This window comes from Streptomyces sp. NPDC040589, assembly GCF_055594445.1.
This window is the reverse complement of sequence record NZ_JBVIWP010000001.1, coordinates 1-57,671: the sequence shown is the minus strand read 5'-3', so window position 1 is coordinate 57,671 and position 57,671 is coordinate 1. Positions and strand designations below refer to the sequence as shown.

The window sequence follows — 57,671 nt, the reverse complement described above, 5'->3', positions numbered from 1 at the left end:
TACGTCATGCGCACTTTCCACCTCAGCAGACGCGCTGTGCTCGCCGGGACCGCCGCCACCGCCGCCGTCGCCGCACTTCCGATCGTCCAGGGCAGCGCTCAGGCCGCCACGCCCGCGGCCGCCGCGGGAACCGCGTACCGCTGGCGCAACGCGGTCCAGGGCGGCACCGGGTTCGTCACCGGCGTGCTGTTCCACCCTGCCGTCCGCGGCCTCGCCTACGCCCGTACCGACATCGGCGGCGCCTACCGCTGGGACGACCGCACCGACCGGTGGGTCCCGCTGACCGACCACATCGGCTGGGACGACTGGAACCTGCTCGGCGTGGAGGCCATGGCCGTCGACCCGGCCCACCCGAACCGGCTGTACCTCGCCCTCGGTACGTACGCGCAGTCGTGGGCCGGCAACGGGGCCGTGCTGCGGTCCGAGGACCGTGGGGCCACCTGGAACCGCACCGACCTGACCGTGAAGCTCGGGGCCAACGAGGACGGGCGTGGGTGCGGGGAGCGGCTGCTCGTGGACCCGCGGGACAGTGACACCCTGTGGCTCGGCACCCGGCACGACGGACTGCTCAAGTCGACCGACCGGGGCGGCACCTGGAAGGCGGTGGGCTTCCCGGCCACCCCCGGTGCCGCGGGCCAGGGCGTCACGCTCCTGGTCGCGGCGGGCCGTACGGTCTACGCCGGCTGGGGCGACTCCGACGGCACGGCCGGCAAGCCCAGCCTCTACCGCACCTCCGACGGCACGACCTGGGAGGCAGTCCCCAAGCAGCCGGCCGGCACCGCCGCCAAGGTGCCGATCCGGGCCGCGTACGACTGGCACACCCGCGAGCTGTACGTGACGTACGCCAACGCCCCAGGACCCAACGGCCAGTCCGACGGCAGCGTGCACAAGCTGCGGACGACGGACGGGAAGTGGACCGAGGTCACGCCGGTGAAGCCCGGCGGGGCGACGGAGGACGGCGGGACCGACTCCTTCGGGTACGGCGGTGTCGCCGTCGACGCCCGCCGCCCCGGCACCGTCGTCGTCTCCACCAACAACCGCTGGGCGCTGGTCGACACCCTGTACCGGACCACCGACGGCGGCCGCACCTGGAAGTCCCTGAAGGACAAGGCCGTCCTCGACGTCTCCGAGACCCCCTACCTCACGTTCGGCGCGGACAAGCCCAAGTTCGGGTGGTGGATCCAGGCCGTCGGCGTCGACCCGTTCGACTCCGAGCACGTCGTCTACGGCACGGGCGCGACCCTCTACGGCACCCGCGACCTCAAGCACTGGGCGCCGCAGATCCGGGGCCTCGAGGAGGCGTCCATACGCCAGCTGATCTCCCCTCCGGCCGGAGAGGCGCACCTGATCAGCGGGTCCGGGGACATCGGCGTGATGTACCACGAGCGGCTCACCGCCTCCCCCTCCCGCGGCATGGCGTCGAACCCGGTGTTCGGCACGGCGACGGGGCTCGCGCTGGCCGCGGCCGAGCCGTCGTACGTCGTGCGGGCCGGGTGGGGCGACAACGGCAACGGCGCCTACTCGAACGACGGCGGCAAGAGCTGGGCGCCCTTCAAGGCCCAGCCGGCCATGGCCAAGTCCGCGCCGGGGCCGATCGCCACCAACGCCGACGGCAGCGTGCTGCTGTGGTCCTTCGGTCCGGCCAACCCGGGCTACCGCTCGGCGGACAACGGTGCCACCTGGTCCGAGGTCGCCTCCTTCCCGAAGGGCGCCGTCCCGGTCGCGGACCCTGCCGACGCGACGCGTTTCTACGCCTTCGACACCACGACCGGGACGCTCCACGCCAGCACCGACAGCGGCAAGACCTTCACCGCGCGGGCCACCGGCCTGAACTCGGGCGACAGCGAATTCCAGCTGGCCGCGGCCCCGGGCCGCTCCGGCGACCTGTGGCTGAGCCTCAAGTGGAACGGGCTGTACCGCTCCACCGACGGCGGCGCCACCTTCACCAAGGTCGGCAGCTGCTGGGCCTCGTACACCCTCGGCTTCGGCAAGGCCGCCGAGGGCGCCTCCTACCCGGCCCTCTACCTGGTCGGCTCCACCGACAGCGTCACCGCCGTGTACCGCTCCGACGACGAGGCGAAGACCTGGACCCGGATCAACGACGACCAGCACCAGTGGGGCTGGATCGGCGCGGCCGTCACCGGCGACCCGCGCATCCACGGCCGGGTCTACATCGCCACCAACGGGCGCGGAGTGCAGTACGGGGAGCCCGCCTGATGCCCGAGAGGAAACGTCCCGACCTGTCCGATGCCACCCGGGGCCGGCTCCTCTTCGGCGGCGACTACAACCCGGAGCAGTGGCCGGAGGAGACCTGGCACGAGGACGTCCGGCTGATGAAGGCCGCCGGCGTCAACTCCGTCACCCTCGGGGTGTTCTCCTGGTCGAAGCTGGAACCGGAGCCCGGGGCACGGGAGTTCGGCTGGCTGGACACGCTGATGGACCTGATGCACGAGGGCGGCATCGGGGTCGTCCTCGCCACCCCCACCTCCTCGCCCCCGCCCTGGATGGGCCGGCTGCACCCCGACACCCTGCCCGTCACCGAGGACGGCCGCACCGAGTGGTGGGGCGGCCGTCAGCACTTCTCGCACTCCAGCGCCACCTACCGGCGCTACGCCGCCGCCGTCACCGAGGACCTGGCCGCCCGCTACGGCGGCCACCCGGCGCTGACGATGTGGCACATCAACAACGAGTACTGCACCTTCGACTACGGCGACGAGGCCGCCGCCTCCTTCCGGCGGTGGCTGCGCGAGAAGTACCGCACGCTCGACGCGCTCAACGAGGCCTGGGGCACCGCCTTCTGGAGCCAGGGCTACGACACCTGGGACGGCATCCTGCCGCCCCGCCTGCCCCACTACATGCGCAACCCCGGCCAGGTCCTGGACTTCCGGCGCTTCACCTCCGACATGCTCCTGGAGTGTTACGTCGCCGAGCGGGACATCGTCCGGCGCCACACCCCGGACCTGCCGGTCACCAGCAACTTCATGCCGCTGTGGTTCGGCCAGGACGCCTGGCGCTGGGCGGGGGAGGAGGACGTCGTCTCCGTCGACCTCTACCCCGACCCGCGCGATCCGCTCGGCGCCCAGAACGGCGCCCTGGTCCAGGACATGACCCGTTCCCAGGCGCGGGGGCCGTGGATGCTCATGGAACAGGCGGCCGGTCCGGTCAACTGGCGGGGCGTGAACCACCCGAAGCCCCGGGGCCTCAACCGGCTGTGGTCCCTGCAGGCCGTGGCCCGGGGCGCAGACGCCGTCTGCTACTTCCAGTGGAGGCAGTCCCGGCAGGGCGCCGAGAAGTTCCACTCCGGGATGGTCAGCCACGCCGGGGAGGAGGGCCGTACGTACCAGGAGGTCAAGCGGCTCGGGGCGGACCTGGCGAGGATCGCCCCCGAGGTGACCGGCCGGCACATCACCGCCGACGTCGCGGTCCTGCACGACTGGAACGCCTGGTGGGCCGGTGCCCAGGACGGCCGCCTGTCCACCCGGGTCGACTACCCGGACGTGCTGCGCGCCTGGCACCGGGCGCTGTGGCAGGCCCACCTCACCACCGACTTCGCGCACCCCGAGCACGATCTGACGCCGTACTCGATGGTCGTCGTGCCCCAGCTGTACGCGCTCACCGACGCGGCGATCGACAACCTCCTCGCCTACGCGCGCGGCGGCGGCACCCTCGTCTGCGGTTTCCTGACCGGTGTCGCGGACGAGGACGACCGGGTGCGCCCCGGCGGCATGGACGCCCGGCTGCGGGAGCTGTTCGGGGTCCGCACCCTGCACGAGTGGTGGCCGCTGGACGCGGGGGAGACCGTCGCCTGCGAGGGCTTCCGGGGCACGCTGTGGTCCGAGGAGATCGAGCCCGCCGATCCCGACGACACGAACCGCTACAAGGGCGGCGAACTGGACGGCATGCCCGCCGTCCTGCGCAAGGGCAGTGCCTGGTACCTCTCCACGCTCCCGGAGCCGGAGGCGCTGCGCGACCTGCTGGCCCGGATCGCCGACGGCGCGGGCGTCCGGCCGGTGCTCGACGGCCTTCCCGATCAGGTGGAGGCCGTACGCCGGGGCGAGCTGCTGTTCCTGCTCAACCACGGCCGCGAGCCGGTGACCGTCGAGGTTCCCGGCACCCATCACGACCTGCTGACGGGCACGGCCGTCACCGACCGGGTCACCCTCGGCCGCTACGAGGCGGCGGTGCTCCGGCCATGACCGCCTCCGCCCCCGTCCACGGCACGTGGGAGCCAGGCCCGGCCGGCCGCTGGGAGGACGGCTTCCTGAGCGGCAACGGCCACCACGGCGCCCTTGTGTTCGGTGACCCGGACATCGAGCGGGTCGTCGTCACGCACCACACCCTGGTGCGTCCCAACGGCAGGGACCCCCGGCCCCCGCGGCTCGCCGGGGACCTCCCCGCGCTCCAGGACCGTCTCCTGGCAGGCGACACGACCGCCGCCGAGAGCTTCACGGACGGCCGTCCGCACCAGTGGGTGCAGCCCTTCCACCCCGCCTTCCAGGTCAGACTGCGCCGTCCGCCCGGTACCCGGCGCGACTACCGCCGCGACGTCGACTTCACCACGGGCGTGGCGCGGGCCTCCTGCTCCGGCTGGACCAGCCGTGTCTTCGTCTCCCGCGCCGACGACGTGATCGTCCAGCAGGTCACCGGACCCGGCCTCGGCCTCGACGTCGACCTGGACCACCGGCTGCCCGGCGCCCCCGCCGGACTGGGCATCGGCCACGGAGCCGTCCTCACCCCCGAGGGCGCCCTGCTCAGCCTGCGCGCCCGCTACCCGGACAGTGACCTGGCCTGCACCGGCGTCACCCTGGTCTCCGTCACGGGCGGCACGACGACCCTCGTGCCCCCCGGCGTGCGCATCGAGGGCGCCCGGTCCGTGCTGCTCCTCACCCGGGTGCACCGGCACACCGGCGAACTGGACGTCGTCGCGCAGGGCCGCACCCTGCGTGATCTGCCCCCGGAGTACGACGAGCTCCTCGACCGCCATGTCGCCCTCCACCGCACCGCCTACGAGCGTGTCACCCTCGACCTGGCCGCCGACCCCGCCGAACGGGCCCTTGCGGGCTCGGAGTTGCTGAGACGGCCGCGCAGCACCGCCCTGCTGGAGCGCCTCTTCGCGGCAGGCCGCTACCACCTGCTGTCCGCCGGCGGACTCTTTCCGCCCCGCCTGACCGGACTGTGGACCGGCGACTGGAACACCGCCTGGTCGGGCGCGTTCACCACCAACGCCAACCTCAACCTCCAGACCGCGTCCGCGGCCGCCGCGGCCCTGCCCGAGGTCACCGAGGCCCACGCGAACCTGATCGACCGCCAGCTCCCGGACTGGCGTGACAACGCCCGCGCGGTCTTCGGTGCCCGGGGTGTCGTCGCGCCCACGCACACCGACGGCGAGTCGGGCCACACGTACCACTTCGCTCGCGAGTACCCCCACCAGCTGTGGACCGCCGGCGCCGACTGGCTTCTCAAGCCGCTCGTCGACCACGACGAGACCCGGGGCACCCGCGACCCGCGCACGGCCGCCGCACTCGCCGAAGTCGCCCTGTTCTACGAGGACTTCCTGACCCGCACCGACGAGCACGGCCACCTCGTCGTCGTCCCGTCCTACTCGCCCGAGAACCGCCCCGCCAACGCGAGCTGGGGCACCCTCAACGCGGCCATGGACCTCTCGGCGGCCCGACACGCCCTGCGCACGGCCGCCGCCTACCACCCCGGCCCCGACGCCGACCGCTGGCACGCCCTCGCCGACCGCCTCCCGCCGCACCGGATCAACGCGGACGGGGCGCTGGCCGAATGGGCCTGGCCGGGCCTGGAGGACTCCTACGACCACCGTCACCTCAGCCACCTCTACGGCGTCTGGCCGCTCGACGAGATCACCCCCTACGACAGCCCCGAGCTGGCCACGGCCGCCCACCGCGCCCTCGAACTGCGCGGCGCCGAGAACGACTCCGCGCACGGCCATCTGCACCACGCGCTCATCGCGGCCCGGCTCAGGGACGGCGGCCGCGTCGCCCACGCCCTCGGCCAGGTCCTGGACGGCGACTTCTTCCACGCCTCCCTGATGAGCGCCCACTACCCGAAGCGGGACGTCTACAACGCGGACGCCGCGCACACCCTGCCCGCCGTGCTGATCGAGATGCTCGTGCAGTCGACCCCGGACCGGCTGGTCCTGCTGCCCGCGCTTCCGGCGGTGTATCCGAGCGGCGCACTGCGCGGGGTGCGCACCCGCTTCGGGGCCGAGCTCGACCTCACCTGGACCCGGGACGGCGCCGCCGCCGTCATCAGGCCGGGCCGCACCCACCGCGTCGAACTGCGGACTTCCACCGGCACAGAATCCCTCCACCTGGTCGCCGGAGAAGACCACGTCCTCACCCTGAGGTCGTGGTAGTTCCCCCCATCCCCCCACCCCATGGAAGGGACACCATGGCATCACGCACGCTCGGCAGGGTCACCAAGGCCCTGCTCGCCCCGGCCCTGGCACTCGGCGCGACCATCGCCCTCGCCTCCGCGCCCGCCTCCGCCGCCGTCTGGAACTCCTGCGACCAGTGGGGCAACACGAGCCTGAACGGCTACACGCTCTACAACAACATCTGGGGCAGCGGCGCCGGCGCCCAGTGCATCTGGGCCAACTCGGGCACCAACTGGGGCGTCAACGCCAACCACCCCAACACCGGCGGCATCAAGTCCTACCCGAACCAGACGAAGGCGATCAACAAGTCCATCACCTCGCTGGGCTCGCTCTCCAGCAGCTACAACGTCAGCGTCCCGTCGTCCGGCGCGTACAACACGTCGTACGACATCTGGGACACGGACCACGACTACGAGATCATGCTCTGGGTCAACAAGACCGGAGCCGTCGGCCCGATCGGCACCTCGCAGGGCAGCGTCAGCCTCGGCGGCCACTCCTGGACCGTCTACAAGGGCACCAACGGCGCCAACGAGGTGTTCTCGTTCATCCGCACCTCCAACTCCAGCTCCGGCACCGTGAACATCCTGCCGATCCTGAAGTGGATCAAGGACACCAAGGGCTGGATGGGCAACGAGACCATCGGTGACGTCCAGTTCGGCTTCGAGATCACCTCGTCGTCCGGCGGCCTCGACTTCCGCACCAACAGCATGACCGTCAGCAGCAGCTGACGCCGTACCCGGGGCCGGGGCCGACCGCCGTCAAGCGCGGTCGACCTCGGCCCGCAGCGCGTTGTAGTCCGCGAAGGCCGACTCGACCTCGGCGCGGGTCAGGCCGTAGCGGGACAGGTCGTAGGTGTGGCGGCGCGTGCCTTTGGGACGAGCGACGGCCGCGGGGAGACGGGCCGCGTCGGCCTCGGTCCAGGGGGCGCCGACGGCGGCGTGGAGCTTCGGGGCGCCGGTCGCGGGATCCGAGCCGAGCCACGAGTACGGGGCGTCCACCAGCCGCTCCGGCGGGATGGCGGCCCGGGCCGCGAGACCGCGGGTCATGGCGCGGCTCAGCAGGTCCAGCCAGGTCGCGCCGATGCCGGTCAGGTCTACGGGGCGGGAGCTGACGGCCATGCCGTGCTCGATCAGCGAGCAGAAGGACGCCATGACGGTGACCGGGTCGCGGTGGCACCACACGAGCGTGGCGTCGGGGAAGACCGTGCGCAGCGCGTCCAGATTCTCCAGGTGCATGGGGGACTTCAGCATCCAGCGTTGCCGCGGACGGCCGTACTGGAGCACCTGGTAGACCTGCTTCAGGTACCGGTAGTCGGCGGTGAAGTCCCGCGCGCGGTGCCAGGCCTGGTACTCGGGGATGCGGGCCTGGGAGAACGGCATCAGGGCGTGCGGAAGGGCGAACGTGCACTCCTCGGGGCCCTCGGCGGCCATCGCGTGGATGTCGCGGAAGCGCGGCGCGAAGAGGTCCGTGCCCTGCACCATCCGGCGCCCGGCGGTGATCGCCTTGCGCCGCCGCCGGGGCGGCAGCTCCAGGTCGGGAGCGAGCAGTTCCCACAGCAGGGGGCATCGGTGCCCGTCCGAGATCGACAGCACCGAGTGCGTGACGGTGGTGGCGCTGCGCGGCAGCCCCACGACGAAGACCGGCTTCTCGATCGGCTCGGCCTCGATCCCGGGATGCTCGGCGATCAGCCGCCGCACCCGGGCGCGATTGGCCAGGTGCCGTCTGACGTGCGCCTGCGCGGACTGCCAGCCCACCGGGGTGAGGTCCCCGGCCTTCGCCCACCACCCCAGCAGCGCCCGGAAGCCGTCGACGAACTCCCGGTCGCCCGGCGCCTCCCCGGCCTCCACCACGATGCGGTCGAAGATCCGGCCGGGGTCACGGCGGGATCCGAAGCCGGGCCGCAGCAGCAGGTTGGCGAGGGTGAGGGCGAGCGGAGACGAGGACACGCAGAGAACCTAGCCCCTCCAACTGCCCCGTGGGGGGTGGAAGTTGGCCGAACAGTCACGAAGGGGTGGCCGGTAGACCTCCATCGACCCGGCCACCCCTCGCGACACGGCTACTCCGCTACAGGCAGCCGTGCCCCGTCCCGCAGAAAGAGCGGGATGCGGTCCAGCGGGGCGTCGACCGTCACGGCCTGACCGCCCTCGTACGTCTCACCCGTCCACGCGTCCGTCCAGACGGCCCCCGCCGGCAGATACGCCGTACGGGCGGTGGCGCCGGCGGTCAGCACCGGGGCGACCAGCAGATCCGGGCCGAAGAGGTAGGAGTCGTCGACCGACCAGCCGGCCTGGTCGTCCGGGAACTCCAGGAACAGCGGCCGCATCACCGGCAGGCCCTCCTCGTGGGCCGCGCGCATCACGTCCAGCACATACGGCTTCAGCCGCTCGCGCAGCCGCAGGTACTTCTCCAGGACGGCCCCGGCCTCCTCGCCGTACGACCACACCTCGTTCGGGCCGCCCGTCATCTCCGGGCCCAGCGGCATGCCCGGGTCCCGGAAGCCGTGCAGGCGCATCAGCGGGGACAGCGCGCCGAACTGGAACCAGCGGACCATCACCTCCCGGTACGCCGGGTCGTCCGGGTCGCCGCCGTGGAAGCCGCCGATGTCGGTGTTCCACCACGGGATGCCCGACAGGGCCGTGTTGAGGCCGGCCGCGATCTGGCGGCGCAGGGTCGGGAAGTCGGTGCCGATGTCACCCGACCACAGGGCGGCGCCGTAGCGCTGACTGCCCGCCCACGCCGAGCGGTTGAGGGTGACGATCTCCTCCTCGCCGGTCGCGAGCAGGCCCTCGTAAAAGGTCCGGGCGTTCTCGGCCGGGTAGGCGTTGCCGACCTCCAGGCCCGGGCCCGCCCAGTAGCGCAGATTCTCCTGGAAGCCCGGCTTCAGCTCCGGCTCGCAGGCGTCCAGCCAGAACGCCGTGATGCCGTACGGGTCGAGGTAGTTCTCCTTCACCTTCGACCACACGAACTCCCGGGCGTCCGGGTTGGTGGCGTCGTAGAAGGCCACCTGGACCGTGGAGGCGACCTCCTTGTCGGGCCAGTCGGCGTGGGCCATCGGGCCGTACTGGGTGCCGATGAAGTACCCGCGCTGCTCCATGACCGGGTGGTTCTCGCTCAGCGGCGACACCGACGGCCAGACGCTCACCACGAGCTTGATGCCGAGCTCGTCCAGCTCACGCACCATCGCCCCCGGGTCGGGCCACTCCTTCGGGTCGAACTTCCACTCCCCGAGGTGCGTCCAGTGGAAGAAGTCGCAGACGATCGCGGAGATGGGCAGTCCGCGCCGCTTGTACTCCCTTGCCACCGCCATGAGTTCGTCCTGGGTGCGGTAGCGCAGCTTGCACTGCCAGAAGCCCGCCGCCCACTCCGGCAGCATCGGGCTGCGGCCGGTCACCGCGCTGTAGCGGCTCTGGGCACCGGACGGGTCGCCCGCCGTGATCCAGTAGTCGATCTGCCGGGCCGAGTCGGCGACCCACCGGGTGCCGTTGTGCGCCAGCTCCACGCGCCCGATCGCCGGGTTGTTCCACAGCAGCGTGTAGCCCCGGCTGGAGGTCAGCACCGGGATGCCGACCTCGGCGTTGCGCTGGACCAGGTCCAGCACCAGGCCCTTCTGGTCGAGGCGTCCGTGCTGGTGCTGGCCGAGGCCGAACAGCTTCTCGTCGTCGTAGGCGGCGAAGCGCTGCTCCAGGCGGTGGTGGCCGTTGCCGACGGCCGTGTAGAGGCGCGATCCGGGCCACCAGAAGTGCGCGCGGTCCTCTGCGAGCAGCTCGGCCAAGTCCTCCGTCCGCAGGAAGCGGACCAGGCCCTCGGCGTTCACCTCGACGGTGAGCGCGCCGACGGTCAGCTGTCCGTGACCGTCCTCGATCTTCACCGTGGACGGCGTCGCGGGGGCCTCGTCGAGCAGCGCGCCCGGGAGCCCCTCGAGGACCGGGCCGCCGAGCCGGGCACGCACCCGGACCGCGTCCGGACCCCACGGCTCGATCCGTACGGTCTCCTGGCGGCCGCTCCACTCCAGCGCGCCGTCCCGCTCGCGGAACGTGCCGACGGTGGGGGAGGACTGCGCCAGGCTCACCTGGGGCTGGGTTTCAGCAGGCTGATTCACGAGGCGGGCTCCTGTGCGGAAGCAGACAAGGGGGTGCCCTGGAAGGGGCGCTGTGCAAGGAACGGGACGACTACGGCCGGCTGGGCGCCGGTCCCGTGCTCGTCCGTACCGTCAGCTCGGGCGCGATCAGCACGACCTCGTCGCTGCCGCGCCCCTCGAGCTTGGCGACCAGATGCTCCACCGCGTGCCGGCCCATCTCCTGCGCCGGGATGGCGACCGACGTGAGCCGCACGGAGGCCTGCGTCGCGACCTGGTCGGGGCAGATCGCGACCACCGACACGTCCTCCGGCACGGCCCGGCCCTGCTGCCGCAGCAGCGCGAGCAGCGGCTCGACCGCCGACTCGTTCTGCACGATGATCCCCGAGGTGTCCGGGCGCTCGTCGAGGATCCGGGCGAGGGTCACGGCCATCGCGTCGTAACCGCCCTCGCAGGGCCGGTGCAGCAGCCGCACTCCCAGCTCCCGGCCACGGGACCGCAGCCCGTCGAGGGTGCGCTCGGCGAAGCCGGTGTGCCGCTCGTAGACGGCCGGGGCCTCGCCGATGACAGCGATGTCGTGGTGCCCCTGCTTCGCCAGATGCTCCACACACAGCGCGCCGGTCGCCCGGAAGTCCAGATCGACGCAGGTCAGACCGGAGGTGTCGGCGGGCAGCCCGATGAGCACGGACGGCTGGTCCGTCGCGCGCAGCAACGGCAGCCGTTCGTCGTCGAGCTCGACGTCCATCAGGATCATCCCGTCGGCGAGCCCGCTCCCGGCGACGCGGCGCACCGCGTCGGGGCCCTCCTCACCGGTGAGCAGCAGCACGTCGTACCCGTGCGTGCGGGCGGAGGTCGCCACCGCGATGGCGATCTCCATCATCACGGGCACATACATGTCCGTGCGCAGCGGGATCATCAGCGCGATGATGTTCGACTTGCTGCTGGCCAGGGCGCGGGCCCCGGCGTTCGGGTGGTACCCGAGCTCGCGGATGCTCCGCTCGACCCGCTGCCGGGTGTTCGCGGAGATGGACCGCTTGCCGCTGAGGACATAGCTCACCGTGCTCGCCGAGACTCCGGCGTGCTGGGCGACCTCGGCGAGGGTGACCATCCAGCTCTCCAAGCTTTGTGAAGCGCTTCGACAATGCGCATTGCTGATATGGGCGGGTGAGAGTGGTTCGACAGTAGCTCCAGCAGGAGTACGTGTCCATAGGTTGTCGAAGCGCTTCGATACCGATTTCCGGGGAGGGGGTCAGTCTCGCGGAAGGCGCTCCGCTGCACCACCGCCGTCGAGCGCGCGGCAGAGCCGCACCTTCGGCTGAACGGACGCGCGAGGACTGGTGGGAGCGTCCGGTTTCGGGTACCAACGATCCAGTAGCACTGGTCGGTAACGTACAGTCCTCAATAAACCTAGTTGCGGCGAGGTGCCCCTCATGTCCGCTTCCACCCCTCCCTCTTCCCGTCCCGCCGTCACCGAGCGGGAGGCCCGTGAGGTGGCGGAGGCCGCCCGGGAACAGCACTGGCGCAAGCCCAGCTTCGCCAAAGAGCTGTTCCTCGGCCGCTTCCGGCTCGACCTCATCCACCCCCACCCCGTCCCCGGCGACGAGGCGGCCCAGCGCGGCGAGGAGTTCCTCGCCAAGCTCCGCGACTTCGTCGAGACGAAGGTCGATCCGGCCGTCATCGAGCGCGACGCCCGGATCCCCGACGAGGTGATCGACGGCCTGAAGGAGCTCGGCGCCTTCGGCATGAAGATCGACACCAAGTACGGCGGGCTGGGCCTCACGCAGGTGTACTACAACAAGGCCCTCTCCCTGGCCGGCTCCGCCAGCCCCGCGATCGGCGTGCTGCTCTCCGCGCACCAGTCGATCGGCGTGCCGCAGCCCCTGAAGCTGTTCGGGACGCAGGAGCAGAAGGAGCGCTTCCTGCCGCGCTGTGCCCGCACCGACATCAGCGCCTTCCTGCTCACCGAACCCGACGTCGGCTCCGACCCGGCCCGGCTCGCCACCACCGCGGTGCCCGACGGGGACGACTACGTCCTCGACGGCGTGAAGCTGTGGACCACCAACGGTGTCGTCGCCGACCTGCTGGTCGTCATGGCCCGGGTGCCGAAGAGCGAGGGTCGTCGGGGCGGCATCACCGCCTTCGTCGTGGAGACGAACTCGCCGGGCGTCACGGTCGAGAACCGCAACGCCTTCATGGGCCTGCGCGGCATCGAGAACGGCGTCACCCGCTTCCATCAGGTCCGCGTCCCCGCCGCCAACCGCGTCGGCGAGGAGGGCCAGGGCCTGAAGATCGCCCTGACCACGCTCAACACGGGGCGGCTCTCCCTGCCGGCCTCCTGTGTCGCGGCCGGCAAGTGGTGCCTGAAGATCGCCCGCGAGTGGACGGCCGTCCGCGAGCAGTGGGGCAAGCCCGTCGCGCACCACGAGTCGGTCGGCTCCAAGATCTCCTTCATCGCGGCCACCACCTTCGCCCTGGAGGCCGTGACGGACCTGGCCTCGCAGATGGCCGACGAGGACCGCAACGACATCCGCATCGAAGGCGCCCTCGCCAAGCTGTACGCCTCCGAGATGGCCTGGACGATGGCCGACGAACTCGTCCAGATCCGCGGCGGGCGCGGCTTCGAGACGGCCGAGTCCCTCCGGGCCCGCGGCGAGCGCGGCGTCCCCGCCGAACAGCTCCTGCGCGACCTGCGCATCAACCGCATCTTCGAGGGCTCCACGGAGATCATGCACCTGCTGATCGCCCGCGAGGCCGTCGACGCCCACCTCTCGGTCGCCGGCGATCTCATCGACCCCGAGAAGTCCCTGGGCGACAAGGCGAAGGCGGGCGCGAACGCGGGCGCCTTCTACGCCAAGTGGCTCCCCAAGCTCGTCGCGGGCCCGGGCCAGCTCCCCACGTCCTACGGCGACTTCAAACACGGAGTGGACCTCTCCGGGCACCTGCGCTACGTCGAGCGCACCTCCCGCAAGCTCGCCCGCTCCACCTTCTACGCCATGTCCCGCTGGCAGGGCCGGATGGAGTCCAAGCAGGGCTTCCTCGGCCGGATCGTCGACATCGGCGCCGAACTGTTCGCCATGAGCGCGGCCTGCGTACGCGCCGAACTCCTGCGCGACCAGGGCCAGAACGGCCGCGAGGCCTACCAGCTCGCCGACGTCTTCTGCCGCCAGGCCCGCATCCGCGTCGAAGAGCTCTTCAACCGCCTGTGGACCAACACCGACGACCTCGACCGCAAGGTCGTCAAGGGCGTCCTCTCCGGCACGTACGAGTGGCTGGAGCAGGGCATCATCGACCCGTCGGACGACGGCCCCTGGATCGCGGACGCGACGCCGGGCCCGAGTCAGCGGGAGAACCTGCACCGCCCGATCCGGTAACCGGGCCCTTGCGGGGGCGCGAGCTGCCCAGGCGCGCGCCCCTGAGAGGGGGATGCGCTGTCCTCACACGCCACCCTTACGGCAACAATGGAGGAATGAGCGACAGTCCAGCCCCCTCAGGGCACGGGCCGCAAGCCCCGTCTGCCCCGCGACGCCACGCACGCACTCTCGCCGCACCGGGCGCCACCCCCAGTACGTCCAGCACAGGGGGCGACGCCCGGCCCGCCGAGAGCACGCACCTACTGGCGACATCTGCCGCTCCCCGGCGGGCGCAGGGCCCGCCCTCCGGGCGGACGACGGGGCTCGCGGCCCGTGCCCTGGCCGACCCGCACCTCGTCTACGACCCCGTATCGGGCGACGGCCCGAAGGACGTGGTGATCCTCGGCTCCACCGGGTCCATCGGCACGCAGGCCATCGACCTCGTGCTGCGCAACCCCGACCGCTTCCGGGTCACCGGCCTGTCCGCCAACGGCGGCCGGGTCGCCCTGCTCGCCGAACAGTCGTACCGGCTGCGGGTGCCCACGGTCGCGGTCGCCCGCGAGGACGTCGTACCGGCCCTGCGCGAGGCGCTCTCCGCGCAGTACGGCACGGGCGAGCCGCTCCCCGAGATCCTCGCCGGCCCCGACGCGGCCACACGGCTGGCGGCATCCGACTGCCACACCGTCCTGAACGGCATCACCGGCTCCATCGGCCTCGCCCCGACCCTGGCCGCCCTGGAGGCGGGCCGCACCCTCGCGCTCGCCAACAAGGAGTCGCTCATCGTGGGCGGCCCGCTGGTCAAGGCCCTCGCCAAGCCCGGCCAGATCATCCCGGTCGACTCCGAGCACGCGGCCCTCTTCCAGGCCCTGGCCGCCGGCACCCGCGCCGACGTCCGCAAGCTGGTCGTCACGGCCTCCGGCGGCCCCTTCCGCGGCCGTACGAAGCAGGAGCTGGCGAACGTCACCGTCGAGGACGCCCTCGCCCACCCCACCTGGGCGATGGGCCCGGTCATCACGATCAACTCCGCGACCCTCGTCAACAAGGGCCTGGAGGTCATCGAGGCACACCTCCTCTACGACATTCCCTTCGACCGCATTGAGGTCGTCGTGCATCCGCAGTCGTATGTCCACTCGATGGTTGAGTTCACGGATGGATCGACACTGGCCCAGGCGACCCCGCCCGACATGCGCGGGCCCATCGCCATCGGCATCGGCTGGCCCGAGCGCGTCCCCGACGCTGCCCCCACCTTCGACTGGAGCAAGGCCTCGACCTGGGAGTTCTTCCCGCTCGACAACGAGGCCTTCCCCTCGGTGAACCTCGCCCGGCACGTCGGCGAACTCGCGGGCACCGCCCCCGCGGTGTTCAATGCGGCCAACGAGGAGTGCGTGGAGGCGTTCCGCCAGGGCGCGCTGCCCTTCAACGGCATCATGGAGACCGTGACCCGGGTCGTCGAGGAGCACGGCACCCCGCGTACGGGAACCTCACTCACCGTGTCGGACGTCCTCGAAGCGGAGACCTGGGCGCGGACCCGGGCCCGGGAACTGGCGGCACAGACGGCGGAGGCCCGTGCATGACGACCCTGATGTTCATCCTCGGCATAGTGATCTTCGTGGTCGGACTGCTGTTCTCGATCGCCTGGCACGAGCTGGGGCACCTGTCGACCGCCAAGCTGTTCGGCATCCGCGTGCCGCAGTACATGGTCGGCTTCGGCCCGACGATCTGGTCGCGCAAGAAGGGTGAGACCGAGTACGGGATCAAGGCCATCCCGTTCGGCGGCTACATCCGCATGATCGGCATGTTCCCGCCCGGCCCCGACGGCCGGCTGACGGCACGCTCCACCTCCCCGTGGCGCGGCATGATCGAGGACGCCCGCACCGCCGCCTACGAGGAGCTCCGGCCGGGCGACGAGAACCGCCTGTTCTACACGCGCAAGCCCTGGAAGCGCGTGATCGTGATGTTCGCGGGCCCCTTCATGAACCTGGTCCTCGCGGTGGCGCTGTTCCTCGGCATCCTGATGGGCTTCGGCATCACCCAGCAGACGACGACCGTCAGCTCCGTCTCCCAGTGCGTCATCGCCCAGAGCGAGAACCGCGACAAGTGCGAGAAGGGCGACGCGGCCAGCCCGGCAGCCGCCGCCGGCCTGAAGGCGGGCGACAAGATCGTCTCCTTCGACGGCGTGCGCACCGACGACTGGAACAAGCTGTCCGACCTCATCCGCGCCACCCCCGGCCAGGAGGTGCCGATCGTCGTCGACCGCAAGGGCCAGGACGTCACCCTGCAGGCGAAGATCGCCACCAACCAGGTCGCCAAGAAGGACTCGAGCGGACAGATCGTCGAGGGCCAGTACGTCCAGGCCGGCTTCCTCGGCTTCAGCGCGGCCACCGGCGTGGTCAAGCAGGACTTCGGCGATTCCGTGAGCTGGATGGGAGACCGGATCGGCGACGCCGTCGACTCCCTCGCCGCCCTCCCCGGCAAGATCCCGGCGCTGTGGAACGCGGCCTTCGACGGCGCGCCCCGTGAGGCCGACTCCCCGATGGGCGTGGTCGGCGCGGCCCGCGTCGGCGGCGAGATCTTCACCCTGGACATCCCGCCGACCCAGCAACTGGCCATGGCCCTCATGCTGGTCGCAGGCTTCAACCTCTCCCTGTTCCTGTTCAACATGCTCCCGCTGCTGCCGCTCGACGGCGGCCATGTCGCGGGCGCGCTGTGGGAGTCGCTGCGCCGCAACACCGCCAAGGTGCTGCGCCGGCCGGACCCGGGCCCCTTCGACGTGGCGAAGCTCATGCCGGTCGCCTACGTGGTCGCGGGGATCTTCATCTGCTTCACGATCCTCGTCCTGATCGCGGACGTCGTTAACCCGGTGAGAATCTCCTAGTCATACGCGGTTCCGTGGCGGCCCGGCACACTTCGTGCCGGGCCGCCTTCCATGGGGTGGCGATGCGGGTGGGATGTGCCCGGCCCCGGCCATGTGCCGTAATCTCGAAGCTCGGAGCCCGCTGCTCACGGGACCGGACCTTGATCCACGACTTGGGGTTGCACAGCAGATGACTGCGATTTCTCTCGGCATGCCGTCCGTACCGACCAAGCTCGCCGAGCGCCGGAAGAGCCGCCAGATCCAGGTCGGGGCCGTGGCGGTCGGCGGAGACGCCCCCGTCTCGGTGCAGTCGATGACGACGACGCGTACGTCCGACATCGGCTCCACCCTCCAGCAGATCGCCGAGCTGACCGCCTCCGGCTGTCAGATCGTCCGCGTCGCCTGCCCGACGCAGGACGACGCCGACGCCCTGTCGACCATCGCCCGCAAGTCGCAGCTCCCGGTCATCGCCGACATCCACTTCCAGCCGAAGTACGTCTTCGCCGCGATCGAGGCGGGCTGCGCGGCCGTCCGCGTCAACCCGGGCAACATCAAGCAGTTCGACGACAAGGTCAAGGAGATCGCCAAGGCGGCCCGCGACCACGGCACCCCGATCCGCATCGGCGTCAACGCCGGCTCCCTCGACCGGCGCCTGCTCCAGAAGTACGGCAAGGCGACGCCCGAGGCCCTGGTCGAGTCGGCGCTCTGGGAGGCGTCCCTCTTCGAGGAGCACGACTTCCGCGACATCAAGATCTCCGTCAAGCACAACGACCCGGTCGTGATGATCGAGGCCTACAAGCAGCTCGCCGCCCAGTGCGACTACCCGCTGCACCTCGGAGTGACGGAGGCGGGCCCCGCCTTCCAGGGCACCATCAAGTCGGCCGTCGCCTTCGGCGCGCTCCTCTCGCAGGGCATCGGCGACACGATCCGCGTCTCCCTCTCCGCGCCCCCCGTGGAGGAGGTCAAGGTCGGCAACCAGATCCTGGAGTCCCTGAACCTCAAGCAGCGCGGCCTGGAGATCGTCTCCTGCCCCTCCTGCGGTCGCGCCCAGGTCGACGTCTACAAGCTCGCCGAAGAGGTCACGGCCGGCCTGACCGGCATGGAGGTCCCCCTCCGCGTCGCCGTCATGGGCTGCGTCGTCAACGGCCCCGGCGAGGCCCGCGAGGCCGACCTCGGCGTCGCCTCCGGCAACGGCAAGGGCCAGATCTTCGTCAAGGGCGAGGTCATCAAGACCGTCCCCGAGTCCAAGATCGTGGAAACCCTCATCGAGGAGGCCATGAAGCTGGCCGAGAAGATGGAGGCGGACGGCATCGCCTCGGGCGAGCCGTCGGTGGCTGTGGCGGGCTGAGGCCTGTCTTTCAGGGGCGGGGCTGTTGTCGATATGCGGCTCCGCCGCGTGGGCGCGACAAGCCACAACGCACCCGCGCCCGCCGCTGAACCTTCACTCCCGGACTCCACGGCGCCCCGCCCAAGCAGCGCGGCTATAGTGCGGAGACCAAGCCGACCCCAGTGTGTGAGGGCCCCGCACTTGTTGACGCAGACCACCTCACGGGTCCTCGAACCGAGCGACCTGGACGCCGCGCTCGCCATACTCGACCGCGAGCCGGTCGCGAACGCCTTCGTGACGTCCCGGGTGCAGATCGCCGGCCTCGACCCGTGGCGGCTCGGCGGCGAGATGTGGGGCTGGTACGAGGACGGCATGCTGACGTCCCTGTGCTACGCGGGCGCCAACCTCGTCCCGATCTGCGCCACCCCGCGCGCCGTTCGCGCCTTCGCCGACCGGGCCCGCCGGGCCGGCCGCCGCTGCTCCTCCATCGTCGGGCCCGCCGGGTCCACCGCCGACCTGTGGCGGCTGCTGGAACCCCAGTGGGGCCCGGCCCGCGACGTGCGCCGCCGGCAGCCGCTCATGGTCACCGACAGCCTGCCGACCGGGATCGCCCCGGACCCCTATGTCCGCCGCGTCCGCAAGGACGAGATGGAAACGCTCATGCCGGCCTGCGTGGCGATGTTCACCGAGGAGGTCGGGGTCTCCCCGCTCGCCGGTGACGGGGGCCTCCTCTACCAGGCCCGCGTCGCCGAACTCGTCGGCTCCGGCCGCGCGTTCGCCCGCTTCGACGCGGACGGCAAGGTCGTCTTCAAGGCGGAGATCGGCGCCGCGACGGACCGCGCCTGCCAGATCCAGGGCGTATGGGTGGCCCCCGAGTACCGGGGCACGGGCCTGGCGGCCCCCGGCATGGCATCCGTGCTGCGCTACGCCCTGGCCGACGTCGCCCCGGTGGTCAGCCTCTACGTGAACGACTTCAACACGGCGGCCCGCAGGACGTACCAAAGGGTCGGCTTCCAAGAGGTCGGCGCTTTCATGAGCGTGCTCTTCTGACCGGGCGTGAGGGGAACGAGCCTCAGGGGCGCGGGGCCGTGGTCGATATGCGGCTCCGCCGCGTGCGCGCGACCAGCCAAAGACAACCTGCACCCGGCTGACAACCGAAACCCCCCTGTAGGCTCCCCGCATGGACCTCGTGATCGGCCCACTGGACCTCCCCGCCCACGTCGACGAGGCCCTGGCCGTCCAAGCCGTAGCCTTCGGCCTCGGCCCCGACGAAGTCGCAGTCCGCCGCCAGATCGTCCTCCGCCACATGACCTACCCGGGAGCAAGGGCCCTCGGCGCCAAGGCCGACGGCAACCTCGTCGGGTTCGTCTACGGCATGCCCAACGACCGCACCCACTGGTGGTCCACCGTCGTGGAGCCGTACCTCAGGGCGAACCACCACGACCACTGGCTCGACGACTCCTTCGTGATCACCGAACTCCACGTCCACCCCGCCCACCAGAGCCGCGGCATCGGACGCACCCTGATCACCGCCATCACCGACGGCGCCGCCGAACCCCGCTCGATCCTCTCCGCGATCGACACCGAGAGCCCCGCCCGCGCCCTCTACCGCTCCCTCGGCTACCAGGACCTGGCCCGCCAGGTCCTCTTCCCCAGCGCCCCGAAGCCGTACGCCGTGATGGGCGCCCCGCTCCCGCTCCTGCGCCGCTAACCGATTTCCACCGCCCCGCACCCCCCGGATAACCTCCTGCCATCACCCTCCCCCACTCTCGGCTTCGCTCGAGCGGGGGGACCCCCGTCAGCAGGAGCTAAACCATGGCGAACGTACCGGTCCAGCGCATGTCCCAGTTGATGGCGAAGACGTTGCGCGACGACCCGGCGGACGCCGAGGTCCTCAGCCACAAGCTCCTCGTCCGCGCCGGGTACGTGCGCCGTACCGCCGCCGGCATCTGGAGCTGGCTGCCGCTCGGCAAGCGGGTTCTCTCCAACGTGGAGCGCATCGTCCGCGAGGAGATGGACGCGATCGGCGCCCAGGAGGTGCTGCTCCCCGCCATCCTGCCGCGTGAGCCCTACGACGCCACCGGCCGCTGGGACGAGTACGGCCCCGAGCTGTTCCGTCTCCAGGACCGCCGGGGCGGCGACTACCTCCTCGGCCCCACCCACGAGGAGATCTTCACCCTGCTGGTGAAGGACCAGGCGTCCTCCTACAAGGACCTGCCGGTGATCCTCTACCAGATCCAGAACAAGTACCGCGACGAGGCCCGGCCCCGCGCGGGCATCCTGCGCGGCCGCGAGTTCCTGATGAAGGACTCCTACTCCTTCGACACCGAGGACGAGGGCCTGGCCCGGTCGTACGCCCTGCACCGCGAGGCCTACCAGAAGATCTTCGCGCGCCTCGGCCTCGACTACCGCATCTGCGCCGCCACCGCCGGCGCGATGGGCGGCTCCAAGTCCGAGGAGTTCCTCGCCCCGGCCGAGGCCGGCGAGGACACCTTCGCCGACTGCCCGAACTGCGACTTCGCCGCCAACACCGAGGCGATCACGTACGAGTCGAAGCCCGTCGACGCCTCTGGTGTCCCGGCCGCCGAGGACATCCCGACCCCCGACACCCCGACCATCGAGACCCTCGCCGCCTCCCTCGGCGTCCCGGCCTCCGCCACGCTGAAGAACCTCCTGGTCAAGGTCGACGGCGAGATCGTCGCCGTCGGCGTCCCCGGTGACCGCGAGGTCGACATGGACAAGGTCGAGGCGCACTTCGCCCCGGCCGCCGTCGAGCTGGTCACCGAGACGGACTTCGCGACCCGCCCCGACCTGGTGCGCGGCTACGTCGGACCGCGGGGCCTGGAGAAGGTCACCTACATCGCCGACCCGCGCGTGGCACCCGGCACGGCCTGGATCACCGGCGCCAACAAGGCCGGCACGCACACGAAGAACGTCGTCGCGGGCCGTGACTTCGAGGTCGGCGAGTACGTCGACGTCGTGGTCGTGCAGGAGGGCGACCCCTGCCCGAAGTGCGGCACCGGCCTCGTCCTCGACCGCGCCATCGAGATCGGCCACATCTTCCAGCTGGGCCGCAAGTACACCGACGCCCTCAAGCTCGACGTCCTCGGCCAGAACGGCAAGCCGGTCCGCGTCACCATGGGCTCCTACGGCGTCGGCGTCTCCCGCGCGGTCGCCGCCCTCGCCGAGCAGAGCGCCGACGAGAAGGGCCTGTGCTGGCCCCAGGAGGTCGCCCCGGCCGACGTCCACGTGGTCGCCGCCGGCAAGGCCCTGCAGACCGAACTGGCCCTCGACATCTCCGAGAAGCTGGCGAAGGCCGGTGTCCGCGTCCTGGTCGACGACCGCGCCGGTGTCTCCCCGGGCGTCAAGTTCACGGACTCCGAGCTGATCGGCGTACCGCAGATCCTGGTGGCCGGCCGGCGCGCGGCCGACGGCGTGGTGGAACTGAAGGACCGCCGCACCGGCGAGCGCGAGGAGCTGACGGTCGAGGAGGCCATCGCCCGGCTCACCGCCTGAGCGTGCGCGCCCTGTGAGCGCTCCGGTCCTCCGGAGCGCTCACAGCCAGGCCGCGAACTCCAGCAGCAACTCCGCGTCCCGGGGCCGCCCGACCCGCCCCGCCCGCACACCGGACTCCACGGCCCGGAACAGCGTCCACCCGCGCAGCCGCTCCTGGTCCACGTCCAGGGACTCCGCCAGCCGCTTGATCCGGCGCCGGGTCGTGGCCGCGCCGGACGGCTGGGCGATCAGGTCCTCGACGCGGTCGCGCACCAGCCGGGCCAGATCGAAGGCGCACTCGCCGACCACCGGGTCGGGTCCCACGGCCAGCCACGGCATCCGCTCTCCGGCGAGCACCTTGCTCTGCCGGAACGTGCCGTGCAGCAACCGGTGTTCGGGCGGCGCGGCCAGCAGCTCCTCGCGCGCCCCGAGCGCCAGGTCGACGAGCGGGGCCACCTCGGGATCGGCCTGCGCCCGCGCCCGCATCGCCTCGGCCTGCCGCCCGGTCCGCTCGGCCACGGTCTCGAAGGAGAAGCCGGCGGGCGGCTCCCCCCACAGCCGCCGCAGCGTCCCCGCCGCCTCCAGCAGCGCCTTCGCCTCCGGCAGCGACCGCACCGACACATCAGGATGCAGCCGCTCCAGCAGCAGCACGCCCTCGGCCGTGAAGGGATCGAGCAGCTGTACGGCACCCCGCCCGCCCCAGTGGGCGAGCGCGGCCCGCTCCGCCTCCGGGCGGGCCCGGCCCGGTGCCAGCTTGAGCACGGCGGGTGTCCCGTCGGCCGTGCGCACCAGCGCGACCAGACTGCTGCGCCCGCCGGGCACCTGCACCCGTTCCACGGTCAACTCGCGTAGAGCGACAGCCCGCCGCGCCGCCTCGGGCAGCTTCTCCAGCCAGTCGTCACCGTCCGGTGCCGTCTCACCGAGCGCCCTGACCAGGCGGTTCGGCGGTTCGAAAACCATGCGCGAGTCGTTCCCTTCGTGCTGTCCGCGGTGCGTGCCCCACGGGGTCACGCCGTGGGCGCGGCCGCGGGCGGAGCCGTGTCCGCCCGCTCGGCGAGCCCAGGGAAGGCTACGCTCTCGCCGCGCCACCGCACCGCACGCACCGCGGCGTCCCGCAGCGCCTCGGCGGCCAGGACCCGCCGCCCGCCGCCCGCCGCGCGCACCAGGTCGGAGTAGACCCCGGCCACCCGGTCCTCCAACTCGGCGGCGAGCCGCACGGCGGCCGCGGCGTCCGCCACCGGGAACGGCAGCGCGTACCCGGCGGCCGCGGCCGCGGGCCTGCCCCCCAGGTCCTTCACCTCGCGCGCCAGCGCATCCCTGCGCGCCCGGTGCGCGTCGTACGCCGTCCGTGCCTCAACGCGCTGCCCGTCGCCGATCCGCCCGCCGACGACGCCGTATCCGTACACCGCCGCGTGCTCGGCGGCCAGCGCCGCCTGGAGGGCCCGCAGCTCCTGGTCCTTCGCCTCGCTCACGCGTCACCCTCCGTCAGCAGATAGACGTGCGCCGCCCCGGCGGCCGCCACCGAGGCCAGCAGCCGCGCCAGCTCGCCCTCCACCCCGACCAGTGCCTTGGCCCGCCGGTCGGCGAGCTCCCGCTCCGCGGCGGCGAGCACGGTGACCGCCTCCCGGTCGTTCCCCGGCACGGCGGGGGCCGAGGGGGACGGAGGAGCGGAGGAGGCAGAAGAAGAGGGAGAAGAGGGAGACGCCTTCCGGCCGCCGCCGAACGCCCGCGCGTGCCGTACGACCTCCTCCCGCAGCGGCCGCAGCCGCTCCGCGAGCCCAGGGCGGGCGGCGATCACCGCGTCGTACCGCTCGACCAGCTCCTCGCTGTCCCGAGCCGCACGCGCGCGTGCCCGGCGGTCGGCGGGCGACGGGCCGTCGCCCGGGTCACCGGAGTCCTCGTCGCCGGCGGTGCAGCCCGCCAGGGCGAGGGCCGTCGAGACGACGGCGAGCAGACTCCTTCTGCGCGGCCCCGAGCGGGCGCGCGGCGATGGGGGAAACGGCACTTCAGACGTCCTCGGGGGGCTCGTGCGAGAAAGAAGCGACTGGCAGGGCTGCACGCCCGTGATCACGGTACCCGGGCCTTCGCCCGGGACCACTCAGCGGCACCGTTCGTCACCGGGTGGACGGCAACACTCCCTGCGACCGGATACCCTTTGACCAGACACGCGCCCCATCCCACAACAGCACACGCGGCCGAGGAGTCACCCGGATGAGCACCACCCAGAGCGAGAGGCTGCGAGAACTACTGGAACCGCTCGTCAGCTCTCAGGGCCTGGACCTCGAAGAGATCGAAGTGGACTCCGTCGGACGGAAGCGTGTGCTGCGCGTGGTCGTCGACTCGGACACGGGCGCCGACCTGGACCAGATCGCCGATGTGAGCCGCGCGCTCTCGGCGAAGCTCGACGAGTCGGACGCGATGGGCGAGGGGGAGTACACCCTCGAGGTCGGTACCCCGGGCGCGGAGCGCCTCCTCACGGAACACCGGCACTACGTGCGCGCCACGGACCGCCTGGTGAAGTTCCAGCTGGCCGAGGGCGGCGAGCTGGTCGCCCGGATCCTGAAGGTCGACGACGACGGTGTCGACACCGAGATCCCCGGAGTCAAGGGCCGCAAGCCCACCGCGCGCAGACTCGCCTTCGACGACATCGTCCGGGCGCGTGTCCAGGTCGAGTTCAGCCGCAAGGACAACAAGAAGGAAGAGGAGGCGTAGCCGTGGACATCGACATGAGCGCCCTGCGGGGCTTGGTTCGGGAGAAGGAGATCTCCTTCGACCTGCTGGTCGAGGCGATCGAGTCGGCCCTCCTCATCGCCTACCACCGCACCGAGGGAAGCCGCCGTCACGCGCGCGTGGAGCTCAACCGGCAGAGCGGCCATGTGACCGTGTGGGCGAAGGAGGACCCCGACGACCTCGAGGAGGGCCAGGAGGCCCGCGAGTTCGACGACACCCCCACGGGCTTCGGCCGTATCGCCGCCACCACGGCCAAGCAGGTCATCCTGCAGCGCCTGCGCGACGCCGAGGACGACGCGACGCTCGGTGAGTACGCCGGCCGCGAGGGCGACATCGTCACCGGCGTGGTCCAGCAGGGCCGCGACCCGAAGAACGTGCTCGTCGACATCGGCAAGCTCGAGGCCATCCTGCCGGTGCAGGAGCAGGTGCCGGGGGAGACCTACCAGCACGGCACGCGCCTGCGGTCGTACGTGGTCCGGGTGGCCAAGGGCGTACGCGGCCCGTCCGTGACGCTGTCGCGTACGCACCCCAATCTGGTGAAGAAGCTGTTCGCCCTTGAGGTGCCGGAGATCGCCGACGGGTCCGTGGAGATCTCCGCGATCGCCCGCGAGGCCGGTCACCGGACGAAGATCGCCGTACGGTCCACCCGGTCCGGGCTGAACGCCAAGGGCGCCTGCATCGGCCCCATGGGCGGCCGGGTGCGCAATGTGATGGGCGAGCTGAACGGCGAGAAGATCGACATCGTCGACTGGTCGGAGGACCCGGCCGAGATGGTGGCGAACGCGCTGTCCCCGGCCCGCGTCTCCAAGGTGGAGATCGTGGACATGTCGACCCGGTCCGCCCGGGTGACCGTGCCCGACTACCAGCTGTCCCTGGCCATCGGCAAGGAAGGGCAGAACGCCCGGCTCGCGGCCCGCCTGACCGGCTGGCGGATCGACATCCGCCCGGACACGGAACCGGCCGACGACGGCTCCGGGGACAAGCCCGGGGAATAGATCCAAGCCGCGAGTCGTTCAGATCACGACAGGTTCATGCGCGGCAACTGTTCGAATCCTGCCCCAAAGGGGTGAGGAGCGTACGGGGAGGTAGACTTAACGGTGTCTGGCCGGACGCGCGTCCGCGCATGCCCTGAACGCACTTGTGTGGGGTGTCGGGAGCGAGCGGCCAAGGCCGATCTGTTGCGGATCGTGTTGATCGAGGACGCATGCGCCCCTGATCCTCGCGGTACGCTGCCCGGCCGGGGTGCGTACGTACACCCCGCCCAGATCTGTCTCGACCAGGCGGTACGCCGACGGGCGTTCACGAGGGCACTGCGCGCCCCGGGACCGCTCGACACAAAGGCGTTGCGCCGATACGTCGAGCAGACAACAGTTGCCGAGCAGGCAACACGGTAAGAAGACGTGTCGCACGGAACACCGTGCGGCTTGGTACCTCGCGAGTCGAAAGCAGGTCGAGATTGCGATGAGCACTCGATGAGTACGCGATGAGTACGCCCATGAACTAGCGACGGTCCGGACGTAACCCGGACCTCAAAGGAGCGAAGTGGCTAAGGTCCGGGTCTACGAACTCGCCAAGGAGTTCGGTGTCGAGAGCAAGGTCGTCATGGCCAAGCTCCAGGAACTCGGTGAATTCGTCCGTTCGGCGTCTTCGACGATCGAAGCGCCCGTCGTACGCAAACTGACTGACGCCTTCCAGGGCGGCGGCAACGGCAAGTCCGCCGCGAAGCCCGCAGCCCCCAAGAAGGCCGCCCCCCGTCCCGCCGCGCCCTCTCCGGCGCAGGCGGCGCGCCCGGCTGCCCCGAAGCCGCCGGCCGCACCCAAGCCCGCCGCGGCCCAGGAGCCGTCGGCCCCCTCGGCCCCGGCGCCGACCCCGGGTCCGCGTCCGACGCCGGGCCCCAAGCCCGCGCCGCGTCCGGCCCCGGCCGCGCCCGAGTTCACGGCGCCGCCCGCGGCGGCTCCGTCCCCGGCCGCGCCGAAGCCCGCAGGCGGGCGCCCCGGCGCCCCCAAGCCCGGTGGTGGCCGCCCCTCCGGCGGTCCCGGCCAGGGCCAGGGCGGCCAGGGCCGTCCCGAGCGTGGCCCGCGTCCCGGTGCTCCGGCGCCGCGTCAGGGCGGTTCCCGTCCGGCCGGTCCGCGTCCGGGCAACAATCCCTTCACCTCCGGTGGCTCCACCGGCATGGCGCGCCCGCAGGCGCCCCGTCCGCAGGGCGGCCGTCCCGGCCCCGGTGGCCCGGGTGGCGGTCCCCGTCCCCAGGCGCCCGGCGCCCAGGGCGGCGGCGGTCCGCGTCCGCAGGCTCCGGGCGGTAACCGTCCGAGCCCGGGCTCGATGCCGCGTCCGCAGGGTGGCGGCCCGCGTCCCGGCGGTGGCTCCGCCGGTCCTCGTCCGAACCCCGGCATGATGCCGCAGCGTCCCGCTGCCGGCCCGCGTCCCGGTGGCGGTGGCCCCGGTGGCCGCGGTCCCGGTGGCGGCGGTCGTCCCGGTGGCGGCGGCGGTCGCCCGGGTGGCGGCGGTTTCGCCGGTCGTCCGGGTGGCGGCGGCGGTTTCGCCGGTCGTCCGGGTGGTCCCGGTGGCGGTGGCGGCGGTTTCGCCGGTCGTCCGGGTGGTCCCGGCGGCGGTGGCCGTCCCGGCTTCGGTGGTCGTCCCGGCGGTCCCGGCGGCCGTGGCGGCACGCAGGGTGCCTTCGGCCGTCCCGGCGGTCCGGCGCGTCGTGGCCGCAAGTCGAAGCGGCAGAGGCGCCAGGAGTACGAGGCCATGCAGGCCCCGTCGGTCGGCGGTGTGATGCTGCCTCGCGGCAACGGCGAGACCGTTCGCCTGTCGCGCGGTGCTTCCCTCACCGACTTCGCGGAGAAGATCAACGCCAACCCGGCGTCGCTCGTCGCGGTCATGATGAACCTCGGCGAGATGGTCACGGCCACGCAGTCCGTCTCCGACGAGACGCTCCAGCTCCTCGCCGGCGAGATGAACTACACGGTTCAGATCGTCAGCCCGGAGGAGGAGGACCGCGAGCTCCTCGAGTCCTTCGACATCGAGTTCGGCGAGGACGAGGGCGACGAGGAGGACCTGATGGTCCGCCCGCCCGTCGTCACCGTCATGGGTCACGTCGACCACGGTAAGACCCGGCTCCTCGACGCCATCCGCAAGACGAACGTCATCGCGGGCGAGGCCGGCGGCATCACCCAGCACATCGGTGCCTACCAGGTCGCGACCGAGGTCAACGAGGAAGAGCGCAAGATCACCTTCATCGACACCCCGGGTCACGAGGCGTTCACCGCCATGCGTGCCCGTGGTGCGAGGTCGACCGACATCGCGATCCTGGTCGTCGCGGCCAACGACGGCGTCATGCCGCAGACGGTCGAGGCGCTCAACCACGCCAAGGCGGCCGAGGTCCCGATCGTCGTCGCGGTCAACAAGATCGACGTGGAGGGCGCGGACCCGACCAAGGTGCGCGGTCAGCTGACCGAGTACGGCCTGGTGGCCGAGGAGTACGGCGGCGAAACCATGTTCGTCGACATCTCCGCCAAGCAGGGTCTGCACATCGACTCCCTGCTGGAGGCCGTGGTCCTCACGGCCGACGCCTCGCTCGACCTGCGGGCCAACCCGAACCAGGACGCGCAGGGCATCTCGATCGAGTCCCGTCTCGACCGCGGCCGTGGTGCCGTGTCGACGGTCCTCGTCCAGCGAGGCACGCTGCGGGTCGGCGACACCATGGTGGTCGGCGACGCGTACGGCCGAGTCCGGGCGATGCACGACGACAACGGCAACAGCGTGGCCGAGGCCGGTCCCTCGACGCCGGTTCAGGTCCTGGGCCTGACCAACGTCCCGGGTGCGGGCGACAACTTCCTGGTGGTCGACGAGGACCGTACGGCCCGTCAGATCGCCGAGAAGCGCGCCGCCCGCGAGCGGAACGCCGCGTTCGCCAAGCGCACGCGCCGTGTGTCGCTCGAGGACCTGGACAAGGTGCTGAAGGCCGGCGAGGTCCAGCAGCTGAACCTGATCATCAAGGGTGACGCTTCTGGTTCGGTCGAGGCGCTGGAGTCCTCCCTGCTCCAGCTGGACGTCGGCGAAGAGGTCGACATCCGGGTCCTGCACCGCGGCGTCGGTGCGGTCACGGAGTCCGACATCGACCTGGCGATGGGCTCGGACGCGATCGTCATCGGCTTCAACGTCCGCGCTGCCGGACGTGCCCAGCAGATGGCGGAGCGCGAGGGCGTGGACGTCCGCTACTACTCGGTCATCTACCAGGCGATCGAGGAGATCGAGGCGGCCCTCAAGGGCATGCTCAAGCCGGAGTACGAAGAGGTCGAGCTCGGTACGGCGGAGATCCGCGAGGTCTTCAAGTCGTCCAAGCTGGGCAACATCGCGGGTGTTCTCATCCGCTCCGGCGAGGTCAAGCGGAACACCAAGGCCCGCCTGCTGCGCGACGGCAAGGTCATCGCGGAGAGCCTCAACATCGAGGGCCTGCGTCGCTTCAAGGACGACGTCACCGAGATCCGCGAAGGGTTCGAGGGCGGTATCAACCTCGGCAACTTCAACGACATCAAGATCGACGACGTCATCGCGACGTACGAGATGCGCGAGAAGCCGCGGGTGTAACCCCCGGTTTCCACCAACCGGCCGACGCGGCACACGCCGCGTCGGCCGGCTGGCCGTTGGCATACCGGTCGGCGTACCGAGGCACACGGACATGGGTACTGAGGCGCGCTGAGTAGGGTGCCGAGGTACGTGGATCGGTATGCCGAGGCGTGCCGAGCGGGTGCTCGGCGAACTGGTCGGGCGCTGAGGCGCGCAGGGCGGCTGCCGAGGCGAGCTGGTCGGGGTGCTGAGGCACACGGACATGGGTACTGAGGCGCGCTGAGTAGGGTGCTGGGGTGCGCCGGTCGGGGTGCTGAGGCGAGCTGGTCGGGGTGCTGAGGTGCACGGTCGGGGTGCCGAGGCGAGTCGGCCGGGGTGCTGGGGCGAAGTCCCGCGAGGGGTGCAGGGGACGCAGTCCCCGCCGGGTCCGGGGCGCAGCCCTGGGCAGCACTTCGAACCCACCGCGTCGGGTGGCGGGCGGGCGAAGGGCCGGGGTCTGGGGCGGAGCCCCAGGGGGCCGGGCCTTCTGGCCGACCGTGTCGGGCGGGTGGGCGGGCAAAGGAAAACCCCGTCGAGCCACCGGCAGGTTCGCGGTACCGTTCTTGATGTCCCTGCCACCCAAACCGCAGGGCCATCGATCCCGTACCGGCGGGTCATCCGGATACACATGTACGTGGGGACTCTGTCCTTCGACCTGCTCCTCGGCGACGTCCGGTCGCTGAAGGAGAAGCGCTCCGTCGTCCGCCCCATCGTCGCCGAGCTCCAGCGCAAGTACGCGGTGAGCGCGGCCGAGGTGGACCATATGGACCTCCACCGCAGGGCCGTCGTAGGCCTCGCGTTGGTGTCCGGCGACGCGGGGCACCTGAGCGAGGTACTCGACCGGTGCGAACGGCTGGTCGCCGCCCGCCCCGAGGTGGAACTGCTGTCCGTCAGGCGGCGCTTCCACGGCGAAGACGACTGACGACCCAGAGAACGACCCAGACAGGAAAGAACGGGAGACGGACCAGTGGCCGACAACGCGCGGGCTAAAAGGCTGGCGGACCTCATCCGAGAGGTGGTGGCCCAGAAGCTGCAGCGCGGGATCAAGGACCCGCGGCTCGGCTCGCACGTCACCATCACGGACACCCGGGTCACGGGTGACCTGCGGGAGGCGACCGTCTTCTACACCGTGTACGGGGACGACGAGGAGCGCAACGAGGCCGCAGCCGGCCTGGAGAGCGCCAAGGGCATCCTGCGCTCCGAGGTGGGCCGGGCCGCCGGTGTGAAGTTCACGCCGACCCTGACCTTCGTCATGGACGCCCTCCCCGACACGGCCCGGAACATCGAGGACCTCCTCGACAAGGCGCGCCAGTCCGACGAGAAGGTACGCGAGGCCTCCGCCGGCGCGAAGTACGCCGGTGAAGCCGACCCGTACCGCAAGCCGGACGAGGACGACGAGACGGACGACACCGCCGAATGACCCAGAAGCACACCACGCCCGACGGCCTCGTCATCGTCGACAAGCCGTCGGGCTTCACTTCGCACGACGTCGTCGCCAAGATGCGCGGCATCGCCAGAACACGACGCGTCGGGCACGCCGGCACCCTCGACCCGATGGCGACGGGCGTCCTCGTCCTCGGCGTCGAGAAGGCGACCAAGCTCCTCGGCCACCTCGCGCTGACCGAGAAGGAGTACCTGGGCACCATCCGGCTCGGGCAGAACACCCTCACGGACGACGCCGAGGGGGAGCTCACCTCCTCCGCCGACGCCTCCGAGGTCACCCGCGACGCCATCGACGCCGGTGTCGCCAAGCTGACCGGCGACATCATGCAGGTGCCGTCCAAGGTCAGCGCCATCAAGATCAACGGGGTGCGGTCCTACAAGCGGGCGAGGGAGGGCGAGGAGTTCGACATCCCGGCCCGTCCCGTCACGGTCTCCTCCTTCGGCGTGTACGACGTCAGGGAGGCCGTCGCCGAGGACGGCACGCCCGTACTCGACCTGGTCGTGTCGGTCGTCTGCTCCTCCGGTACGTACATCCGGGCCCTGGCCCGCGACCTGGGCGCCGACCTCGGTGTCGGCGGTCATCTCACCGCCCTGCGCCGTACCCGCGTCGGCCCCTACAAGCTGGACGCGGCCCGCACGCTCGATCAGCACCAGCAGGAGCTGACCGTGATGCCGATCGCCGAGGCCGCGACGGCCGCCTTCCCGCGCTGGGACGTCGACGCCCGGCGGGCCAAGCTGCTCACCAACGGCGTACGGCTGGAGATGCCCGACGAGTACGCGGGCTCCGGCCCCGTCGCCGTCTTCGACCCGGAGGGCGGCTTCCTCGCCCTCGTCGAGGAGCAGCGGGGCAAGGCCAAGAGCCTGGCCGTCTTCGGCTGAGGGGCGGACCGGAGGACCGGTGTCCGCCCGTGGAGCGGCGACCACGGGGTACCTCCACTGCCGCCGCTCCACGGTCCCCCCTCGGTTCCCCCACCCCTAGGGTGTATCCAGCCGTCCCCGTCGGTTCACCCGTCCGTGCGGGCGCTCGGAGTGAACGGGGGGAGCGGAAGGGGGCGCTTTCGCCGAGCGGCCTGTCCCGCTGATCATCTCGCCCCTACCGTCGAACACGCGAGGGCACGGGTGTACGGCGGGGAGGCTCGACGATGGCGTCGGATCAGGCAACGGCGGCAGCGGAGCAGGCGGGCCGGGCCCCCGAAGAAGCCCTCGTCCGGATCCACGACCTCGCCGGCCGCCCCCGCGGCACCGGCTTCCTGGCCGACCACCACGGCACGCTCGTCACCAGCCACGAGGCTGTCGACGGACTGCCCCGGTTCGTCCTGTGCGGGGCCGGGGACCGCCGCCGTGTCGTGACCGCCGACGCGGTCACCCCGCTGCCCGCCCTGGACCTGGCCCTCGTACACACCGACGGCCTCGATGTGCCTCCGATGCCGGTAACCGTGCGGGACGGGACCCGGACCGGCACGTACGTACGGATCGCCGCCGGCGGCTGGCGCGAGGCACGTGTCCTGGGCTCGGCCACCGCGACGTACACGGCCGTGAACCAGGTCCACCGTCTCGACGCGCTGGAGCTGGCGGTCGGCACGGCAGGGCGGGACGCACTGCGGCCGGCCGGCGGAGCGGCCGGCGGCCCCGTGCTCGACGCCGCGACCGGTGCCGTCGTCGGCGTGCTCGGTACGGCGCTCAGCTCCGACCACAGCGACGTCGGGTTCGCCGTGCCGCTGCACCCACGGGTCCCCGGAGCGGCGGGCCCGCTCGCCGAACTGCTCGCCGAGAACGCGGCGACGGTCCCCGCGTACGGCGCCGACCTCAACCTGGCCGGAGTGCTGGAGCTGACCGGCACATCGGTGGCCCAGGACGGCCCTGTCCGCCTTCCGGAACCGGTCGAACGGGCGGCTGCGGCGGCCGAGTTCAGCGCCTTCACGGAAGGCCCGGCCGCCGTCCTCGGCCTTGTCGGGCCGCCGGGCAGCGGTCGTACGACGGAACTCGCGGCGCTCGCGGCCCGCCGGGACCGCAGCGGGCACCCCACGCTCCGGCTGCGCGGGTCCGAACTGCGGGACGACGACGCGTCGGTGGCGGACGCGGCGAGCCGGGTGCTGGCCGGGGCCGCCCTGGCCGTGGCGGCCGACCGCGCCCCCTTCCCGGCCGACCTGGGCGACACCACGCCCGAGCGCCTGGCCGGCCTCGCCCGCGCCTTCGGCCGCCCGCTGCTGCTCCTCCTGGACGCTCCCGAGGAGATGCCGCCGCCCCTGGCACGCCGTCTGGCCACCTGGACGGACGGGACGGTGCGGTGGCTGCGGGAGACGGGAGTACGGCTGGTCGTGGCGTGCCGGGCGGAGTACTGGGAGGGGGCGCCGTTCCCGGCCGGGGTACTGCACGCGCCGGCCGGTGCGGAAGCGCGGCCCGCGTGTGTACGCCTCGGCGATCTCACCGAGGACGAGGCCCGGGAGGCCCGCCTGCGGCACGGCATCCCGGACGGCGCCCTCGCCGACACCGACGCCCGGCATCCCCTGGCCCTTCGGCTGCTCGCCGAGATCCGCACCGCCCTCGCCGATGCCCCCGACGCGCCCGCCGCCACCCTCGACCGGCACGACGTCTTCGCGGCCTACCTGGACCTGATGTCCCTGCGCATCGCCGCCCGGCTGGCCGCCGGGAACGGCCTGCGCGGCACCGCCGTACGCCGGCTGGCCGCCAAGGTCGCCGGACAGGTGCACGAGGCCGCCCGGCGCGGCCTCGGCCCCGGGCCGGGGGATGTGGACCGGGAGGCATTCGAGGCGGTCTTCCCGTGGGGGCCCGCCCCCGCGCGGCTCGGCGGCGGTACCGGCTGGGGGCAGGCCGTCCTCGCCGAGGGCCTGCTCGTGCCCGCCGGACCCGGCTACCGCTTCACCCACGAGGAACTCGCCGACTGGCTCCAGGGCATGCACCTCGACCTCGACGAGGCCCTCCGGGCCCTCGTCCACCGCCGCGGGGAACCGCAGCCCGACCCCGTGCCGCACCATCGCATCGGGCCCGTGGTCCAGGCCCTGCTGTTCCTCGCCCGCCAGCACGGCACCGGTCGGTCGGCCTCCCGGCTGGCGGACCTGGTGCACGCTCTGGACGCCGACCCGCGGTCCTGGTGGGCCGCCCGGCTGCTCGCCGGGACCCTGTCGGCCGTGCCCGACGCGACGCCGTACACCGAGGTGCTGCGGCTGCTCGCCGACCGGATCGTGGCCTGGCGGCGGCAGGAGCGGCCCGTGCCGGAGGAGGTCGGGCCCACCTTCTGGACCGGCTTACGGCTGCCGCAGGACGTGCGCCTCGGGCTGCTGCGACGGCTGGTCCACGCCGACGGCCCGCCGTGCGAGGCCGGTCCCCGTTTCCTCGACGCCGTGGCGCGGCTGCTCACCGCCGACCCCACGGGCGTGCAACCGCTGCTCGCCGACTGGTTCGACGACGAGCGACCGCTGCCCGCCACCCCGCACGCGACCGTGGCCACGGCCGCCCAGGCGCTGCTGCACACCCACCGAGGGCGGGCCCTGGACGAGCTGACGGACGTGCTCGTCGACCGCGCGCACCCGCGGGCCGACGAACTGCTCGCCGTGCTGGCCGAGGAGGAACCGTCGGCGATGTGCCGGGCCGTGGACCGCTGGGCGCTCGACGAGCGGCCCGCGCGCCGGGACGCCGCGGTGGCGCACGGACTCCGTGTCGCACCGCACGTGAGCACAGGAGAGGACCGCGCCCTCCTGCGTTACGCGGCCCTCGCCCTGCTCGCCCGCCCCACAGGCCACGCCCTGCACGGGGGCGCACTCGCCCTCCTCGTCCAGGACCCGCACACCCGGGCCAAGTACCTCCCACGGGCGCTGGAGTGCTTCGCGGCGGGCGACCCGCGCTTCCCCCAGGACGTGCCGGCCCGCGCCCTCCTGGCCCACCCCGAGCCGGTCCTCGGCGCCTTCGCGGAGCGGCTGCGGCGGCCGGACGCGGAGGAGGCGCTGCGGGCGCTCGCCGACGCCACCCCGCCCGGCCTGGCCCGGCGGGTCGCCGCACTGGTCCGGGAGGCGGCGGAGCTGCGGCCGGAACTCGCCGGGCAACTGGCCGCGTACGTCGACCAGCGGCTCGACCGGGGCCCTGAAGCCCGGGCCGTGCTGCTGCCCCTGGTCACCGGCCTGCTGGACGGCGGGACGGTACGGCTGCGGTGCGCCCTCGCCGCCGTCCTCACCCCGCCCGGCATCCCCGCCTCCCGCCCGCTGCGCCGCGAACTGCGCGACGCGCTCCTGGCCCGCGAGCACGACACCGACGTGCTGGACGCGCTGCTCCAGGCCGCCGCCCGGAACAGCGGCGACGACCTGCGCGACATCGTCCACCGCGTCGGCCTGCTCCTCGTGCGCACCCCGGAGGGCGCCGGCCGCTTCGACCGCGCCCTGGTCGATCTGGGCCGGCACGTGCCCGGATTCGCCGCCCGCGCGGCCGGCTGGCTGGCCGACGCGCCCGAGGAGTGGGCGGCGGTGGTCGGGCCCAGCTCGCACCGGATGATCGAGAACCTGGCGGGCGTACGCGTCCCCGCCTGACAGGATGGCGCCGGGCCGGACCGGCCCGGGCGTCGTGCGTCCTGTCACAGCCCATGCCGATGCGGGCCGGAGGCAAGCGGCATGGCACCCTTAGACCTGCGCACGAGGCAACCACGGACAACCACGGACACGGTTCGACGAGCTTTCGACAAGGAGCAGGCACAGTGCAGCGCTGGCGTGGCTTGGAGGACATCCCCCAGGACTGGGGGCGCAGCGTCGTCACCATCGGCTCCTACGACGGAGTCCACCGCGGACACCAGCTGATCATCCGGCATGCCGTGAACCGCGCCCGGGAGCTGGGGGTGCCCGCCGTCGTCGTCACCTTCGACCCGCACCCCAGCGAGGTCGTCCGGCCCGGCAGCCACCCTCCGCTGCTCGCCCCGCACCACCGCCGCGCCGAACTCATGGCCGACCTGGGCGTGGACGCGGTGCTCATCCTCCCCTTCACCACCGAGTTCTCGAAGCTCTCCCCGGCGGACTTCGTCGTCAAGGTGCTCGTCGACAAGCTGCACGCCAAGGCCGTCGTCGAGGGCCCCAACTTCCGTTTCGGGCACAAGGCCGCCGGCAACGTGGAGTTCCTGGCCACGCAGGGCAAGACCTACGACTTCGAGGTCGAGGTCGTCGACCTGTACGTGACGGGTGAGGCGGGCGGCGGGGAGCCGTTCTCCTCCACGCTGACCCGGCGGTTGGTCCGCGAGGGCGATGTCGAGGGCGCGGGGGAGATCCTGGGCCGGCCGCACCGGGTCGAGGGTGTTGTCGTCCGAGGCGCCCAGCGCGGGCGCGAGCTGGGCTTCCCGACGGCCAATGTCGAGACGCTGCCGCACACGGCCATCCCGGCCGACGGTGTGTATGCCGGCTGGCTGCATGCCCAGGGCGAAGTGATGCCGGCCGCGATCTCCGTCGGTACGAATCCGCAGTTCGAGGGGACCGAGCGCACGGTGGAGGCGTATGCCATCGACCGGGTCGGGCTGGATCTGTACGGGTTGCATGTCGCCGTTGATTTTCTGGCCTTTGTGCGGGGGCAGGCCAAGTTCGACACGCTTGACGCGTTGCTGGAGCAGATGGGGCAGGACGTCAAGAAGTGCAGGGAGTTGGTGGCGGCCGAGGGGGCTGTCTAGGCCTTTCGTGTGCCGTCCGCGGGTGGTGTGGGGCTGGTCGCGCAGTTCCCCGCGCCCCTGAGTCGGGCCGAAACCGCCCAGTGACAAGCGACCTGCGACTCCCCGCTCCCGCTCAGCACCTCCAGGTCCTGGCCTCTGCACGCGTCTGCCACGCCCGCCCGGGCCGCCTCGCCGGTGGCCAGGATCTGGCAGCGGGCGTGGAAGCGGCAGCCGTTCGGTACACGTGACGGGTCCGGGGGCTCGCCGGTGAGGACCACCGGGGTGCCCGGGGCCTCCGGGAGCACGGACAGCAGTGCCTGGGTGTACGGATGACGGGGTGCGGTCAGTACCTGTTCCACCGCGCCCGTCTCCACGATCCGGCCCAGATACATCACGGCGACCCGGTCGGCGATGTTCCACGCCAGTCCCAGGTCGTGCGTGACGACCAGCGCGGACAGGCCGAGCTCGGTGCGCAGCCGCAGCAGCAGGGCGAGGATCTCACCGCGTACGGAGGCGTCCAGGGACGCCACCGGCTCGTCGGCGACGAGGAGTTCGGGTTCCAGGACGAGCGCGCCCGCGATGACGACCCGCTGGCGCTGCCCGCCGGACAGCTCGTGCGGATAGCGCAGGAAGAAGCGCTCGGGGGGCCGTAGCCCGGCCCGGGACAGGGCCTCGGCGACCGCGGTCCGTTCGTCGCCGCCGTAGCCGTGGATGCGCAGCCCCTCCGCGACCGCGTCGTACACCGTGTGCCGTGGGTTGAGCGAGCCGCTCGGGTCCTGCAGGACCAGCTGGACGCGCTTGCGGTATGCCTTCAGGGACCGGCCGGAGTACTCCAGCGGGCGTCCGTCGAAGGTGACCCGGCCCGCGGTCGGCTCGACCAGGCCCAGCAGCGCGCGGGCCAGGGTCGTCTTGCCGCAGCCGGACTCGCCGACCAGCGCGACGATCTCGCCGGGCCGGATGTCGAGGTCCACCCCGTCCACCGCGCGGGCCCGGGGCCCGCCGTGCCGGCCGGGGAACGTGACGTAGAGGCCCTGGGCACTGAGCAGGGGTGCCGTGGTGACGTCGGATGCCGTGGGGGACATGGTCATGGCGTGCCGGGCCTCGCTTCCTCCATGGCATCAGGTTCTTCGCGGGCCTCGTGGGCCTCGTCAGCCGGCCGGCCGACCAGGACGCACGCCGCGCGGCGTTCCGGCCCCGCCTCCCGCAGCTCCGGGTCCCCCTCGGCGCAGGACTCCAGTGCCACCGGACACCGGGGATGGAACGTGCAGCCGGACGGCAGCGCGGACGGGTCGGGCGGGTCGCCCGCCAGTCCTTGCGGCGCGAAGCGGGAGGCCGGGTCGCCGATGCGCGGGAACGCTGCCGACAGGGCCCTGGCATACGGGTGCCGGGCGTTCTCGTATACCTCGGCGGCCGGGCCCTCCTCGACCACCCGGCCCGCGTACATCACCGCGAGCCGGTCGCAGGTGTCGGCGAGGACCGCGAGGTCGTGGCTGATCATGATCAGACCGAGGTCCTGGTCGGCCACGAGCTGTTCGATGAGCCGGAGGATCTGCGCCTGGATCATCACGTCGAGCGCGGTGGTCGGCTCGTCGGCGATGACCAGCCGGGGGTCGCAGGCCAGCGCCATGGCGATCATGACGCGCTGGCGCTGGCCGCCGGACAGCTCGTGCGGGTAGGCGTCCGCGCGGGCGGCGGGCAGGCCCACCTGCTCCAGCAACTCGCCGGTCTTCTTCTTCGCCCCGGTCGGAGTCGCCTTCCTGTGCAGCAGGATCGGCTCGGCGATCTGGTCGCCGATGCGGTGCACGGCGTTCAGGGAGTGCATCGCGCCCTGGAAGACGACGGAGGCCCCTGCCCAGCGGACCGCCCGTACCCGGCCCCACTTCATCGTCAGCACGTCCTCGCCGTCGAGGAGCACCTCCCCGCTGATCCGGGTGCCCGTCGGCAGCAGCCGCAGCAGGGCCAGCGCCAGTGTGGACTTGCCGCAGCCGGACTCGCCGGCCAGGCCGAGCTTCTGGCCCGCGTCCAGGCGCAGGTCGACGCCGCGCACGGCGGCCGCCCCGCCCGCGTACGTCACCGTCAGATCCCTGACGTCGAGCAGACTCAACGCGACACCCCCAGTCTGGGGTTGAGGACGGACTCCACGGCCCGTCCGCACAGCGTGAACGCCAGCGCCACCACGGCGATGGCGATGCCCGGCGGCACCAGGTACCACCAGTCCCCGGCGCTGACCGCGCCCGCCTCCCGCGCGTCCTGGAGCAGCCCGCCCCAGGACACGATCGTCGGATCGCCCAGGCCGAGGAAGGCGAGCGTCGCCTCGGCGAGGATCGCGGTGGAGATGATCAGGGTCGTCTGGGCCAGCACCAGCGGCATGACGTTGGGCAGGACGTGCCGGGACATGATGTGCCGGTGCCCGCCGCCGAGCGCCTTGGCCCGCTCGATGTACGGCCGGGTCTCCACCGCCAGCGTCTGCGCCCGCACCAGCCGGGCCGTGGTCGGCCAGGTGGTGACGCCGATCGCCACGACGGTCGTGGTCAGCGAGCGGGACATCACGGTGGCCAGGGCGATCGCCAGCACCAGCGTCGGCATGACCAGGAACCAGTCGGTGATCCGCATCATCACCGTCGCGTACCAGCCCTTGAAATGCCCGGCCGTCACCCCGATCAGCGTGCCGATCGCCACCGACAGCACGGCGGCGAGCAGCCCGACCAGCAGCGACACCCGCGAGCCCCAGATCACCAGGCCCAGCAGGTCGCGGCCGAACTGGTCGGTGCCGAGCGGGAACTCGGCGCTCGGGCTCTGCATCGGACGCCCCGGCGCTTCGGTCACGCTGCTCACGTCCGAGCCGACGAACAGCGGCGCGAACAACGCCAGCAGCGCGCACAGCGCGAGCGCGGTCAGGCCGTACAGCCCCGCCCGCTCGGCGCGGTACTGCCGCCAGAAGCGCGCGACGGAGGCCCGGCGGCGCTGCCGGGCGAGGGCGCGCGGGCTCAGGGCCGTCTCGGTCGTCGTCGTCATCGGGCCACCCGGGGGTCCAGCAGCGGATAGACCAGGTCGGCGAGGGTGTTCATCACGATCACCGCGGCGGCGAACACGAAGAACAGGCCCTGCACCAGCGGCAGATCGGGCACGCTCAGCGCCTGGTAGAACAGCCCGCCGAGTCCGGGCCAGGAGAACACCGTCTCCACGAGGATCACACCCGCCACCGTCCGGCCGAGGTTGATGAAGATCAGCGTCACGGTCGGCAGCAGCGCGTTCGGCACGGCGTGCCGGCGCCGTACGAGGTCGTCGCGCAGCCCCTTGGCCCGCGCGGTCGTCAGATAGTCGCTGCCCATCTCGTCCAGCAGCGCCGACCGCGTGACCAGCAGCGTCTGCCCGTACTCCACCGCCACCAGCGTCGCCACCGGCAGCACCAGATGGTGTGCCACGTCGAGGACGTACGCGAAGCCCTCCTCGCCGCCCGACTCCATGCCGCCGGTGGGGAACATCCCGGGGAGCGGGCCGATGCCCACCGACAGCACGATGATCAGCAGCAGCCCGAGCCAGAAGGACGGGATGGAGTACAGCGTCAGCGCGAGACCGGTGTTGACCCGGTCCCCGGCCGTGCCGCGCCGCCACGCCGAGCGCGTGCCGAGGAAGATGCCCAGCGCGGTGTACAGGACGAAGGCGGTCCCGGTGAGCAGCAGGGTGTTCGGCAGCGCCTCGGTGATCTTGTCGACGACGGGCGAGCGGAACTGGTACGACGTCCCGAAGTCGCCCGTGAGCGCCTTTCCGCAGTAGTCGGTGAACTGCCGCCACAGCGGCAGGTCGAGCCCGAACTCCCTGCGATAGGCGGCCAGCTGCTCGGCCGACACCTGACGGCCGCCCGTCATGGTCTTCACCGGGTCGCCGGGGATCAGCCGGAAGAGGAAGAAGCTGGTGACGAGCACGGCCAGCAGCGATACGGCGGCCCCGGCCACCTTGCCCGCCAGGTACCGCGGGTACGCGGAGCCCTTGCGTACCCGGGGCCCGGCCGCCGGTTCCCTCTCCTCGACCAGCGCGGGTGTCGCGTCGGCGGTCATGTGTGCCCGCTCGCCCGCGCTACTCGCGGTCCTCGGCGGTGGCCCGCCGCCGCATGACAGCGAAACCGCCGAGCCCGGCGAGGAGCACGACAACGGCGACAACCCCGACCACGACCACCGTGGACGACGCGTTCTCCGACGACCCGCCGGAGTCCGCCGGGACCGCCGACCACCAGCTCCAGTAGCCGTCCTGGCCGTAGATGTTCCCCGCCTTCGCCGGCATGGTGGTGATCGACTTGATCTGGTCCGTCCGGAAGGCCTCGACCGCGTTCGGATACGCCATGACGTTCATGTACCCGAGGTCGTACAGCCGCGACTCCATCTGCTGGACGATGTCCGCCCGTTTGGCGGGGTCGTACTCGGCGAGCTGCCGGGCGTAGAGCTCGTCGTACTTCTTGTCGCAGATGAAGTTGTCGGTGGCACCCGTGTCCTCGGGGGTCGCCGGGAGGGCGCCGCAGGTGTGGATGGACATCACGAAGTCCGGGTCGGGGTTGACCGACCAGCCGTCGAACGCCAGGTCGTACTTCCCGGCGAGCCAGGGGTCGGTCACGTTGTCCAGGCAGTTGAGCTGGACGCCGATGCCGAGCGCGCCCCACCACTCCTGGAGGTACTTGCCGACCGCCTTGTCGTTCGGGTCGGTGGCGTGGCACAGCACGCGGTAGCTGATGGGCTTGCCGTCCTTGCCGACGCGCTTGCCGTCGCCGTTCTTCTTGTAACCCGCCTGGTCGAGCAGCCGGGCCGCCTCGGCCGGGTCGTACGCCAGCTTCTGGTCCGCGGACGGCTTCCAGTAGTACTGCGAGAAGCGCGGCGGGATGTAGCCCTCGCCCTCGACGGCGTGTCCCTGGAACACCTTTTCGATGATGGCCTCGCGGTCGACGGCCATGAACAGCGCGTTGCGCACCCGCTGGTCCAGCAGGGAGGGGTGGCCGTCGCCGAATTTCTTGCCGTTCTTGGCCTTCGCGCCCGGGTTGGTGGCGAGGGCGTAGAAGCGGCGGCCGGGGGCGTCGTTGACCTGGATGTTGTCCGCGCCCTCCAGGGACGCCGCCTGAGCGGGGGTCAGGGACGGCGACCCGGCGACGAACGACACCTCGCCCTTGCGCAGCGCCGACACCGCCGCGTCCTGGTCCTTGTAGTAGCGGAAGACCAGCTCGTCGAACTTCGGCGTCCCGCGCCAGAAGCCCTTGTTGGCCTTGAGCCGGACATAGCTGTCGGCCTTGTAACCGGTCAGCGTGAACGGCCCGTTCCCGACGACGGGGAAGCTCTTGTCGTTGTTGAACTCGGAGAAGTCAGAGACCTTCTCCCACACGTGCTTCGGCACGATCGGCACATCGAGGGAGACCATCGTGGCCTGCGGTTTCTTCAGCTCGACGACCAGCTTGGTGGGGCTCGGGGCCGTCACCTTCTTGAAGTTGCCGACGTAGCTGCCATTGGCCGTGGCCGCGCCCTCGTCGGTCATCATCTTGTTGAACGTCCACGCCGCGTCCTCGGCGGTGGCCTGCTTGCCGTCCGACCACTTGGAGTTCGAGCGGATCGTGTACGTCCAGGTCAGCTTGTCCGGCGACGACTCCCACTTGGTGGCCAGGCCCGGGATGGCGTGGTTGTCCTTGGGGTCGTAGTTGGTCAGGTACTCGTACATGAGCCGGTGAATGCTCGTACTGAGCAGCCGGACCGCCAGGAACGGGCTGAGCGAGTCCACGCTCTGCGCCACCGCGACGGTCAGCACCTTGCCGTCGTCGGCCGCCCGGGCCTGCTGGGGCGCCGGGTCGAGCGGGGTGGCGAGCCCGGCGGTGAGGGTGAGCGCGGCCGCCCCGGCCACGGCGACGAGCCGGAGGCCGCGCGGGAGGCTGCGTGTCTGATCGTTCGTGCCCATGGTCGGACCTCGCGTCATCGCTCGGACGGGAAGGACGGGTTGATCAGCTGTCAGACGTTTGATGAGTGTGTATCAGCGGCCGTCTCCACCCGTCAACGGCGCGTTCACCCCTTGTGGCCTGCGGAAATAACGAATTGGCGAGCTTTCCGCACTCATTGGTCGAGACCACTGACGCCCTCCTGGCCAGGGGCTGGCAACGGATTTCGCCCCTGAACGCGCCGAAGCCCGCGCCGAGTGGGAACGGCGCGGGCCAGGAAGGGGATCGGCCCCTCGAAAGGGGCCGATCGGGTGAGGCGATTACTGCGTCGGAGGCGGAGGCGGCGGAGTCTGACCATCGGGCTGAGCCGGGTAGCCGGGCTGACCCGGCTGGCCCTGCTGGGGGTAGCCGTAGCCCGGCTGCGGGGGCGCGGCCGGGGGCTGCCCGGGCTGGGCGTACGGCGGCTGCCCGGGCTGCGGCTGCTGCGGGTACGCGCCCGGCTGGCCGGGCTGCGGGTACGGCGGCTGGCCCGCGGCCTGCGGATACGGCTGACCCGGTTGGGCCGGGGGCTGGCCCGGCTGGGGGTACGGCTGTCCGGGCTGGGCGTATGGCTGTCCGGGCTGGGCGTACGGCTGGCCGGGCTGTGGCTGCTGCGGGTACGGGCCCGGCTGGCCCGGGATCGGCTGTCCGGGAACCTGCTGGTCGGGGCCCGGCTGGCCGGGGTACGGGGCCTGGCCCGGGGCCTGGTGGCCGGGCAGCGGCGGGGCGGCCACCGGCGGCGGGTTGCCGTCGGAGGTCCACAGGCCGTGCGCCTGCTGGTGGCGGGTGAAGTCCTCGGCGATCAGCGCCGCGAGGTTGAAGTACGCCTCCCGCACCTTCGGCCGCATCATGTCGAGGTTGACCTCGGCACCGGCGGAGAGATGCTCGTCGAACGGCACGACGACGACGCCGCGGCAGCGCGTCTCGAAGTGCGACACGATGTCCTCGACCTTGATCATCTTGCCGGTCTCGCGCACACCGGAGATGACGGTGAGGGACCGCGAGACGAGGTCGGAGTACCCGTGCGCGGACAGCCAGTCCAGCGTCGTGCTCGCGCTGCTCGCGCCGTCCACGGACGGGGTCGAGATGATGATGAGCTGGTCGGCGAGGTCCAGCACACCGCGCATGGCACTGTAGAGCAGACCGGTGCCGGAGTCGGTGAGGATCACCGGGTACTGCTTGCCCAGCACGTCGATCGCGCGCCGGTAGTCCTCGTCGTTGAAGGTCGTGGACACGGCCGGGTCGACGTCGTTGGCGATGATCTCCAGCCCGGACGGAGCCTGGGACGTGAAGCGCCGGATGTCCATGTACGAGTTGAGGTGCGGGATCGCCTGGACCAGGTCACGGATGGTGGCCCCGGTCTCCCGCCGCACACGGCGCCCGAGGGTGCCGGCGTCCGGGTTGGCGTCGATCGCGAGGATCTTGTCCTGCCGCTCCGTGGCGAGCGTGGAGCCGAGGGCGGTGGTGGTGGTCGTCTTGCCCACGCCGCCCTTGAGGCTGATCACGGCGATCCGGTAGCAGGACAGCACGGGCGTGCGGATCAGGTCCAGCTTCCGCTGCCGCTCGGCCTCCTCCTTCTTGCCACCGATCTTGAACCGACCGCCACCGGCCGCCGGGCGGCTGCTCTTCGCCTTCTGCTTCTTGCTGTTGAGCAGCCGGTCGGACGACAGCTCCACGGCAGCGGTGTAACCGAGCGGAGCGGCCCCGGGGTTGGTCGGCTGCCGCTGGTCGTGCTGCATGGGCTGCGGCCAGGCGGCCCCGGTCCGCGGGTCCACGGGCTGCTGCCCGGGATGCACCGGCTGCTCGGCCTGGCCGGGGTGCGGCGGCTGCGCGTGCGGCGGCTGCGCCTGCGGGGGCATGCCGGCCTGCGGCTGGGGCTGGGCCGGGGGCTGCTGGGGGAAGCCGTAGCCGCCTTGGGCGTTGGGGGCACCGGGCTGAGGGAAGCCGTAGCCGCCCTGGGGGTCGGGCCCTGCCGGGGCGGGTGCGCCCTGCTGCGGGAAGCCGTAGCCGCCCTGCGGGTTGGGTGCGGGGGCCGGCGGGGTGTCGGGCTGCTGCGCCGGGGGCTGCTGGGCCGCCGGGGCGGGTGCGCCCTGCTGGGAGAAGCCGTAGCCGCCCTGCGGGTTGGGTGCGGGGGCCGGCGGAACCGCCGGCTGCTGGGCCGGGGGCTGCTGAGCGGCCGGGGCCGGGGCCGGGGCGCCGGGGTGCGGGAAGCCGTAGCCGCCTTGGGCGTTGGGTGCGGCAGGGGCTGGTGCGCCCGGGTGCGGGAAGCCGTAGCCGCCCTGCGGGCTGGGTGCGGGGGTCGGCGGGGTGCCGGGCTGCTGGGCCGCCGGAGCGGGTGCGCCCTGCTGCGGGAAGCCGTAGCCACCCTGTGCGTTGGGCGCGGCCGGGGCCGGACCGCCCTGCTGCGGGAAGCCGTAGCCCCCGGGCTGCGGTGCGGGCTGGGCGGGCGGCTGGTGCGGCGGCGTGGGTGCGGCCTGCTGGTTCCAGGCGGCAGGCGCGGGCTGTGGTGCCTGCGGCTGGAACGGCGGCTGCTGGGCCGGTACCGACGGCTGGGGCGGCACGGGCGGCTGCCCCTGCGCGGCCGTCGGCTGCGGCTGCGCCGGCGCGTCCGGATCCGTGGGCTGTGCCTGCGGCTGCGCGGGCCACTGGCCCGCGGGCGCCGGTGCGGCCGGCTGGTACGACGGCGGCAGCGGCGGCACGCCCTGCGGGGCCGGGGGAGTCCAGGCGGGCGGGGCGTCGGTCGCGCCCGGCCCGGCGGAGTCCTGCGGAACGCTGTCCTCGGGAGCGGCGTCGGCAGGCGCGGCGTCCGAGGGCTCCGCGTCGACAAGCTCGGAGCTCACGGCCTGGGCGTCCGCAGGAGGAGTGTCGTCGGGCTCCGCGTCGGCCGGCTCGGGTGCGGCGGAGTCCTCATCCGCAGGCACGGCATCCACGGGCGCGGGCGGCGCCGGGGGCGCAGGCACCCAGTCCTGCGGTTCGGCGGCCTCCGCTGCCGCATCCTCCGAAGCCTCGTCCTCGTCTTCGGCATCATCGGAGGCAGGGGCGTCCGCACCGGACACGTCAGCCACGTCAACCGAGTCCACCGCATCCGCAGGCTCGGAGGCGACGCCGTCACCGTCCTCGTCGGCGTCATCAGAGGGCGCACCCTCGACGTCACCGCCCGAGTCCGCGTCCTCGACCTCGTCCTCGTCCTGCTCCTCGTCCACCGCCTCCAGCCGGGCCTCGACCTCCGCCTCGGCGGCACGCTCCGCGATCTCCCGCTTCAGGGCGACGGCGGAGAAGCGCATGGTGGCACCGCTCTCCAGGTCTCCGTTCCCCGACTCGGCTTCCCCAGCAGCGGGAGTGTCCGGAGCAGCCGGAGTGTCCGCGGCATCCGGATTAGGCGGCGTCGCCGGAACCTCCGAAGCGGCGGGAGCCACCGGAGGCTGCTCCGGAGTGGCAGGCGCGACCGGGGTCTCCGGCGGAGCCGACGGCGTCCACTGCGCCTGGAACCCACCGACGGGGATGTTCGGCACGGCCGTAGGAGAGGCCGGATCCGCGGCGGGCGTCTCGGGCCGCCCCTGCGGCTGCGACACCTGCGGCTCGAAACCGCCCTTCATCGGAAGCCTGGGAACGGCGGAAGGACCCTCCCCAGAGGGCGCGGGCGGTGTGAAGGGCGTGCCCGGCGCGGGAGCGGGCGGCGTGAACGGAGCGCCAGGAGCGGGCGCCGGCGCGGGCGGCGTGAAAGGCGCCCCGGGCGCGGGAGCCGGAGTCTGAGACGGGCCAGAGGTCTGCCCCGGAAGGGACGAGGTCCCGGCAGAAGCATTCGCGTGCGGCGGCGGAGTGAGCCCCGGCAGCGGCGGCACCGGCCCCTTCGGCGCCCCGGAAGCCCCCGTCGGCGCCCCGGAACCCCCGGAACTCGCGGGCGCCCCCGAAGCGCTGGAGTCCTCGGACGCACCCGCCCCCTGCCCCGAGCTCGAACTCGCCGAGGCGTTCTGCGTGTACCAGGCGGGCGGCGCGTAGTCGATGGTGAACTCGCCCGTCACCTCTGCTGCGGACTCCGCGTCGGGCTGGTCATCGCCGGGTGTCGCCCAGCCCCCGCGGATCCCGTCCCGATCGCTGCTCACAGTGTTCCTCCTGGTGTGGTCGAGCACCCTCATGCCGTGCTGGGGCGACCCTTGCTTGTCGTCCGAGGTCGTCCGAATCCACAAACTCCCCCGCTTCCCCCTGGGACACCGACGCCCACTCCACGGGTTCTGACGTCGCGCCCCCGTCCCAGCCTAATCACCACAAGCCCCGCCTCGGCAGGCCCGTCCACCCCCGAGCACCCGTCCGTCGCGTCACAACCCGCCCGGAAGGTGCTCAGAACTGACATACGCAGCACTCACTTTGGTGAACAAAAAGGGCGATACCTGTGAAGAATGTCGAACCGCCTTGCCTCGTAGGCGGCTTGAGGGACGCGGACCCGTCCGCGGAACGCGACGAGGGGTGAGCCGGTGGTCGCTCACCCCTCGTAAACCCGCTGGACCTACTACCCGGCTTGCGGCCCTCCGTCGCGCGCCCCCGGCTCCAAGTCGAACTCCCCGTCCCGCGCCCCCAGCACGAACGCCCGCCACTCCGCCTCGGTGTAGCGCAGCACCGTGTCCGGGTCGAGCGAGGACCGCATGGCCACGGCCCCCTCGGGCAGGTACGCGATCTCGACCCGCTCCTCGTGCTCCTCGGTGCCCGGCGCGCTGTGCCACTCGACACCGGAGATGTCGAGGGCGTAGAGCTCGTCCCGCTCCCGCTCCTTGCGTGCCTTGATCTCCTCAGCCGTCTCCGCCATGCCGCAGCGACCCCTTCCCGACGTACCCGTTCCCGAAGTCCGGATCATCGACGTGCCAACGATCCGAACCCGCTCACCCTAGTGGCCCCCTCCGCCCTGTCCGGGGGGTTGGGAGACCAGGGCAAAGACGCCCCTGACCGCCTGGTACCCTGGTCGACGGCCGTTTGTGTACGCACCCCCGGGGCTCACCGCCCTGGAGGCCGCGCCCAGCGGATCCCGCCTTCCGAGTCACGGAAGCTCCCCCGAGATGCAGACCGGGGGCACTCGGTGGCCCTTTACAGACCATGAGGAGTACGCGTGTCGCTCGACGCCGCTACGAAGAAGCAGATCATGTCCGAGTTCGGTACCAAGGAGGGTGACACCGGCTCCCCCGAGGTCCAGGTCGCTCTGCTGTCGCGTCGGATCTCCGACCTGACCGAGCACCTCAAGACCCACAAGCACGACCACCACTCCCGCCGTGGCCTGCTGATCCTCGTGGGTCAGCGTCGCCGCCTTCTCCAGTACCTGGCGAAGAAGGACATCCAGCGCTTCCGTGTGCTGGTCGACCGCCTCGGCATCCGCCGTGGTGCGGCGGGCGCCAAGTAAGACGTCGTGAGGGGAGCGGTTCCCGGGGAAAGGGGACCGCTCCCTTTGCTGTACGTGCGTAGTGTCGCCGCCCCTTTGTAGTGTGGTAGCACAACGCATGTCGTACGACACAGGACGTACGACCCAGAACGAGGAGAAGCGCACCTAGCCGCCGCCGGTCCTCGGTAGTGGCCCCCGGGGGAATGCGAGCCCCGAGGGCTTCGATCGAAGACCGGCCCGCACAGCACGGCGCGCTCTCCGCAACCGTCTCCCTGCCACACGGGCAGCCGAGACGAGGACGAGGAGATAACGCTAGTGGAGAACGAGACCCACTACGCCGAGGCCGTCATCGACAATGGCGCCTTCGGCACCCGCACCATCCGCTTCGAGACGGGCCGCCTGGCCAAGCAGGCCGCCGGCTCCGCCGTGGCGTACCTGGACGACGACACCATGGTGCTGTCGGCCACCACCGCCTCCAAGAACCCCAAGGACCAGCTCGACTTCTTCCCCCTGACGGTGGACGTCGAGGAGCGGATGTACGCCGCCGGCAAGATCCCCGGCAGCTTCTTCCGCCGTGAGGGCCGTCCCTCCGAGGACGCCATCCTCACCTGCCGGCTGATCGACCGCCCGCTGCGCCCGTCCTTCAAGAAGGGCCTGCGCAACGAGATCCAGGTCGTCGCCACGATCATGGCGCTCAACCCCGACCACCTGTACGACGTCGTGGCGATCAACGCCGCCTCCGCGTCCACGCAGCTGGCCGGCCTGCCCTTCTCCGGCCCGATCGGCGGCGTCCGCGTCGCGCTGATCAACGGCCAGTGGGTGGCCTTCCCGACGCACTCCGAGCTCGAGGACGCCGTCTTCGACATGGTCGTCGCGGGCCGCACCCTGGAGGACGGCGACGTCGCGATCATGATGGTCGAGGCCGAGGCCACCGAGAAGACCATCAAGCTGGTCGAGGGCGGCTCCGAGGCGCCGACCGAGGAGGTCGTCGCCGCCGGTCTGGACGCCGCGAAGCCCTTCATCAAGGTGCTCTGCAAGGCCCAGTCGGACCTCGCCGCCAAGGCCGCCAAGCCCACCGGCGAGTTCCCGATCTTCCTGGACTACCAGGACGACGTTCTCGAGGCCCTCACCGCCGCCGTCAAGCCGGAGCTCGCCTCCGCGCTGACGATCGCCGCCAAGCAGGAGCGCGAGTCCGAGCTGGACCGCGTCAAGGCGCTCGCCGCCGAGAAGCTCCTGCCGGAGTTCGAGGGCCGCGAGAAGGAGATCTCCGCCGCGTACCGCTCGCTGACCAAGACCCTGGTCCGTGAGCGCGTCATCAAGGAGAAGAAGCGCATCGACGGCCGCGGTGTCACCGACATCCGCACCCTGGCCGCCGAGGTCGAGGCCATCCCGCGGGTCCACGGCTCCGCCGTGTTCGAGCGTGGCGAGACCCAGATCCTGGGCGTCACGACGCTGAACATGCTCCGCATGGAGCAGCAGCTCGACACGCTGTCGCCGGTGACGCGCAAGCGCTACATGCACAACTACAACTTCCCGCCGTACTCCACCGGCGAGACCGGCCGCGTCGGCTCCCCGAAGCGCCGCGAGATCGGCCACGGCGCGCTCGCCGAGCGCGCCCTCGTGCCGGTCCTGCCGACGCGCGAGGAGTTCCCCTACGCGATCCGCCAGGTCTCCGAGGCGCTGAGCTCCAACGGCTCGACGTCCATGGGCTCGGTCTGCGCCTCCACCATGTCGCTGCTGAACGCCGGTGTGCCGCTCAAGGCCCCCGTCGCCGGCATCGCCATGGGCCTGATCTCCCAGGAGATCGAGGGCGAGACGCACTACGTCACCCTCACCGACATCCTCGGTGCGGAGGACGCCTTCGGCGACATGGACTTCAAGGTCGCCGGCACGAAGGACTTCGTGACCGCCCTCCAGCTCGACACCAAGCTGGACGGCATCCCGGCCTCCGTCCTGGCCGCCGCCCTCAAGCAGGCCCGTGACGCCCGCCTCCACATCCTCGACGTGATGATGGAAGCGATCGACACGCCGGACGAGATGTCCCCGAACGCCCCGCGGATCATCACCGTCAAGATCCCCGTGGACAAGATCGGCGAGGTCATCGGCCCCAAGGGCAAGATGATCAACCAGATCCAGGAGGACACCGGCGCCGACATCACGATCGAGGACGACGGCACGATCTACATCGGCGCGGTCGACGGACCGTCCGCCGAGGCCGCCCGCACCACGATCAACGGCATCGCCAACCCGACCATGCCGGAGGTCGGCGAGCGCTACCTGGGTACGGTCGTGAAGACGACCACCTTCGGCGCGTTCGTGTCCCTGCTGCCGGGCAAGGACGGTCTGCTGCACATCTCGCAGATCCGCAAGCTCGCCGGCGGCAAGCGCGTGGAGAACGTCGAGGACGTCCTCGGTGTGGGCCACAAGGTCCAGGTCGAGATCGCCGAGATCGACTCCCGCGGCAAGCTCTCCCTGATCCCGGTCATCGAGGGCGAAGAGAACGATGAGACGAAGGACGACACCGACAAGTGACGTCGAGTAGCTCCAAGGCGACGGCCCGCACCTCCTCGGAGGCGCGGGCCGTCGCCCGTACCCAAACCCTGATCAAGGGCACAGGCGGCATCGGCACGGTCCGCAAGACCACCCTCCCCGGCGGCCTGCGCATCGTCACCGAGACCCTGCCCTCGGTCCGCTCCGCCACCTTCGGCATCTGGGCGCACGTCGGCTCCCGCGACGAGACCCCGGCTCTGAACGGCGCCACGCACTACCTGGAGCACCTGCTCTTCAAGGGCACCGACCGCAGGTCCGCCCTGGACATCTCCGCCGCGATCGACGCGGTCGGCGGCGAGATGAACGCGTTCACGGCGAAGGAGTACACGTGCTACTACGCGCGCGTGCTCGACACCGACCTGCCGCTCGCCATCGACGTCGTCTGCGACATGCTCACGGGCTCCCGCATCCTCGAGGAGGACGTCGACGTCGAGCGGGGCGCGATCCTCGAAGAGATCGCCATGACCGAGGACGACCCGGGCGACTGCGTGCACGACCTGTTCGCGCACACGATGTTCGGTGACAACCCCCTCGGCCGCCCGGTCCTCGGCACGGTCGACACGGTCAACGCCCTCACCGCCGACCGCATCCGCCGCTTCTACAAGAAGCACTACGACCCGACCCACCTCGTGGTCGCCTGTGCGGGCAATGTCGACCACGCCAAGGTCGTACGGCAGGTCCGTGCCGCCTTCGAGAAGGCCGGAGCCTTCAGGGAACCGAGCGCCGAGCCCGTCGCCCCGCGCGGCGGCCGGCGCGCCCTGCGCACCGCGGGCCGCCTCGAGCTGATCGACCGCAAGACCGAGCAGGCGCACGTCGTGCTCGGTATGCCGGGCCTGTCCCGCACGGACGAGCGCCGCTGGGCCCTGGGCGTGCTCAACACCGCGCTCGGCGGCGGCATGTCGTCCCGCCTCTTCCAGGAGGTGCGCGAGAAGCGCGGCCTGGCCTACAGCGTGTACTCGTACACCTCCGGCTTCGCCGACTGCGGCCTCTTCGGCGTGTACGCCGGGTGCAGGCCGTCGCAGGTGCACGACGTGCTGAAGATCTGCCGCGACGAACTCGACCAGGTCGCCGAGCACGGTCTGTCCGACGACGAGATCGGGCGCGCCATCGGCCAGCTCCAGGGCTCCACGGTCCTCGGCCTCGAGGACACCGGCGCGCTGATGAACCGTATCGGCAAGAGCGAGCTGTGCTGGGGCGAGCAGATGTCCGTCGACGACCTGCTGGCCCGGATAACGTCGGTCACCCCGGACGACGTCCGCTCGGTCGCCCGCGAGATCCTGGGACGGCGGCCTTCCCTGTCGGTCATCGGCCCGCTGAAGGACAAACAGGCGGCCCGCCTGCACGACGCCGTCGCCTGACGAACCCCCTGGTGAAGGAAGCACAAGAGATGAGCAAGCTGCGTGTGGCGGTCCTCGGCGCCAAGGGCCGGATCGGCTCGGAAGCCGTTCGAGCCGTCGAGGCCGCCGAGGACATGGAACTCGTCGCCGCCCTGAGCCGGGGCGACAAGCTGGAGACCCTGGCCGAGACCGGCGCCCAGGTCGTGGTCGAACTGACCACGCCCGACTCGGTCATGGCCAACCTCGACTACTGCGTACGCCACGGCATCCACGCGGTCGTCGGCACCACCGGCTGGACCGACGAGCGCCTCGCGCAGCTGAACGGCTGGCTGGCGAAGTCCCCGGAGACCGGCGTGCTCATCGCGCCGAACTTCTCCATCGGGGCCGTCCTGACCATGAAGTTCGCGCAGCTCGCCGCCCCGTACTTCGAGTCCGTCGAGGTCGTCGAGCTGCACCACCCGAACAAGGTGGACGCCCCCTCCGGCACCGCCACGCGCACCGCCCAGCTCATCGCCGACGCCCGCCGGACCGCCGGCACCGCCCCGGCCCCCGACGCCACGACCACCGCCCTGGAAGGCGCCCGCGGCGCCGACGTCGACGGCGTACCGGTGCACGCCGTCCGGCTGCGCGGTCTGCTGGCCCACCAGGAGGTCCTGCTCGGCGCGGAGGGCGAGACCCTGACGGTCCGGCACGACTCGCTCCACCACAGCAGCTTCATGCCGGGCATCCTGCTCGGCGCCCGCCGTGTGGGGAGCGTCCCTGGCCTGACCTTCGGCCTGGAACACTTCCTGGACCTGAGCTGAGCCCCTGACGTCATGCGCGCGAAGCTCACCTACGCCCTCACGGCCGCCGTCCTGGTCGTCTACTTCGTCCTGGTCGGCAGCCGCGGCGTCCTGCTCATCGAGACCGGTACGCCCCTCACCGTCACCTTCGGCGTCGCGGTGCTGATCCTGCCGGTCATCGGCCTGTGGTTCCTGTGGAAGAACACGCAGTTCGTCCGCAGGGCCAATCAGCTCGCCGCCGAACTCGACGCCGAGGGCGGTCTGCCCGTCGACGAGTTGAAGCGCACCCCCAGCGGGCGCATCGACCGGGACTCGGCCGACGAGGTCTTCGCCCGGCGCAAGGCCGAGACGGAGGCCGCCCCCGGCGACTGGCGCACCTGGTTCCGCCTGGCCGTCGCCTACCACGACGCCCGCGACACCCCGCGCGCCCGCAAGGCGATGCAACGCGCGATCGCCCTGCACGACGGCAGGCAGCCCGAAGCCGCCTGAGCCGCACCCACACATGCCGGCGGGGGGGGGGGGGGGGGGGGGGGGGGGGGGGGTGGGGGTGGGGGGGGGGGGGGGGGGGGGGGGGGGGGGGGGGGGGGGGGGGGGGGGGGGTCCACCCCCCCCCCCCCCTCTCCCCCCCCCCCCCCCCCCCCCCCGCCCCCCCCCCCCCCCCCCCCCCCCCCCGCCGGCATGTCATCAGGACGTCAGCGCGGGCCGTACTCGTCGGCCCATGCCCCCACCGCGTCGGCCGCCCGCTCGAAGGCCTCCGTCCGGCCCAGGAAGTCCGCGTTGTGCGTCGTCAGCAGCGGCGGCACACCGTCCGCGGCCTGTCCTCGCCGGACGAGCAGCAGCGCCTGGCCCTGCAGGGTCCGGGGGAGTCCCAGCCAGCGCACCGGCTGCTGCACCGTGCGCACCGAGACGACCTGCGCCCAGGGCGCCGTACGCGTCGTGAGGAAACCCACGTGCCGCAGCCCGCGCGCGCTCACCCACACGCCCATGCGCAGCAGCCGCAGCGCTCCGACGATGACGAGCAGCGCGAGAGCGAAGACCAGCCCGGCCGAGGCCGGTTCGGCCGTCGCCGCGATGATGACCGCGGCGAAGAGCACGAACGAGGCGAGCAGCAGCGCCAGCGCCGCCGCCCCCACCCGCCACGGCCCGGGGCGGTACGGCCGCCGCCAGGTGTCACGGTCCTCGTGCGGCAGCGGAACGTCGTCCGCCGCGTCGAAAACGCGGTCGGCCGTCAGGAAGGGCAGGGGCACGGCTGGTCCTCACTCGATCCATGCGTGGGCTGTGCCCGGTGAGGCTACCGATCTGCTTCCGCGGTCACCACTGGCAGGGGGCCGGACGGAGTCACCGCCGGCCCGCGGTGGCTCAATGGTTCTGGGACGCCTGCGACTGCTGCGGATGCGAGTCCGGGCGCTCGACTGTCAGTGCGGGTGTCCCGATGACCAGGGAACCCACAAGCCCCGCCACGATGGTCAGGCCCATCAGCCAGCGCCCGGCCTTCTGGCTGACCGACAGCCGCTCACGCGGTGGGGGAGTGATATTGCTGCGGAACCTGTCGGCCTCGGCGACGAAGGCAAACGGTACGGGTTCACGCCGACCGAACATCAGGGGTGCTTCTCCTTCGGAGGTGGAACGGATCACTTTCATCAGTAGAGACGAAAGAACTCCCTCAGAGGTGCCCTGTTTCGCCGACTTCATTGCGGCACGCCACCGATGGCTCTGATTTCGACGGGCCGTAGAGTGACGTCGCCACACGACGAGATGGGAAGGCCCTGCCAACCGTGACCGACACCCCAGCCGACGACCCCAAGCCCAGCTACCGCAGCGACGTCACCGTCGAGCTGGTCAAGCACACCGCGTCCGACGCGGACGTCCTCTTCGCCGCCCGCGTCTCGACTCTCGGCGAGCAGTCCCTGGAGGAGCTGGACAAGGACCCCGAGCGTTCCAAGGGCCTGATCAACTACCTGATGCGGGACCGGCACGGCAGCCCGTTCGAGCACAACTCGATGACCTTCTTCATCAGCGCCCCGATCTTCGTCTTCCGCGAGTTCATGCGGCACCGGGTCGGCTGGTCGTACAACGAGGAGTCGGGCCGGTACCGGGAGCTCCAGTCGGTCTTCTACGTCCCCGACGAGTCCCGCAAGCTCGTCCAGGAGGGCCGTCCCGGCAAGTACGTCTTCGTCGAGGGCACGCAGGCCCAGCAGGAGCTGGTCGGCCGTGTGATGGAGGACTCCTACCGGCAGGCGTACGAGGCCTACCAGGAGATGCTCGCCGCCGGCGTCGCCCGCGAGGTCGCCCGTGCGGTCCTGCCGGTCGGCCTGTACTCCTCGATGTACGCCACCTGCAACGCCCGCTCGCTGATGCACTTCCTCGGCCTGCGCACCCAGCACGAGCTGGCCAAGGTCCCGTCCTTCCCGCAGCGTGAGATCGAGATGGTGGGCGAGAAGATGGAGGCCGAGTGGGCCCGGCTCATGCCGCTCACCTACGCCGCCTTCAACGCGAACGGCCGCGTGGCGCCGTAACGCGGCCCGGTTCCCCGATCAGGTACAGATGTACGGTTCAGCCGTGCGAGGTGTCCGTATTGCGGCATTTCGAGAAGTTCACTTAGCCTGATCGAACGGGTCCGGCACTGCTTGAACCCCCGAGCAGGCAGTGCCGGGCTCCACCTTTGTCACGACTTGTCGCCTGCCCCTAGGGCAGACCCGGTCCTGAGCAACGAGTAGCGTGTAACCCATGGCTCCGACCTCGACTCCGCAGACCCCCTTCGGGCGGGTCCTCACCGCCATGGTCACGCCCTTCAAGGCGGACGGCGCACTCGACCTCGACGGCGCGCAGCGGCTCGCCACCCACCTGGTGGACGCAGGCAACGACGGCCTGGTCATCAACGGGACCACCGGCGAGTCCCCGACCACCAGCGACGCGGAGAAAGCGGATCTCGTACGGGCGGTCCTGGAGGCGGTCGGCGACCGCGCCCACGTGGTGGCCGGCGTCGGCACCAACGACACCCACCACAGCATCCAACTCGCCCGCGCCGCGGAGCGCACCGGGGCACACGGCCTGCTCGTCGTGACGCCGTACTACAACAAGCCCCCGCAAGAAGGCCTCTACCGGCACTTCACGGCCATCGCCGACGCCGCCGGCCTGCCGGTCATGGTCTACGACATCCCCGGCCGCAGCGGCGTCCCGATCAACACCGAGACGCTCGTCCGTCTCGCCGAGCACCCGCGCATCGTCGCCAACAAGGACGCCAAGGGCGACCTCGGCCGCGCGAGCTGGGCCATCGCCACCTCCGGCCTCGCCTGGTACTCCGGCGACGACATGCTGAACCTCCCCCTGCTCTCCGTCGGCGCGGTCGGCTTCGTCTCCGTCGTCGGCCATGTGGTCACCCCCGAGCTGCGTGCCCTGGTCGAGGCGCACACCTCGGGCGACGTCCAGAAGGCCACCGAGATCCACCAGAAGCTGCTCCCCGTCTACACGGGCATGTTCCGCACCCAGGGCGTGATGACGACCAAGGCGGCGCTCGCCCTGAAGGGCCTGCCCGCCGGGCCCCTGCGCGCCCCCATGGTCGAGTGCGCGCCCGAAGAGATCGAGCAACTCAAGATCGATCTTGCCGCCGGCGGGGTACAGCTCTGACACCAGACTTCGCGCGGGACCCCCGCGCGCGTGCTTCACAACTGAATAAGCGGGCCACCGGTGCCCGCGCACCCCACACAGACAACTGCATCTGCACGAACGTCATGCGCGCCACGTGCCCTACCGGTACGTGGCGCGTGTGGTGAGGAGAGTCTTTTGAGTCATCCGCATCCCGAACTCGGCCCGCCCCCGCCGCTCCCCGAAGGCGGCCTGCGCGTCACCCCGCTCGGCGGTCTCGGTGAGATCGGCCGCAACATGACGGTCTTCGAGTACGGCGGCCGCCTGCTGATCGTCGACTGCGGAGTGCTCTTCCCCGAGGAGGAGCAGCCCGGAATCGACCTGATCCTGCCGGACTTCTCGTCCATCAGGGACCGCCTCGACGACATCGAGGGCATCGTCCTCACGCACGGCCACGAGGACCACATCGGCGGCGTCCCGTTCCTCCTGCGCGAGAAGCCGGACATCCCGCTGATCGGCTCCAAGCTGACCCTCGCCCTCATCGAGGCCAAGCTCCAGGAGCACCGCATCCGCCCGTACACCCTCGAGGTGGCCGAAGGGCACCGCGAGCGCATCGGCCCCTTCGACTGCGAGTTCGTCGCGGTCAACCACTCCATCCCGGACGCGCTGGCCGTGGCCATCCGCACCCCCGCGGGCATGGCGGTCCACACCGGCGACTTCAAGATGGACCAGCTCCCGCTGGACAGCCGCCTCACCGACCTCCACGCGTTCGCACGCCTGAGCGAAGAGGGCATCGACCTCCTCCTCTCGGACTCGACGAACGCCGAGGTCCCGGGGTTCGTCCCGCCCGAGCGGGAGATTTCCAACGTCCTGCGCCAGGTCTTCGCCGGCGCCCGCAAGCGCATCATCGTCGCGAGCTTCGCCAGCCATGTGCACCGCATCCAGCAGATCCTGGACGCGGCGCACGAGTACGGCCGCAGGGTCGCCTTCGTCGGCCGCTCCATGGTCCGCAACATGGGCATCGCGCGGGACCTGGGTTATCTGAAGGTCCCGCCGGGCCTGGTCGTGGACGTCAAGACGCTCGACGACCTCCCGGACAGCGAAGTGGTCCTGGTCTGCACGGGCTCCCAGGGCGAACCGATGGCGGCCCTGTCCCGCATGGCCAACCGGGACCACCAGATCAGGATCGTCCAGGGCGACACGGTGATCCTGGCGTCCTCCCTGATCCCCGGCAACGAGAACGCGGTCTACCGCGTGATCAACGGCCTGACCCGCTGGGGCGCCAACGTGGTCCACAAGGGCAACGCCAAGGTCCACGTCTCCGGCCACGCGTCCGCGGGCGAGCTGCTGTACTTCTACAACATCTGCCGCCCGAAGAACCTCATGCCGGTGCACGGCGAATGGCGCCACCTGCGGGCCAACGCCGAACTGGGCGCCCTGACCGGCGTCCCGCACGACCGCATCGTCATCGCCGAGGACGGAGTGGTCGTCGACCTCATCGAGGGCAAGGCGAAGATCTCCGGCAAGGTCCAGGCGGGCTATGTCTACGTCGACGGCCTCTCGGTCGGCGACGTGGGTGAGCCGGCCCTCAAGGACCGCAGGATCCTCGGCGACGAGGGCATCATCTCCGTCTTCCTGGTCATCGACTCGTCCACCGGAAAGATCACCGGCGGCCCCCACATCCAGGCTCGCGGCTCCGGCATCGAGGACTCCGCCTTCGGCGACGTGGCCCCCCGGATCACGGAGGTGCTCGAACGCTCCGCCCAGGACGGCGTGGTCGAACCCCACCAGCTCCAGCAGCTTGTTCGCCGCACGCTGGGCAAGTGGGTCTCGGACAACTACCGGCGCCGGCCGATGATCCTGCCTGTGGTCGTCGAGGTCTGACGGACCGTCGGGCCCGAGCAGGCGCCAACTGGGAGCGGGGCTCTTCGATTTGCATCGAGGAGCCCCGCTCCAGTAGGTTTACAACTCCTCCCGACGGGGCACCCGGCCAACTCAGCGCCGGGGATCATGCTTCGGCCGAGGGAGGGGAAATCCGACTCAGAAACTTCTGATAAAGTCGGAACCGCCGGAAAGGGAAACGCGGAAGCGGGAACCTGGAAAGCACCGAGGAAATCGGATCGGAAAGATCTGATAGAGTCGGAAACGCAAGACCGAAGGGAAGCGCCCGGAGGAAAGCCCGAGAGGG

44 protein-coding genes and 1 pseudogene are annotated in these 57,671 nt (G+C 71.7%); 29 read left to right on the top strand and 16 right to left on the bottom strand.

Going from position 1 to position 57,671, the window contains the following annotated elements:
• Window positions 1-6: 6 nt before the first annotated feature.
• The 4 genes from ACZ58V_RS00225 to ACZ58V_RS00210 are packed head-to-tail and all read left to right on the top strand — an operon-like array spanning window position 7 to window position 7,131.
• Complete coding sequence (locus ACZ58V_RS00225; RefSeq protein ID WP_471287673.1) at window positions 7-2,217, top strand: WD40/YVTN/BNR-like repeat-containing protein; 2,211 nt, start codon at window positions 7-9, stop codon at window positions 2,215-2,217.
• Window positions 2,217-4,196 (top strand): beta-galactosidase, encoded by a 1,980-nt coding sequence (locus tag ACZ58V_RS00220; protein WP_471287672.1) that lies wholly within the window; start codon window positions 2,217-2,219, stop codon window positions 4,194-4,196. The genes ACZ58V_RS00225 and ACZ58V_RS00220 overlap by 1 nt, the downstream gene beginning before the upstream one ends.
• A complete protein-coding gene (locus tag ACZ58V_RS00215) occupies window positions 4,193-6,382 on the top strand; it encodes a glycosyl hydrolase family 95 catalytic domain-containing protein (protein WP_471287670.1) in 2,190 nt (729 codons plus the stop codon). The genes ACZ58V_RS00220 and ACZ58V_RS00215 overlap by 4 nt, the downstream gene beginning before the upstream one ends.
• Window positions 6,383-6,417: 35 nt before the next feature.
• A complete protein-coding gene (locus tag ACZ58V_RS00210) occupies window positions 6,418-7,131 on the top strand; it encodes a glycoside hydrolase family 12 protein (protein WP_468195223.1) in 714 nt (237 codons plus the stop codon).
• Between the two features lie 30 nt (window positions 7,132-7,161).
• Here the strand turns inward: ACZ58V_RS00210 and ACZ58V_RS00205 are convergent, their stop codons facing one another.
• The 3 genes from ACZ58V_RS00205 to ACZ58V_RS00195 form a co-directional block, all read right to left on the bottom strand.
• The gene (locus ACZ58V_RS00205; protein WP_471287669.1) at window positions 7,162-8,349 is read right to left on the bottom strand and encodes a sulfotransferase family protein; all 1,188 of its coding nucleotides are present in this window, start codon (window positions 8,347-8,349) and stop codon (window positions 7,162-7,164) included.
• A gap of 110 nt (window positions 8,350-8,459) precedes the next feature.
• Window positions 8,460-10,502, bottom strand: coding sequence for a glycoside hydrolase family 31 protein (locus ACZ58V_RS00200; protein ID WP_471287666.1), 2,043 nt, complete (start codon window positions 10,500-10,502; stop codon window positions 8,460-8,462).
• 70 nt (window positions 10,503-10,572) lie between these two features.
• Entirely contained in the window at window positions 10,573-11,586 is a 1,014-nt protein-coding gene (locus ACZ58V_RS00195; protein ID WP_471287663.1) for a LacI family DNA-binding transcriptional regulator, read from the bottom strand.
• 322 nt (window positions 11,587-11,908) lie between these two features.
• Between ACZ58V_RS00195 and ACZ58V_RS00190 the strand changes: the two genes are divergently transcribed.
• From ACZ58V_RS00190 to ACZ58V_RS00160, 7 genes are all read left to right on the top strand, one after another.
• Window positions 11,909-13,849 (top strand): acyl-CoA dehydrogenase family protein, encoded by a 1,941-nt coding sequence (locus ACZ58V_RS00190; protein WP_471287661.1) that lies wholly within the window; start codon window positions 11,909-11,911, stop codon window positions 13,847-13,849.
• 371 nt (window positions 13,850-14,220) lie between these two features.
• A complete protein-coding gene (dxr, locus tag ACZ58V_RS00185; protein ID WP_468195323.1) occupies window positions 14,221-15,402 on the top strand; it encodes a 1-deoxy-D-xylulose-5-phosphate reductoisomerase in 1,182 nt (393 codons plus the stop codon).
• Window positions 15,403-15,410: 8 nt separating this feature from the next.
• Window positions 15,411-16,703 carry a M50 family metallopeptidase gene (locus tag ACZ58V_RS00180; RefSeq protein ID WP_468195325.1) on the top strand — a complete coding sequence of 431 codons (1,293 nt, stop codon included), beginning with the start codon at window positions 15,411-15,413 and terminating at the stop codon, window positions 16,701-16,703.
• Window positions 16,704-16,872: 169 nt separating this feature from the next.
• Window positions 16,873-18,030 (top strand): flavodoxin-dependent (E)-4-hydroxy-3-methylbut-2-enyl-diphosphate synthase, encoded by a 1,158-nt coding sequence (ispG, locus tag ACZ58V_RS00175; protein ID WP_189728150.1) that lies wholly within the window; start codon window positions 16,873-16,875, stop codon window positions 18,028-18,030.
• A 180-nt stretch (window positions 18,031-18,210) separates the two neighbouring features.
• Window positions 18,211-19,059: a GNAT family N-acetyltransferase gene (locus ACZ58V_RS00170; RefSeq protein ID WP_468195236.1), complete on the top strand. Its 849-nt coding sequence runs from the start codon at window positions 18,211-18,213 to the stop codon at window positions 19,057-19,059.
• 130 nt (window positions 19,060-19,189) lie between these two features.
• Window positions 19,190-19,720, top strand: coding sequence for a GNAT family N-acetyltransferase (locus tag ACZ58V_RS00165; RefSeq protein WP_468195239.1), 531 nt, complete (start codon window positions 19,190-19,192; stop codon window positions 19,718-19,720).
• A 104-nt stretch (window positions 19,721-19,824) separates the two neighbouring features.
• Window positions 19,825-21,525, top strand: a complete 1,701-nt coding sequence (locus ACZ58V_RS00160; RefSeq protein WP_468195241.1) for a proline--tRNA ligase — start codon at window positions 19,825-19,827, stop codon at window positions 21,523-21,525.
• Between the two features lie 39 nt (window positions 21,526-21,564).
• On the opposite strand, the gene ACZ58V_RS00155 is transcribed toward ACZ58V_RS00160, so the two are convergent.
• From ACZ58V_RS00155 to ACZ58V_RS00145, 3 genes are read right to left on the bottom strand one after another with little or no spacing between them, the layout of a single operon-like run.
• The gene (locus ACZ58V_RS00155) at window positions 21,565-22,464 is read right to left on the bottom strand and encodes an aminoglycoside phosphotransferase family protein (protein WP_468195243.1); all 900 of its coding nucleotides are present in this window, start codon (window positions 22,462-22,464) and stop codon (window positions 21,565-21,567) included.
• 47 nt (window positions 22,465-22,511) lie between these two features.
• Complete coding sequence (locus tag ACZ58V_RS00150; protein WP_468195245.1) at window positions 22,512-22,976, bottom strand: ferritin-like domain-containing protein; 465 nt, start codon at window positions 22,974-22,976, stop codon at window positions 22,512-22,514.
• The gene (locus ACZ58V_RS00145; protein ID WP_471287658.1) at window positions 22,973-23,509 is read right to left on the bottom strand and encodes a hypothetical protein; all 537 of its coding nucleotides are present in this window, start codon (window positions 23,507-23,509) and stop codon (window positions 22,973-22,975) included. The genes ACZ58V_RS00150 and ACZ58V_RS00145 overlap by 4 nt, the downstream gene beginning before the upstream one ends.
• A 206-nt stretch (window positions 23,510-23,715) precedes the next feature.
• On the opposite strand from ACZ58V_RS00145, the gene rimP reads away from it, so the two are divergent.
• The 9 genes from rimP (at window position 23,716) to ACZ58V_RS00100 (ending at window position 35,941) form a co-directional block, all read left to right on the top strand.
• On the top strand, window positions 23,716-24,216 hold the full coding sequence (gene rimP, locus ACZ58V_RS00140; protein WP_184598386.1) for a ribosome maturation factor RimP: 501 nt from the start codon (window positions 23,716-23,718) through the stop codon (window positions 24,214-24,216).
• A 2-nt stretch (window positions 24,217-24,218) separates the two neighbouring features.
• The gene (nusA, locus tag ACZ58V_RS00135) at window positions 24,219-25,229 is read left to right on the top strand and encodes a transcription termination factor NusA (protein WP_468195249.1); all 1,011 of its coding nucleotides are present in this window, start codon (window positions 24,219-24,221) and stop codon (window positions 25,227-25,229) included.
• A gap of 102 nt (window positions 25,230-25,331) precedes the next feature.
• Window positions 25,332-25,628: a YlxR family protein gene (locus ACZ58V_RS00130; RefSeq protein WP_261684166.1), complete on the top strand. Its 297-nt coding sequence runs from the start codon at window positions 25,332-25,334 to the stop codon at window positions 25,626-25,628.
• 148 nt (window positions 25,629-25,776) lie between these two features.
• Window positions 25,777-28,824 (top strand): translation initiation factor IF-2, encoded by a 3,048-nt coding sequence (gene infB, locus ACZ58V_RS00125; RefSeq protein ID WP_468195253.1) that lies wholly within the window; start codon window positions 25,777-25,779, stop codon window positions 28,822-28,824.
• 646 nt (window positions 28,825-29,470) lie between these two features.
• A complete protein-coding gene (locus ACZ58V_RS00120; RefSeq protein ID WP_184598380.1) occupies window positions 29,471-29,764 on the top strand; it encodes a DUF503 domain-containing protein in 294 nt (97 codons plus the stop codon).
• A gap of 45 nt (window positions 29,765-29,809) precedes the next feature.
• Window positions 29,810-30,262, top strand: coding sequence for a 30S ribosome-binding factor RbfA (gene rbfA / locus ACZ58V_RS00115; protein WP_189728170.1), 453 nt, complete (start codon window positions 29,810-29,812; stop codon window positions 30,260-30,262).
• Window positions 30,259-31,164, top strand: a complete 906-nt coding sequence (gene truB, locus ACZ58V_RS00110; protein ID WP_468195256.1) for a tRNA pseudouridine(55) synthase TruB — start codon at window positions 30,259-30,261, stop codon at window positions 31,162-31,164. Before rbfA ends, truB begins: the two co-directional genes overlap by 4 nt.
• A gap of 263 nt (window positions 31,165-31,427) precedes the next feature.
• Window positions 31,428-34,823 (top strand): trypsin-like peptidase domain-containing protein, encoded by a 3,396-nt coding sequence (locus tag ACZ58V_RS00105; RefSeq protein ID WP_471287654.1) that lies wholly within the window; start codon window positions 31,428-31,430, stop codon window positions 34,821-34,823.
• Window positions 34,824-34,987: 164 nt separating this feature from the next.
• Window positions 34,988-35,941 carry a bifunctional riboflavin kinase/FAD synthetase gene (locus tag ACZ58V_RS00100; protein WP_471287652.1) on the top strand — a complete coding sequence of 318 codons (954 nt, stop codon included), beginning with the start codon at window positions 34,988-34,990 and terminating at the stop codon, window positions 35,939-35,941.
• Here the strand turns inward: ACZ58V_RS00100 and ACZ58V_RS00095 are convergent.
• The 6 genes from ACZ58V_RS00095 to ACZ58V_RS00070 all read right to left on the bottom strand — a co-directional run bounded on the left by ACZ58V_RS00095 (window position 35,938) and on the right by ACZ58V_RS00070 (window position 45,148).
• Window positions 35,938-37,008: an ABC transporter ATP-binding protein gene (locus tag ACZ58V_RS00095; RefSeq protein WP_468195264.1), complete on the bottom strand. Its 1,071-nt coding sequence runs from the start codon at window positions 37,006-37,008 to the stop codon at window positions 35,938-35,940. The two genes, ACZ58V_RS00100 and ACZ58V_RS00095, sit on opposite strands and share 4 nt — an antisense overlap.
• Window positions 37,005-38,024, bottom strand: coding sequence for an ABC transporter ATP-binding protein (locus ACZ58V_RS00090; RefSeq protein ID WP_471287649.1), 1,020 nt, complete (start codon window positions 38,022-38,024; stop codon window positions 37,005-37,007). The genes ACZ58V_RS00095 and ACZ58V_RS00090 overlap by 4 nt, the downstream gene beginning before the upstream one ends.
• Window positions 38,021-38,935, bottom strand: a complete 915-nt coding sequence (locus ACZ58V_RS00085; RefSeq protein ID WP_471287646.1) for an ABC transporter permease — start codon at window positions 38,933-38,935, stop codon at window positions 38,021-38,023. The genes ACZ58V_RS00090 and ACZ58V_RS00085 overlap by 4 nt, the downstream gene beginning before the upstream one ends.
• Window positions 38,932-39,978 (bottom strand): ABC transporter permease, encoded by a 1,047-nt coding sequence (locus ACZ58V_RS00080; protein ID WP_471287644.1) that lies wholly within the window; start codon window positions 39,976-39,978, stop codon window positions 38,932-38,934. Before ACZ58V_RS00080 ends, ACZ58V_RS00085 begins: the two co-directional genes overlap by 4 nt.
• 19 nt (window positions 39,979-39,997) lie before the next feature.
• Window positions 39,998-41,848 (bottom strand): ABC transporter substrate-binding protein, encoded by a 1,851-nt coding sequence (locus ACZ58V_RS00075; protein WP_468195273.1) that lies wholly within the window; start codon window positions 41,846-41,848, stop codon window positions 39,998-40,000.
• 297 nt (window positions 41,849-42,145) lie between these two features.
• Window positions 42,146-45,148 carry a MinD/ParA family ATP-binding protein gene (locus ACZ58V_RS00070; protein ID WP_471288706.1) on the bottom strand — a complete coding sequence of 1,001 codons (3,003 nt, stop codon included), beginning with the start codon at window positions 45,146-45,148 and terminating at the stop codon, window positions 42,146-42,148.
• A gap of 535 nt (window positions 45,149-45,683) precedes the next feature.
• On the opposite strand from ACZ58V_RS00070, the gene ACZ58V_RS00065 reads away from it, so the two are divergent.
• Window positions 45,684-45,863, top strand: coding sequence for a hypothetical protein (locus ACZ58V_RS00065; protein WP_471288759.1), 180 nt, complete (start codon window positions 45,684-45,686; stop codon window positions 45,861-45,863).
• Between the two features lie 23 nt (window positions 45,864-45,886).
• Here ACZ58V_RS00065 and ACZ58V_RS00060 read toward each other — a convergent pair.
• A pseudogene (locus ACZ58V_RS00060) lies at window positions 45,887-46,000 on the bottom strand (hypothetical protein); the annotation flags it as partial.
• 371 nt (window positions 46,001-46,371) lie between these two features.
• On the bottom strand, window positions 46,372-46,665 hold the full coding sequence (locus tag ACZ58V_RS00055) for a DUF397 domain-containing protein (RefSeq protein ID WP_468195278.1): 294 nt from the start codon (window positions 46,663-46,665) through the stop codon (window positions 46,372-46,374).
• A 297-nt stretch (window positions 46,666-46,962) separates the two neighbouring features.
• On the opposite strand from ACZ58V_RS00055, the gene rpsO reads away from it, so the two are divergent.
• From rpsO to ACZ58V_RS00030, 5 genes are all read left to right on the top strand, one after another.
• Window positions 46,963-47,250: a 30S ribosomal protein S15 gene (gene rpsO, locus ACZ58V_RS00050; RefSeq protein ID WP_361666009.1), complete on the top strand. Its 288-nt coding sequence runs from the start codon at window positions 46,963-46,965 to the stop codon at window positions 47,248-47,250.
• Between the two features lie 294 nt (window positions 47,251-47,544).
• Window positions 47,545-49,761 carry a polyribonucleotide nucleotidyltransferase gene (locus tag ACZ58V_RS00045; RefSeq protein WP_468195282.1) on the top strand — a complete coding sequence of 739 codons (2,217 nt, stop codon included), beginning with the start codon at window positions 47,545-47,547 and terminating at the stop codon, window positions 49,759-49,761.
• The gene (locus ACZ58V_RS00040; protein ID WP_468195285.1) at window positions 49,758-51,137 is read left to right on the top strand and encodes a M16 family metallopeptidase; all 1,380 of its coding nucleotides are present in this window, start codon (window positions 49,758-49,760) and stop codon (window positions 51,135-51,137) included. Before ACZ58V_RS00045 ends, ACZ58V_RS00040 begins: the two co-directional genes overlap by 4 nt.
• 29 nt (window positions 51,138-51,166) lie before the next feature.
• The gene (gene dapB, locus ACZ58V_RS00035; protein ID WP_471287641.1) at window positions 51,167-51,919 is read left to right on the top strand and encodes a 4-hydroxy-tetrahydrodipicolinate reductase; all 753 of its coding nucleotides are present in this window, start codon (window positions 51,167-51,169) and stop codon (window positions 51,917-51,919) included.
• A gap of 12 nt (window positions 51,920-51,931) precedes the next feature.
• Complete coding sequence (locus ACZ58V_RS00030; RefSeq protein ID WP_468195290.1) at window positions 51,932-52,387, top strand: tetratricopeptide repeat protein; 456 nt, start codon at window positions 51,932-51,934, stop codon at window positions 52,385-52,387.
• 203 nt (window positions 52,388-52,590) lie between these two features.
• On the opposite strand, the gene ACZ58V_RS00025 is transcribed toward ACZ58V_RS00030, so the two are convergent.
• Window positions 52,591-53,145 carry a hypothetical protein gene (locus ACZ58V_RS00025; RefSeq protein WP_468195292.1) on the bottom strand — a complete coding sequence of 185 codons (555 nt, stop codon included), beginning with the start codon at window positions 53,143-53,145 and terminating at the stop codon, window positions 52,591-52,593.
• A 112-nt stretch (window positions 53,146-53,257) separates the two neighbouring features.
• Window positions 53,258-53,497: a hypothetical protein gene (locus ACZ58V_RS00020; protein WP_189728212.1), complete on the bottom strand. Its 240-nt coding sequence runs from the start codon at window positions 53,495-53,497 to the stop codon at window positions 53,258-53,260.
• Window positions 53,498-53,673: 176 nt separating this feature from the next.
• Between ACZ58V_RS00020 and thyX the strand changes: the two genes are divergently transcribed.
• The 3 genes from thyX to ACZ58V_RS00005 all read left to right on the top strand — a co-directional run bounded on the left by thyX (window position 53,674) and on the right by ACZ58V_RS00005 (window position 57,367).
• Window positions 53,674-54,414, top strand: coding sequence for an FAD-dependent thymidylate synthase (thyX, locus tag ACZ58V_RS00015; protein WP_468195295.1), 741 nt, complete (start codon window positions 53,674-53,676; stop codon window positions 54,412-54,414).
• A 211-nt stretch (window positions 54,415-54,625) separates the two neighbouring features.
• Window positions 54,626-55,525 (top strand): 4-hydroxy-tetrahydrodipicolinate synthase, encoded by a 900-nt coding sequence (dapA, locus tag ACZ58V_RS00010; protein WP_468195297.1) that lies wholly within the window; start codon window positions 54,626-54,628, stop codon window positions 55,523-55,525.
• Between the two features lie 156 nt (window positions 55,526-55,681).
• Window positions 55,682-57,367 carry a ribonuclease J gene (locus ACZ58V_RS00005; protein WP_468195300.1) on the top strand — a complete coding sequence of 562 codons (1,686 nt, stop codon included), beginning with the start codon at window positions 55,682-55,684 and terminating at the stop codon, window positions 57,365-57,367.
• Window positions 57,368-57,671: the final 304 nt, after the last annotated feature.

Coding starts and splice junctions, on each gene's coding strand:
- ACZ58V_RS00165 (WP_468195239.1), top strand. CDS start 19,190: ATGGACCTCGTGATCGGCCCACTGGACCTCCCCGCCCACGTCGACGAG.
- dapA (WP_468195297.1), top strand. CDS start 54,626: ATGGCTCCGACCTCGACTCCGCAGACCCCCTTCGGGCGGGTCCTCACC.
- ACZ58V_RS00155 (WP_468195243.1), bottom strand. CDS start 22,464: ATGGTTTTCGAACCGCCGAACCGCCTGGTCAGGGCGCTCGGTGAGACG.
- ACZ58V_RS00210 (WP_468195223.1), top strand. CDS start 6,418: ATGGCATCACGCACGCTCGGCAGGGTCACCAAGGCCCTGCTCGCCCCG.
- ispG (WP_189728150.1), top strand. CDS start 16,873: ATGACTGCGATTTCTCTCGGCATGCCGTCCGTACCGACCAAGCTCGCC.
- dapB (WP_471287641.1), top strand. CDS start 51,167: ATGAGCAAGCTGCGTGTGGCGGTCCTCGGCGCCAAGGGCCGGATCGGC.
- ACZ58V_RS00020 (WP_189728212.1), bottom strand. CDS start 53,497: ATGTTCGGTCGGCGTGAACCCGTACCGTTTGCCTTCGTCGCCGAGGCC.
- ACZ58V_RS00195 (WP_471287663.1), bottom strand. CDS start 11,586: ATGGTCACCCTCGCCGAGGTCGCCCAGCACGCCGGAGTCTCGGCGAGC.
- ACZ58V_RS00215 (WP_471287670.1), top strand. CDS start 4,193: ATGACCGCCTCCGCCCCCGTCCACGGCACGTGGGAGCCAGGCCCGGCC.
- rimP (WP_184598386.1), top strand. CDS start 23,716: ATGAGCACCACCCAGAGCGAGAGGCTGCGAGAACTACTGGAACCGCTC.
- ACZ58V_RS00225 (WP_471287673.1), top strand. CDS start 7: ATGCGCACTTTCCACCTCAGCAGACGCGCTGTGCTCGCCGGGACCGCC.
- ACZ58V_RS00030 (WP_468195290.1), top strand. CDS start 51,932: ATGCGCGCGAAGCTCACCTACGCCCTCACGGCCGCCGTCCTGGTCGTC.
- ACZ58V_RS00220 (WP_471287672.1), top strand. CDS start 2,217: ATGCCCGAGAGGAAACGTCCCGACCTGTCCGATGCCACCCGGGGCCGG.
- truB (WP_468195256.1), top strand. CDS start 30,259: ATGACCCAGAAGCACACCACGCCCGACGGCCTCGTCATCGTCGACAAG.
- ACZ58V_RS00055 (WP_468195278.1), bottom strand. CDS start 46,665: ATGGCGGAGACGGCTGAGGAGATCAAGGCACGCAAGGAGCGGGAGCGG.
- ACZ58V_RS00180 (WP_468195325.1), top strand. CDS start 15,411: ATGTTCATCCTCGGCATAGTGATCTTCGTGGTCGGACTGCTGTTCTCG.
- ACZ58V_RS00075 (WP_468195273.1), bottom strand. CDS start 41,848: ATGGGCACGAACGATCAGACACGCAGCCTCCCGCGCGGCCTCCGGCTC.
- ACZ58V_RS00095 (WP_468195264.1), bottom strand. CDS start 37,008: ATGACCATGTCCCCCACGGCATCCGACGTCACCACGGCACCCCTGCTC.
- ACZ58V_RS00190 (WP_471287661.1), top strand. CDS start 11,909: ATGTCCGCTTCCACCCCTCCCTCTTCCCGTCCCGCCGTCACCGAGCGG.
- ACZ58V_RS00080 (WP_471287644.1), bottom strand. CDS start 39,978: ATGACCGCCGACGCGACACCCGCGCTGGTCGAGGAGAGGGAACCGGCG.
- ACZ58V_RS00160 (WP_468195241.1), top strand. CDS start 19,825: ATGGCGAACGTACCGGTCCAGCGCATGTCCCAGTTGATGGCGAAGACG.
- ACZ58V_RS00085 (WP_471287646.1), bottom strand. CDS start 38,935: ATGACGACGACGACCGAGACGGCCCTGAGCCCGCGCGCCCTCGCCCGG.
- ACZ58V_RS00120 (WP_184598380.1), top strand. CDS start 29,471: ATGTACGTGGGGACTCTGTCCTTCGACCTGCTCCTCGGCGACGTCCGG.
- ACZ58V_RS00105 (WP_471287654.1), top strand. CDS start 31,428: ATGGCGTCGGATCAGGCAACGGCGGCAGCGGAGCAGGCGGGCCGGGCC.
- ACZ58V_RS00070 (WP_471288706.1), bottom strand. CDS start 45,148: ATGCGCTTCTCCGCCGTCGCCCTGAAGCGGGAGATCGCGGAGCGTGCC.